This window comes from Ruegeria sp. H7 (genome assembly GCF_056532945.1).
The window spans coordinates 448690-505197 of the sequence record NZ_JBQFNZ010000002.1 but is presented as its reverse complement, the minus strand read 5'-3'; the positions used below and the strand labels follow the sequence as shown (position 1 = coordinate 505197).

Below are 56508 nucleotides of genomic sequence, written 5' to 3'. Positions count from 1 at the left end.
ATACGGTCGCGGTTGGTCGCGTGTTGGCCGTAGAGGTCACCCAGCAGGGCATCGACACTGAAGCCGGTGACGCCACTTCCTGAGGCACCCACTTTCGCGGAAGCGACTGCGCGGGTGGCGGCGTTTTGATGATCGATCTGTTGCTCGGTTGCCGCTTCGATTTCCTGAGACTGGCGAAGGTTGATGCGGTCGGCACCATCGACCATGTCTTGCCGGGCAATCTCCTTAAGGTTCGCGTTTGTGGCAGCCTGAGCATCGGCCTGAGCGCTTGCTTGACCATAACCAGCGGCGGCGCTTGCGACCGAAAGGCCAGCGGATACAGCAGAAGCGATAGATGCTATTTTGGCGGTTGGGGCTGCCACACCAATCGCTGCCTTAAGGGCGGGTAGGATGAGGGGTAAGCTCATTGGGTTATCCTTCAAATGTGGGTACTTCCGCACGTAGCAGGACGAGGTAAGAACGGTTGAACTCGTCACGGGCTGCGGTCTTTACGCGCTGGGCGACTTCGAGGTTGGCGCGGGCTTCGACATAGTCCAGAGCCGCCAGTTTCGCCTCGGTCTCAGTTCCGTCGAACTCGGCCATACGGTTTGCTACAGCGTCGATCTCAACGGTTGCGTCAGACACCCTTAGGCTAGCCTCTTGGAGGTCCTTATGGGCTGCCCCTAGGGCTGTGATCATGTCAGTGTATGTCATCTTCGATTTCTCTTTCAGACCCAGAACGCAGAAGGCCCCAAGCAACCACCACGGGGTCAACCGCAGTAGCCGTTCGGGGCCTGTTCAGGGATTCGTTAGGGGTCAGTTGATGGTGGATTGCGCGGGGGTTGTGGCACCCTCATCGTCAGGGAAGTCCGGCAGGTCGTCCAAGGCGTCATCTAGAGCGTTACTAGCCCGCTGCTTCTCTTTGGCCTCGGCCTCTTCTGCCTCACGCTTCTTGTCCTCTGCGTTGAGGAACTTGTGGGCTTCTGCCAGCCAGCTTGCCTTGGGGGTTGAGCGTGAAATCACCGCGCCGGTTGACTGGTCGATCTCAGGAACGCCGTTCTTCAGGCCGTCGATGTATATCTCACGCAACCGGACCCTGATTTCTTCAATGCCTTCGTAGTGATCGTCACGTTCACTCATTTGGCACCATAGGCTTTCCGCTTGGTCTTGGCGGTCAGGTTTGCAACCTGCGCCTCAAGCTCTGCAATCCGTTCCGCGTCGGACTTGGGGAGAACAGCGCTCTGCGACACGTCAGCCGCTTGGGCAGCCTGTTCACGAGCCAGCTCCGCACGGTATTCACTCATCTTGCGGTCCTTGTCTTCCCTCGCTGCCTTCACGGCTTCGGCCACAGGGTCGGCTGGGGGTTCAACTTCAGCGTATGTGTAGCCGTAGTATGGGCTGCCCTCTTGCCCTGCGGGAATAGGCCCGGATTCCCGTAAGACCACGTTACCGCGCCATACAAAGTGATACTTGATTTCCTCTGGCTTCAGCACCTTTTCGACCGCCTTCAGGGCAGCCTCTTCGGCATCCTTGGTACGCTGGTTCACGAGTTCCTTATAGGCATCCACAACGACTGCCTCGGTGCCACCTGCACGCAAGCGCTCGTGCTTCAGCCGTTCAGCGGTGGCTTCGGCTTCCTTGGCCATGCTCTCTGAGAGTTCCTTGGCAGCTACGTCGCGGGCTTCACGTTGGGCTTCAGCCTGAAGCTCATACGAGCGGATACCTTGGGGCAGGAATTGGTCTTGTTCATTCATGAGTAGTAAATCCTTTTCGGGGGTTGGGTTATGCGTAGACCTTGTCGAGAACGGCTTTGATGCCGGTCATCGAACCGTCGGTCAGAAAGTCGGCGAAGGCAGCTTTGCCCTCGGCCAGAAGATTGGGGTCATTGGCGATGACTTGGGCAACCATGTCGGGGTCCATACCAGCGGCAGCGATCTGGTCGGTCAGGTAGTCAAGACCATCTTCGATCACGTCGGCCATGTCGTTAGCGGCGGCTTCGACAGTCTCATCGGTGGCACCCTCGCCCAACGCCTCGCGGATAGCGTCAACGTCGATCATGTTGTCGTCTGCAATAGCTTGGCCAATGATGGTGCCAGCAGCATCTTCGCCCATACTATCGATCAGCCCGTTAACGATCTCAGTGTTCTCTTGGCCGAACATTTGGTCCAAGTCCCGAGGTCCAAGCTGGTCGCTTAGATCGTCGTCATCTTGGGGGCCTTCAGGTTTGCTTTCAGGTGCAACCTCAGGGTTCGCCTCAAGCTGTTCTTTGGTGATCAAACCAGCGGTCAGAGCGGCTTCGACTGAGGTTCGACTTGCGGGGTTGCCGGGGACGACCTCTACGGTTCGGACACCGCCATCGTTGCGGATGGATGCGGCGACGTTATGCGGTGTTTCCTGACCAGCGGTATACTCACCACCAGCGGTCACACCGCTTTCCATAAGGATGCCATTGGTGACACCTTGAGTGTCCATAGCGGCGGCAGCTTCTTCGAGGCTCATGCCTTCATATGGGTTCATTGTTGTTCAGTCCTTTTCAGGTGTTGGGTTGTGGGATTTGGATCGACGCAACGACGTTGTGGAAGCTTGAGTGCTCGCGCTTTATCGTGGCGTTGCGTTATGCCCCTTGCGGGGGTCGTTCATTCTCTTGCCAAAGCTGTCCTTCACAGGGCAGACCCGGTTTGGGATAAAAGCCTTGCGGTCCCGGCCACCAGTAGGGTGTGAATAGAACCTTAAAGGAATTACGGAATGAAACGTTCTTTGATTTTGGGTGCCATGGCTCTTTCGGCCTGTACCGAGTTTGATGGACCAACGTACACGCCACCACCGGGCTACACACTGGTGTCAGAAGAAAATCAGACGATTGACATTTGGGAACGCGTTGAGGGCAACCGCGTGTTTTATCGCGAAATAGGTTCGTATACCGGTAACGACTTTGGCAGCAGCTACATCGACTACAACTGCTCCAATCAGACCTATCGCCCGCAAGGCGAAAAGTCACAACCCATAAGAAACCTAGCTCCTGACAGCATTGGTCGTGGCTCATATTGGCGCGTTTGCGGGAGTGGATGACCGTTTGGCGTAACTTGCGTGCTTTCGTTTGGCGACAGTGCGCTTGATCTGGTCCACGCGCGTGGTCGTGATCTGGCCAGCCGCAAGTTCTGTGTTCAGGCGTTCCTCTAAGGACGGCCCAGAGTTGGGGGCTTTCATGCCTGCGAAGTGGCCCTTGGCGTTGCCGTAGATGGTCCGCAGCAGGGCGTTGCTAATGTCCCCGCGCAGGTCCACTTGCTCGGCCTCTTCGCCAGCCTCAGAGGCGAAGTGAATGCGGACCCGGTTGTAGAGGTTGATGGGGTCGACATAGCTCACAATCACTTTCCAAGGTGCTTGCGGGTTGTCGCGCCATTCAAAGCAAAACAGGTCTGCGTCCTGTGCCTTGGTGATCTTCCAGTTGTCGTCACCGCTGTAGTTGGTCGATGCGGTCTGATTGCTGCGCGGACGGTTCGCAACAATGATGCGCTTGGTCTTCATGGATTTATCCTTTTGTCGGTAGAGTGTCGCTGAACACGTCGTCGTCAGAGGCGGCAATGGTCTCCAAGCCTTTCGCCAAGAGACCGGCGACTATCTCTTGGTTGCCAAGTTCAAACGGGATTTCCGGGTGTGCCTCGGCAAAGCGTTCACGAACGATGTCCAGCAGGACATACGCGGTCGGCTTCAACCTCACGGGTACAGTCACGGGCAACTTGTGGCCCTCGTAGCCAAGGGCCGAACGGCGGTCCCTCATCTTGTCCAGCATGCGGCCCACTTCAACGTCCCCGAACATGTCCCTGAGGGCGTTCTCCAAGCGCGTCGTTTGCATGCGCCTTATGGGGTGACTGTTGGACCTCAGAGATTTTCGCTCAGCTTCGTCCTTCTGCATCGGCGTCATGTACCGCTCACGGGCGAACTCGGTCCTTGCCTTGCGGCCTTTGAGTTTGCCGGGGATAAGCACGCGCTTCTTCGGCCCCGTCCTCTGGGGCAACATCGGCTTCGGCATGGGGGGTATCCTTTCAAAACAGAAAAGGCCCCACCTTCGGGCAGGAAGGCAGGGCCAGGAATATGGGTGTGATGGTGAACCTGAGGGGTTCTGTTTAGGCAGCTATCGACTGGTGTTCAGGTTGGGCTGAGTTGAGCCAGTCGGTCAGGATGCGCCTCATCCGGTCAGATGGAACATAGACGGTGACGGGTTGCCCAATGCGAACGCGGGAACGATAGAGCCACTGCACCAATTCGGTCAGGGCGTACTGTTCGCCCCACTTGTCCGGGTCCTTCTTCAAGTAGCTGCACAGGACGGGATTGGGGTGCTGATCGTACAGGTAAAAGGCATGCGAGCAGTTGATGTAATCGTTGATGCCTCGGGTCTGGTTGGCAACCCATTGCAGTCCACCCTTCACCTTCCACTGCCCATCTGTCTCAGACCAGCGTCCATACAGCCCGGTGCTGTTCATCATCGCACTGGCTTTCCTGCGTTTGTCGGCACCACCATCGAAGTAGAGATTGGCCGCGCAGGTGATCATGATGTTTTCCTTCGGGGTGCCCCTGAGGGGGCCGTCGAAGTACAACTTGCGGAGCTTGCTGCCCAGCGTCTTAGCGACACCGTGAGGCAGGCCCTTTGTCTGACCGCTATGGGTCAACTTCATAGGCTTCCCTTTGACAACTGGCAGGTCCATCGTCTCGACAGTGATCAGGTCGCGCTGGGCGCGTATCCAGTCAGCTTCCCCTGCCCATTTCTGGACCTCAAAGGGGGCTCCTATCCGGTCGAGATAGGCAGCGATCATGCTGCCCTCAGTGAGATACGTGAGGATTGTCAGGCTTGAGGGTGCCGTAAGCAAAGCCGTGGGGATTGCCAGAACGATGGGCCGACCATCTTCAGCGACGAATAGACGACCCCTTAAGGCTTCGTCCAACAAGCGACCCAAGGTCCCCGTAAGGCCCGTGTTGGTCATGTGCTGAAGCCACAGCGGGTTCGGGGTGACCTTTCGGGTGAACGGGTCCACGCTGGCAAAGCCTGTATCCAACACCTGTTCCTGAAAGTTCCGCTTGCTAATGGCTGGGCCAATCTCAAGGGGCGTCGGGCATTCGTCGATCACTAAGCGGTAGCTATCAAGCAGGCCATCCAACGCGAGACGCTCAAGGCGGATGTAAAGCGCATGGGTGCAGACGATGTTCAGGCCAGCCTTTAGCAGCCCTTCGATGTCTATCGTTTTGTTGTTGCCCTCGGGGACCGTCAGCATGGCCTCAGGGGCACCTGCTACTATCCTCTGGACCTCTGACAATCGCGGGGTCACCACCAGCACAGGCTTGTGCGTATCGGGGTTCCACTGTTTCAGATCGTTGATGAGTTCGGTGGTCTTTCCTGTTCCGCAAGGACGGTCAATGAATGTGATCTTGGTCATGTCTACCTTCCTTATGGTGACAGGGGATTGGGGGGATGGGGTTTGGTATGGGAAATGCGGCGGGCGTCCCGGAGCAAACATGAAAGACGCCCGCCAAGGTCCCCTTACGGCCAAAGGATAAGAAATGCCGTCAGGGGCATCTAAACCGCGATTGTGGCGGTTCGATTTCTGCATGTATGGGGGTCAATCACGCCGATGGAATTTATGCTATAGTGTGGGTGAATTGGCCGTGCTGTGGTGTGTTACTGCAATAGTGGGGGTAAATTGGTTCTTGCTTGTATGTGGGTGAATTTATTTCAGGCCTTCATGCGGCCTCTTTCGCTAGGTTGTCGACCGTTGCTTCGCTGAACCTAAAGTTCTTTGCAAACTGGGTCGGCTTGTACGCGTTTTGGAAGGCTTCACGAATGGAGCTGCTCTTTAGAGTTTCAACTTGACACATCTTGAGTACTTACGTCTTCTGAAGCCATGTCTTGGCTGAGCGAGAAAATATTTGGAAAAAGAGTGAGTTACTGGGATGACCTAGCGGCTAAACTCTACGACGCCTTGGTGTTGGATGGCGGTCCCTCGGGTGCCTCGGAAAGCCATATCGACGCTAATTCTCTGGGCATTCGCTTAAATGATCTAGAGCGCTTCGCCGAAAAAAGGCTTATCACTTTGGAAGCCCTTCTTTTTGTCGCCTCCAATATTGAGACAGCGCCCAACGAGGAGGAGGCAGAGAAAGCCAATTTGTTCGGACCACTACATCCGCTTCCTGTGGCGATGGGCAAGCTTTTAGAAAAGAAGTGGTCTGACAGGGGAATTGTTCTTGATGGCTATGGAGTAGGTGAGCGTTGTTTTGCAGAGGTGGAACTTGTAATCGACAAACCCTTTAAATGGTGTCGGGAATGGCTAAACGAGTTTTATGACAACCCCGAAAGCGCTGGTGAACACTACATCATGTACACGGAGCAGTGGCTGAAAGAGTTCAAAACACTCAGAATGATGGTCGACAGCTACAAATAAACTAGCCGTTTACCAAGCCCGTGTAGAGATACTGACCGGGTTCCTACCACATGGAGTCTGGAACCACTCAAGGTTTCCGTCGCGCTCATCCTTGTACCAGTCGCCTAGCGACACGAGTTTCTCTTCATCAATACCCGACCTCTTCTCCCCTTTAATCGCCTCTGGCTTGCCCCTTCACGAAACAAGATTTTTCTGAGAAGCTGGGCGGCCCGTTCTGAGTGAAAAAAATGTTTTTGACATCCAAGTTTAGACCAAAGGGTTTTTGGCGTAGTGGTTTGCCTTCGCGAGAGTGCGCGACTTCAGCATCCCAAATGCGGTATTATTGTTGGTGCGTTTTTGCGACATCGACCTTGGGCCCTTGCCTATTGGGAGCGTCACCGATTAGGCTCTTCAAAGAGCCAGTGTCGGGCACTAGCGCTTCCCATGCTTCATGTATGCCAAACGATATGTTTGCCGTTCGCTCGGCCAAGAGCCGTTGCGGTTCTTCGCTTTCAGCGTAAACTCCAAGCTGGTTGTCAAAAAAAATCTTCTCTTGCTCCAATTCTCGCTGGCCTCGGCGATAGATAGTCCACAAGCGTTGTGGTTTTCTCAGTTGCAACCATCCTGTACAAGCGGCGACAATCGCGCTCATCGCAGATGGGACGATCTTACCAAGCAAATCACCATTGCCAAATGCAATAAACAGCGGGATAAGTAACGACAGAAACAAGGCAATTACAAAGCAAGTTTGGGCTTCAAACTTGTTGTGGTCAGCCTTCTCTTTCAATCCATTCTTTATGATTAGCCACATATCTTCAGGCTTCGAAAAATTATGATTTGGGTAGCTGGTGTCTTTCCTTGTTCGCTTCATATTTTCGGCGCTCTCTACTTTAATCGACGCAGCGTGCGTACCCGCCGCAATGCGCTTGCCGACATAGGTTAACAGGATTTAGGCGATCCCGAACCCATTTCCGAACGCCTACAGAACCTTGGTCATCGCCTGCGATCCACATTTCATCAACGAAGGCACCAAAACTCATAGGCGTCCGTAACTGCCAAAACCACCGTGATTGAGCGGGGTCGGCTTTATATTGCGACCATTGGCACTACTGCAGCCAAATTGTGTATTTTGCGCTGAGTGGTCGTTCAGATTGTGTCTGACAGTTTCGACTGAGCTAACGTCCGCCTAGTCGCCAAGGATACCTTCTTGTTCCTCTCGATGGCGAGGACTTGGCGGATGGATGAACAGGCATTGAAAACGAGGAGACTGCCCGTGTTTCAAATCAGCCTTCACTGCGATCAATTCCTCTCCAATCTCCGCTGCGATTTCCTTAGCGATGCGACCAAGCGACACCACTTCACGGTTCTTCAGGGATTGGCGTCATTATTTTGAGAAGCTTGTGCCCTTAGCGAGCGTGACATTGTTGATTGTTCCCAGCCCAGCAATTTTCCAAATTTTGGACTAACGCAAGCCATAGCCCACTCATGCCCCTCAAACACATCGAAAGCATACAGCAGGTCAGTGGTAATCCTTAGGTACTCATCGATTGAGCCAGCAATTGTTTCTCCGCGATGCGTGAGCCTATTTCTGTCTTCCACGAATTTTTCCACTAGGCGCAACTCGGACTTGATTGCGACCCAGTTGTTGAATTGCTGATTGTCTTGGTGAAGCTGAGGCAAATACTCTTTAAGGATTTTTAGCAATGGCGGCGCTGGAGAGTACATTGCCAGCCAACCGGCATCGGGAGCACATTTGGAGATGTGTTGTTTAAGGCCAACCTCAAGTGCTGAGTAGCAAATTAGAAGGGCACTGCGGTTATTGTGGTAAGCAATTTCGTTAGCCTCGCGCAAGAGTTGGTGCCCCAATGGCTCTTGATCTATCCCTGCTCCCCATACCTCAGCGAGGTTTTGCTGGTATTGATCCGACCGAACAAGGCCACCAAAACCATCGTGTTTAGCGCTGATCGCACCTTGCTCCGGCCATGGGACGCCTTTGTATTTCTCCTGCGTGGTGCGCCAGTATAAGCAGAAACGCTGGTCTTTGCTTTCTTGAAAATCAACCGGGCCGCTGGCTTTTTCGACCCATCTAAGTAGCCGAACTAACCGACTAGCTTTCTCCTCGAGCTCTACCCCCGTCTCAATGCAAAGCTCCTGCAAATCTGTCGGTAAGAAATTAGCAGTTGGGCTGTAGCCCTTAGCGACCTTGCCATCTGACGCAATAACTTCCCTTTGGCTGATCGAGTATGGCAGCTTTACTGGCGTTTCATCAGGTCTGATGGTCCGTTCGTTCAGTAAGGTTTCAACAAAGCGAACTTGGCGTTCCGTTGCATCGCGGGCTACGGCGGCACGAAGTTCAAGATTATCATAGCCAAACCCCCAATCTCCCTCTTTACCGGTCGCCTTGATTTGAACTGCGACGCCGGTTGCATCATCCACGAAGTTCAAACCTTCTGGACGATGCGGATTGAATACATACCCGTCCAAACGCTGCCGAAAGAGAAAGTGAATCTGCATCGTAACGTCTTACTCAATTGCTGTGAGACAAGACTACCTAGCATCGGGACCAAAGGCACCCTTCATGTTGCCGGAAGGGCACCTTAAGTCTCACCCTCCCCGCTTTACCCGAGAGTGTCAGAAGCAGCCGAGCGCCCTGCCAGCCACTTCTTGTGGTTTGTGAAGGTCAACCTGTAACGGCCAACATCAAGGAAAGTCTCACCCGGCCCCTCACGGGTCACCTTAAAGGGCACTGAAAGCTGGTGACGCTCGATAAGCAAGTCAAAGGGGCCGACGCAAAAGTCAAATACGATCATTCTACTATTCCTATTCTTGGTAGCGGTGCATCAACACGATGCAACGTATAGATGAATCCTCAAGGAATCGTCGTCAACCCCTTATTTTTATTGCACTTTCGGGAACTTCCCGCATGTGGAGAGACCCCTTGAGGGCAGCGTTGAGGTGCGTACTTTCGTCGGTGGCTGTGTGTTCCGCCGCTCGGTATCTGTGGACACGCCGACTACCGCAAACCCGCGAGTGTCTGTTGTGAGTGCTCGCCTACCAAGAATTGATGCGGCTTTTCATCTTCAATGCGATTGAGTAACGATGCGTCCATGAGCGCCATAACTTATGAAAACACCAAGACGACGCTTCCCGGATGGAAAGATAATATACACGAATCCCAAGGGCGCGGTGTCGCCTATGAAACAGACGCCCACTTCGTGCATTTCTACTGCGAGAATAGCGGATGGTATACGCTATCGCCCGGCCTCACTGTCACAGAAAAAAAGAGCGGCAAACTTGAAGATTGGGTAGTCGCAACTTTTGGTGCTACCAACATTCAGTCTATTCGCAGCGATGTTGGAAAGAGTGTTCATGGTGTTTGGCGTCCGGGTCTAACAATGCAGTCAGACCTTGATCAAGGGCTAGGAAATAGCCCCGCACAAAAGCACAACGATCTGGTGGCCCTCCGACTACTGTTAAGCTCATTGGAGAAGGTTTTTGAATTTGTCGAACCAGTTGGGGCAGGGCTTAGGAGCTACGGCCACAAGACAAGAGAACTGCTGATCGCTGCATGTACCGAAGTGGAAAACCAGTGGAAACGGTACTTTACCGAAACCCAAACCCCACCCATTGGTCGTGATTTTGGAACAAGAGACTATGTCAAACTGTGTTCTGCTCTATCGCTCAAAGACTACCGATTGACTGCTAGAGCCTATGCTTCACTTGCACCACGCGAACCGTTTAAGCATTGGCACATGAACGCCCCGACGCAGAGCCTCACGTGGTACGATGCCTACAACAAGACGAAACATGATCGTGCAGTTCATTTTGATACAGCCAGTGTTGAAAACTGCATTGATGCGGTGGCCGCAAATGCGATCATGTTCTGCGCGCGATATGGCCCGTGGAGCTTGTTCAACGAAACGGGTGGGACACAATTGTTGTTCCAGCAGTTGTTCGAAATTGACTTACCGGCTTTTGATCCGGCAACCTATTATGTTCCGAAGCTTGTGCTTCCAAGCAGTCAACTGCAAGATTTGATCTGTTACAACAGTTTCGCGGATGGAAATGTTCAGCCTTGGAGCGTTCAGATGCTTGCAATCTAGCGGCAGCAAAGTCCCGCATAGCGTCAGCCGTCAGGCTGCCCCTGTCGTTTTGGGCCTGAGGGTTCGACTACACCGTCTCCTGCGCGGCACCTTATTGAATGACTTCACGATGACTGATGGAAGGCCTTAAGTTGATCACCAAAGATGATACCGAAAAGTGTTATATTACGGGGACCTGATGGGTGACTGAGGTGGCGGCTTAGGTGTCTGCCTAAAACAGGCTGGTCTGTACGCCCCGTTGCACAGGTGCCCAGCCGCTGAGGAAAAAGACCACGGCAGTTCGGTGCGCTGTCTGCGCCTCAAGCGGTGCCTGAGCATGTGAAAAGGATTGTATATCTTCCGCATGTCCCTTGTTTTCTGCGCTCTAGCGGCCTGATGGTGTCCTGAACGGTGACATGAGGTCACCTTAGATGTGCTGTTTGTGTGCTGTGAAGTAGTTCGATCAGGGGGCACCGGGGGGGGGTACGCGCTGCACTATGCTCAATCTCTGCCACTCACAATTTTTTCCAATTTTGCGGAACGTTGATGCTGGAAACGACCATTGATGACCAGAGGTTTTCTAAACTCTACCAACACCTTAGCGGCACTTCTTGGGGCCACCTGTACGGTCAACCTTAATGCTGACCTGAAGGTTCACCGTTACGATACCCCTGAGGGCTTCCCCCTTAAGGTTCTTTGTCGGCTTGCTGAAGGGTCTGAGATGTTAGGTTAAGGTTCGATCACTCTCTTCAACCATCCAAAGCCAAGAGGCTTTAAGGTGCCCCCTGATGGCATGCCTGAATTATTCAGGTGCTCCATCAGATGCTAACCTTAAGGTGCAGACTTACCTGTTCTTGCGAACATGGTGATGAAGTATCAGCCGGACGTGATGGTAGGATATCATCCATCCTCAATTGGTCTTTCGGAGCGAATGCGACCCTTGAGTGTCCCCTGATGGAGCCCCTTAAGAATGAACTGAACTAAACTTTTGTCTAACGGGAACCGGGCTTTAAGTGCCTTATTTATATGGGTAAAAGTGGTCCACAGGAGAGTTTGTCTCTCCCAGTCCCTTACAACTCCGTTTACCAATCGTTAACCGAGCAACTGCCAATCTTATCAATAGGAATTTATGGGCGAGCAAGGATATGAAAAGCCAGATAGGTGTTTGCTTTGCAGATGGTCAGGATATAGATGCTGCGCCAACTACGGCTGGCCACACTCTGGACCGCTCAAGGTTCTCAGGTGGTCGATACGAGCATTGAGAGAAGCCCGCAGCACGGTCCCGGTTGCAGCGAGCACAGTCTTGCAGATCACGCTAACAGAAAGGTAGAACTCCATTGGTACTAGACTTGCGAGCAATGCCAGAAAGCACGTGGGACAAGATGTTTGAACCCAAAGGCTACGGCAGTTTGCATGTTGAGAGTTTTGACGAATGGAACCAACGCGTTGGGCATCAACTTAACAACATTTGTCCAGAAATACGCGAGCAGTGGATTTATCGCCATTGGACACACTCGCCTACGAGCTTCGTTCCCTTGGAAACACTCTCGTGGCGTGAGGAAAAGTGGCCACCACATCTTTTCCTTTCAGACGTAAAACCGTGGCGTGGAGACGAAGCACTCGATCCAGAGTTTGACTACAAGGTGTTCGCCAACCCAACTGGAAAGAAATTACCAACTGCCGAAGCACTTGACCGAGGTGAGTGGGACTTTGCACCACCTGTCCTTTCGACCCCGTTTGGATTCATTGACACATTGGGAAACCACATTGATGCGCGTTATTTACTACTGGAAGGGCACCAAAGGCGAAGGTATTTGAACGCTCTAGTGTCGCGAGGTGTCGTCTTGACAGAACAGCGGGTCTTTGTTTTGGAAAGTCCGATTGTATTCCAGAAATAGTGGAGGCAACCGATTGAAGTGCCAAATATGTTTGGGTGATTACAACAAGTTGGCGAGGGCACATCTACTACCTGATAGCTTGAAGAAAGTCGGCCCCCCCACTGGAAAACCCGACAGTCATATGGTCGAAGTCAAGCTGAACCGCGAGGGAGTTAGAAAGGTCCAAACTCACTATTGGGACAACAAAATTCTTTGCGCTGGGTGCGACCAGAGTCTTGGCCCATTCGATAAGGCGCTAAAGACTTTCGTTCGAGAATGGTATCACTCTCCCCAAAGGAATATCGCTCCTAGTGATTTGAAAAAAGGTAGTGTGGCCACTATCAGTGCTGACACACGAAGTGTAGCGTTTGGCCTTGCTGCTTCTCTTTTTCGGTGTCAAATCTCCGAGCGTTGCAACACGGTAAGGATTGGAACCAAGTATGAGCGTGAATTGGCTGCGCTGTTTCGCGTTCGCCTAAACTTGCCGACACCGCCAAACTTCTCGTGCAAAATAATAGGTACGTTACGAGACCCAAATGGCTTGTGCGATCTTTTTCAGATGCCTTTTCGAGTAAGTATAGGGCAAGCAAAGGTGCATGTGTTCATGATGCATGGCCTCGTTGCGCTGGCTAAACTTGGTCGAGTTCCATGGCCAGCTAAGTATGATACTTGGGCATCAATCGATGAGTACCCCGACCAAATCAGGGTGCAACTTATGCCGTTCGAGAATAGTCCGCTCGCTGATGCTGTCGTACGAGCAGCAAAGGCTCAACGGATTCTGGAAGATTAAGCCGCCGGTTCAAAGAGAAAAGCGCTAAAGCCCGGCCTTCACGCCCCACCTAGCAAACTCTCTAAGCCGCGCCTCACGTCCACCATAAGTATTCTCAGCAACCGATTGAGCGGAATGCCCCAGATACCCGTGACGAACCTCTACAGGTGCCCCTGCATCTCTCAGCTTATCGCTTGCCCTGTGGCGCAGCCCGTGAACCTTCACGCGCTTGTCGTCAGTGTGCTTTCTAACCGCCTTCATCAGCGCCGCAGAGGCAGCCGTAGGGCCTCCGTCACGGCCATATGAGGGGAACAACGGCTCACTGCCTTTCCGCCCTTCTAAGCGCGCCCTGAGGGCCTCCTTGAGTCTCTCCGAGGCTATTGGAACGTACCTGTCACTGTTGCTGTTCTTGATGCCGTTGATTTCGTTCGGAGTGATTAGGATGGAAGGGGTTTCCCCGGTCAGGTCGACATCGCTAATGCGGAGTCCGCAGGCTTCCCCTAAGCGCATTCCGGTACCCTTCAGCACCAGCCACATATCAGGAAGGTCTTTGCTTCGACCGCCCTCTAAGGTCTTCTGCACGGTATCGGCAACGCTGTCTGGTAGCGGGACGTTCTTATCCAACGAGCTAACCTGTTCCTTAGGCCACGGCAGGCGCTCAAAGTGGTTTCGCTCTGAGGGTATTTCCAGTTCCCTGATAGAGTGATTGTAAGCAGCGGCGACAATTTTCACTTCACGCTGACAAGACTTGAGGGCTAAAGGCTTTCCATTGGCTTTCTTGAGACCTAGCAGATGGTCCATGAAGCAGCGGGCCGTCCGACGGTCGACACTCTCGATGCTAACTTGTTCTAGGGGTTTGCCTAGGGCGTCCCGCAGTCGGCCAAAGGTGCGGTCAATTCTAACCATCGCCTTACGGTCTTCGGCAAGACCCTTGTCCTTCGTATAGGTATCTCGCATGTCGGCCAGCGACGCTTTAGCGGGTTCTCGGTTAGGGTTCAGGACAGCAACCGCAACTTCAGGGTCCTCCCCACGTCCCGCCAGACTGTCCCCCGCTACACTACGACTCCGGTGATCGACAGATTCCAAACGCTGAATAACTGCAAAGTAGTGCTCTGCAAGACGCTGGGCGTCGATGAACTTCTGAGTAGCTGATCGTGTGTCATGGCCGGGGTAGCGGGCGAGAGTTTCAGCCACCAACTTGTCGAAGGTGTAATTCAACATCTCATATTCGCGGTAGAATGCCGCACCTTCACGGTTACCGATGTGCTTCTGGAACCAACCAGTGCCCAAGACCTTGGCAAGCGACTTGGGCAAACGACGACGATAACGCCATTGGTTGCCGTTGATTTGGTCCACGTACTTAATTCTGAAAACTGCGGCCATTTGTGTGCTGTCTCCGTGTGTTGTCTGTTACCTGCAACACGCTCGAAAACACCGGAAGGCCTTATTTTATTGGCTCGAAAACGCAGTTCGAACCGGTTGTGGTGCCCAAGGAGAGACTCGAACTCTCACGCCCGTGAAGGCGGGGGATTTTGAATCCCCTGCGTCTACCATTCCGCCACTTGGGCCACGGACACTGGATTAGCGCCCAGAGCGGGGAAGGTCCAGAGGCAAAAATCAACCTTCGTAGCGATTGTTTGCACCCCAGCGGTTGACGGGTCCACGGGTGCGTGATTTGGCTGGCACGGTCAAAGACCGGAATCTGAGTAAACCATGTTACGATCGCTTTACGACTGGACCATTCGACTGGCCGAGCATCCTCGGGCGATTTGGGCGCTGGCGATTGTCGCCTTTGTCGAAAGCTCATTTTTTCCGATCCCGCCTGATGTGCTTATGATCCCGATGATTCTGGCCCGCCCCTCACGTGCTTGGCTGATTGCCGGCGTTGCTCTGGTGGCCTCGGTTTTGGGCGGTCTGCTGGGCTATGCGATCGGAGCCTTTGCCTATGAAAGCATCGGCCAACCCATTCTGGAGGCGATGGGCAAAGCCCACGCAATGGAAGAGTTCAACACCCGCTTCAACGATTTCGGCTTCTGGGCTGTGCTGGCGGCGGGGGTGACGCCCTTCCCTTACAAGGTCATCACCATTATGTCGGGCTGGACGGGCATGCCGCTTGGAACCTTCGTCGCGACCTCGATTCTGGCGCGCGCGTTGCGGTTCTTTCTGGTGGCAGGCCTTCTTTGGAAATTTGGCGAGCCGATCCGGGACTTCATTGAAAAGCGTCTGGGCCTGATGTTCACGCTGTTCATCATCCTGCTGTTCGGCGGCTTTCTTGCGGTGCGATACCTATGACGAAACGCGCAACCTATGTGGTGCTGGCGGCCGGCGGATCAGCTGCCCTGTTGCTGGGGGCCTGGGTTTTTCAGTATGTCGGTGGGTTGGCACCGTGCAAAATGTGCATCTGGCAGCGCTACCCCCATAGTGCCGCCATTGTGATCGGCGCATTGGCGTTGGCCCTGCCAACTGTTCGCTTGCTGCCCCTGGCCGGTGCCTTGGCCGCGCTGACAACCGCTGCCATCGGTCTTTTTCATGCGGGCGTCGAGCAAGGCTGGTGGGAAGGCCCGACCAGCTGCACCTCGGGCGATATTGGGGGGCTGTCGGCGCAAGAGCTGATGGATCAGATCATGTCCGCCCCGCTGGTGCGCTGTGATGACATCCCATGGCAGATGCTGGGCCTGTCCATGGCCGGATGGAACGCGGTAATCTCGGCGGTGCTGGTTCTGTTCTGGCTCGCCGCCTGGCGCGCGAAGGCTTAGATTTCGTCCAGTTCGGCATCCCAGTACAGGAAATCGATCCAGCTTTCGTGCAGGTGGTTCGGCGGAAACTTTCGCCCGATATTGCGCAGCGCTTCGGCATCGGGCTGACGCGGCGGTTTGCGCAGGGTCATGCCTGCCTGGCGCAGAGATTTGGACCCTTTGCGCAGGTTGCACGGACTGCACGCCGCAACCACATTCTGCCAGCTTGTCACCCCACCCGCAGCGCGCGGCACCACATGGTCAAACGTCAGGTTGTCGCGACTGCCACAATACTGACAGCGGAACTCATCCCTCAGAAATAAATTAAAGCGCGTGAAGGCCACGCGCTTTCTGGGTTTTACATAGTCTTTCAAAACAACGACCGAGGGTATTCGGATCTCGGTGCTCGGGCTTCGGACGACTTCGTCGTATTCGGCCACGATGTCCACCCTGTCCAGCCAGGCAGCCTTGATCGCCTCTTGCCAGGGCCACAGCGACAGCGGGTAATAGGACAAGGGGCGGTAATCGGCATTCAAAACCAGCGCCGGGTGATGCTTGAGCGTCCCCGGCTCTCTTACAAATTCGGTCCTGAAGTCTCCGTCCATAACAGAATCGCTCCTCGCTCTCAGCTGCCCGTTTGTGACACCAGAGCGGGGAGCACCCGCCCCGGCCTTAAGATAACTATATATCGTGGTAAATCTCTGACAAGCCCTGAGTTTCCACAATATCTCGAAGACTGGGTAAGCCTGTTCCGTAACAGGCACATGACAGTTATCCACAGGTTGCACACAGCATGTTTTGCAGGCTATGGCGGAGGCATGTCGTGGTTCATTCGATTCAACAAACCTTTTGACGTGCTGCCGCAGTTCACCGATCGCGGCAGCGCCGAGTCGCCACGTCGAACACTGTCCGGTTTCATCGATCTGCCGGGGGTCTACCCGGCAGGGCGGCTGGATCGGGACAGCGAGGGGTTGATGCTGTTGACCGATCATGGGCGGCTTCAGGCGCAGATCTCGGACCCCAAGCACAAGATGGCCAAGACCTATTGGGTTCAGGTCGAAGGCGAGCCCGATGCAGCCGCACTGAAGGCGCTGCGCGATGGGGTCGAATTGAAAGACGGCCTGACCCGCCCTGCCAAAGCGCGTGAGATGGACGAGCCGGATGGCCTTTGGCCCCGCACGCCACCGATCCGCGAACGCAAGTCCGTGCCGGACAGTTGGATCGAACTGACGATCCGCGAAGGCAAGAACCGGCAGGTGCGCCGGATGACGGCGGCGGTTGGGCTGCCGACCTTGCGCCTGATACGCTATCGCATCGGCGACTGGACGCTGGATGATCTGGAGCCCGGCCAATGGGACAGCCTGCCCCTGCCCGACCTCAACACAGCCCCGCAGCGCAAACGCGACCGCCGCACGCGGCGGTGACACGGGCGGCTCATCTCTGCTAAAATGCGGGTATGAAACTCACGCCGGACATACCTGCCCCATCGGCCATTCTGGAGGCCGCGCTTTACGTCGACGATCTGGACGCGGCAGAACAGTTTTATGGTGAGGTTCTGGGGCTGGAGCGCATTCAGCGGATCAGCGACCGGCATGTGTTCTACCGCGTCGGCGGGTCCGTCCTGTTGCTGTTCAACCCGGATCAGACCGAGCAACCGCCCCTGAACCCGGACCTCCCCGTTCCGCCGCATGGCGCGCGGGGTCCGGGGCATGTCTGCCTTGTGCTGACCCGCGATGAAATCTCCGCCATGCGCAAGCACCTGTTGGACTGGAACGTCCCCATCGATGCCGAGTTCGACTGGCCCAGCGGTGCGCGATCCCTTTATATCCGCGACCCGGCGGGCAATTCGGTCGAGTTTGCCGAAGGTCACTTGTGGGGTTGAACCCGATTAGCCAAGCGGCTGCTTCTGCCCACCTGTAATCGTGTAGAGTTCGCGAGAGGTCAGGCCAACCTCACTCAAGGCCGCGCGGAACACGGCCATGTGCGGTGTCGCAAAATGCGCCTCTAACGCAGCCTGATCCTGCCATTCCTCATAGACACGGAAGCGGTTGGGATGTCCCAGCACCTGACTGAATTCATAGACCAGACAACCGGGCTCTTTCACGGTTTCTGCAACCATCGCCTGAGCGGCCTCGCGGGCCTGTTCAACCCCGGCCTCGTTCACTTCGACAATTCCTGTGACAACCAGCATTACGCTCCCTTCCTCAGATCATAACGTTTCGAGATTCGATTGACCGGGGTTCCATCGCGCAGCGGAACGCCATACGCGACCGAGTAGTCCCGGAAACCCATTTTTTCGTAATACCTTAGGCCAAGAAGGTTATCCGCCCGGATCGTGGCGTTGATCGCAGAAAACCCCAGCGCGCGGGCGGTCTTCACCGTCTCGTCAAACAAGGCCCGGCCCGCGCCGCGCAGCACCGGGTTGCGGCGGGTGAAGGTTGCGATATCGGCGCATTCATCGGGCAACGCGTCATAGGTGCCCAACCACTGAAACCCGGCAACCCCGCCTTGGTCGTCCAAGGCAACATGGCAACAGATCTTATCAGCGCCATTCAGATAGCTTTGCGCGAACAATGCCTGTGAAAACGGGATTTCAAATGCGGTCGTGCCACCCGCCGCGATGATGTGGTTGAGGATGCGGCAGGCCTCGGCCACATCCTCGGGCATCATCGGGCGGATGGCGATCATCGCTACAGGCTCAGCTTGTCGCGCATGAAGGCCAAAGCGACGCTTAGGCCATCGGGTGCGATACCATGGCCCGTGCCCTTCATCACATGAGCATAGATTTCTTTGAAATCAGCAGCCTGCAACGCCTCGGCGGCTTCGGGCAGCGATTGCGGCGGGACCACATCGTCGGCATCGCCATGGACCAGCAGGATGGGCATTCGGCTAACGGTTTCGTCGGCCAGCAGTTCAGGCTCCAGCAACCGGCCCGAAAACGCCACGATCCCGGCAACCGGGTCTTCGCGGCGGGGGGCCACATGCAGGCTCATCATCGTGCCCTGGCTGAAGCCGAACAGAACGACCTGCTCGGGCAGCACGTCCTCATCTACCATCAGCGCGTCGAGGAAAGCGTTGAAATCCTCGACCGCCATTTCCATCCCACGACGCGCCTCTTCTTCGGACGAGCCATCGATCCACGGGATCGGAAACCATTGAAAGCCGTTCGGCATTCTCGGGATCTGCTCGGGCGCGTCGGGGGCCACGAACAGCGTATCCGGCAGGTGTTCACCCAGCGGGTCGGCAAGGCCCAGCAAATCGGCCCCGTTGGCCCCATAGCCGTGCACGAACACCACGACCGAGCGTGTATCGCCCGAAACCGGCTCTTTCCTGAGCGCGTTCAAAACCCGAGTCATCTGATCCCTTCTCTATTCTTGGCCACCCGGTAATAGGCCCACAAAACCCGGGCCGCAACCGAGCGCCAAGGCGACCACGCTTCGGCCATCTGGCGAAGCTCCTTGTCGGTCGGGCGTTTGGGCAGATCGTAGAGAACGCGCGCGGCTTCCTGAAGGGCCAGATCGCCCGGCGCGATGACGTCCGCGCGCCCCAGTGAAAACATGGCGTATATCTCGGCGGTCCAAACGCCAATGCCCGGAACCTGCGTCAGCGTGGCAATGAGATCTGCATCAGGTACGCCGCGTAACGCTTTGTAATCAATGCGCGCCTCAGCCAGGGCACGGGCGTACCTGATTTTCTGACGGCTCAACCCAACCGCCCGCAAATCATCGTCCGTAGCCCACATGATCTTGCGCGGCCCGGTCAGTTTTGCGTCCTGCATCCGCTTCCAGATCGCGTTGGCCGAGGCCACGCTGACCTGCTGACTGACAATCGCGCTGAGCAGTTGGGCAAAGCCGTCGGGCTTACGCCGCAGGGGCAACGGGCCGGTCTGCTCCATCGCATACGCCATGCGCGGGCACGCATTGGCCAGCCACTCGGCCCCTTCCGTCACGCAGTCGGGGGTTTCAATGATGCGTCCTACGGCCATGGGATCTCTGCTTTGTGATACGCATCGCACGTTAGGGGCCACAGCCGCATATGCAAGCCGCTTGTGCGTCAGCGTTTTCACCGATACGCATTGGCGCATGACGATGACCACAGCCACCCCGGACGACTCGCAAGCCAAACGCAATGTTGCTGTTCTGGTCGCCGCGCAATCGATTCTGGGCGCGCAGATGCCGATGATTTTCATCGTTGGTGGCTTGGCCGGGCAATCGCTGGCCAGCAACCCCTGCCTCGCCACCTTGCCCATTTCGCTGATTGTTCTGGGCTCGATGCTGGCCGCCACACCAATCTCGGCCATCATGCAGCGTTGGGGCCGCCGCGCGGGCTTTCTGGTCGGCGCAACAGCCGGAGCGTTGGGCGGTCTGGTCGGGGCCTATGGCCTCTATCTCGGCTCGTTCCCGATTTTTCTGCTGGGAAGCCTGCTGACCGGCATCTACATGAGCGCACACGGGTTCTACCGTTTTGCCGCAGCCGATACCGCCTCGGACGCGTTCCGGCCCAAGGCGATTTCCTATGTCATGGCGGGCGGTCTGGCCGCCGCAATCATCGGCCCGCAAATCGTCAAACTGACATCACAGGCCTATGTCATTCCGTTTCTGGGCACATATATCGCGGTGATTGCCGTCAACGTCATCGGCTCGGCCCTGTTCTTCTTTCTGGACATCCCGACGCCGCCAAAACCCAACGCAGATGCGCCTAAAGGCCGGTCGCGGCTGGAATTGCTGAAAACCCCGCGCATCGCCGTTGCGATCATCTGCGCCATGGTCTCCTACGCGCTGATGAACCTTGTGATGACCTCGACCCCTCTGGCTGTTGTCGGCTGCGGGTTCTCGGCCAATGACGCGGCGGATGTGGTCACCAGCCACGTGCTGGCCATGTATGTCCCCAGCTTCTTCACCGGCCACCTGATCGCACGTTTCGGCGTCGAAAAGATCGTGGCCCTTGGTCTTGCCATCCTTGCAGGCGCCGGAGTCGTCGCCCTGCAAGGGGTCGAACTGGGCAATTTCTTCATCGCCTTGATCCTGTTGGGCATCGGCTGGAACTTTGGTTTTATCGGCGCAACCAGTATGCTCGCCGCCTCGCACGAAGTGCATGAACGAGGCCGGATGCAAGGCCTTAACGACCTGCTGGTGTTCGGAGGCGTGACGATTGCTTCGCTGGCCTCGGGCGGGTTGATGAACTGTTCCGGTGGCTCGCCGGTCGAAGGTTGGACGGCCGTCAACCTCGCTATGATCCCGCTGCTGACCCTGGCGGGCGGAGCGCTGCTGTGGCTGGTCCTCAGGCCAGCCGATCCGAAAACAGCCTGATCACCACCGACCCGTCGCAGCGGTCCACATCAGAGACAGCCGCCGCCGCGCCTCACCCTGCGTCAAAGCACCCGCCGCGACGCGATCCGGGCGTGCAATCACCTGTTTCAAAATCCATTCGGACTGCCACCCGACATAAAGCGCCGGACGGGCGTCTGCCGATACCGCATCGCGGTCAGTTCGGGCCCGCGTAAGACGCACCAAAGCTGCCTCTGCCAGCGTTTTCACCCCATCGGGCGTGCCATCCAGTAAAGGAATGCGCCCGCGCGCCTCAAGCTCGGGGATCGCGCGGAACCAGTTCGCAACGCCTATGCCATAGCCGAAATCACGCAGCACACCCTCATCCGCAGCCCCAAGGGCCTGTGCCGCGGCCACCAGCAGCGAACCGGAACTGTGATTGATATAGGCGTCAAAGTGGTCCTGATCCTCGAACGGGTCACGATAGATGTCCCACCGCCGCACCGCCACATATTCGTCCAGCATCCCGGCCAGGTGGGGCGACAGGACCCGAGACAAAGGCGTCACAACCTCGTGCCGCCGCACGGTCGGACCCTGCGCAATCTCCTGCAAGGCATCGCGCCACCATTGCAGGCGCATTTCGGCAATCATTGGCTCTTGCGTGACCCAGGGCGCGCGCGCGACCTCGACATTCAGCGCGTAGATCGGAAACAGAACCGCCCGCGCAGGGACGGGGGCAGCCATTGCCGCCAGAAATCGATCGGGATCGGCTTTATGTACCAAAGCGGCACAGGCTTTGACATCCTCGTCAAACGTCGCCGTCACTCTGCCGCCGCCTGCTGAGGGTCGCAGTCCCGCACCAGCTTCCACTGGATCGCGTCCAGCAGCGCCTCGAAGGACGCGTCGACTATGTTCGCGCTGACCCCAACGGTGGACCACCGCCGCCCCTGCCCGTCTTCGCTGTCGATGATGACGCGCGTGACGGCCTCGGTCCCGCCCTGTGTGATCCGCACTTTGAAGTCGACCAGCCGCATATCCGCCAGCACCTGAGAATATTGCCCCAGATCCTTGGCCAGCGCCTTGGCCAGCGCGTTCACTGGCCCGCGGTCACTGCCTTGCTCGTCCAGAGACTCACTGACCGACAGTTTCTTTTCACCATCGACCTTCACCACAACCACGGCCTCGGACAGGCTGACCATGTTGTTGTACTTGTTCTTGCGCCGCTCAACCGTGACCTTGTAGCGCTTGACCTCGAAGAATTCGCGCAACTGCCCCAGTTCATCCCGCGCCAGCAGTTCGAAACTGGCCTGCGCGGTGTCATAGGAATAACCCTCGGCCTCGCGCTGTTTGATCCGCTCAAGAATGCGCCCCAATGCCGGGTCGCCCTTTTCAACGGTCAACCCGGCCTCGGTCAGGCGCTTGCGCAGGTTCGACTGCCCGGCCTGGTTCGACATCGGGATGATCCGCGCATTGCCAACCGTCGCCGGATCGACATGTTCATAGGTCGAGGGATCCTTGAGGATCGCGCTGGCATGCAGACCGGCCTTATGCGCAAAGGCAGACGCGCCCACATAGGCCGACTGCTTGCTGGGCACCCGGTTCAGGATGTCGTCCAGCATCCGGCTGATCCGCGTCAGACCCGCCAAAGCGTCAAGGCTGACGCCGACCTCGAATTGCGAAGCGTAAGGTTCTTTCAGCAACAAAGTCGGGATCAGCGCCGTCAGGTTCGCGTTGCCACAGCGTTCGCCCAACCCATTCAGCGTGCCCTGAATCTGGCGCGCCCCCGCATCGACCGCGGCCAGCGAACAGGCCACCGCATTCTCGGTATCGTTATGGGTGTGAATGCCCAACCGATCACCCGGTAGCCCCGCAGCAATCAGGTCGGACACAATGCGCCCAACTTCGGCAGGCAAAGCGCCACCGTTGGTATCACACAGCACAATCCAGCGCGCGCCAGCCTCCAGCGCGGCACGGCACACCTCGGTCGCATAGCCGGGGTTGTCCTTGTAGCCGTCAAAGAAATGCTCGGCGTCGAACAGCGCCTCGCGCCCCTGCGCCACCAGATGCGCGACCGAGGCGCGGACGTTCTCGACATTCTCCTCCAGCGAAATCCCAAGCGCATGGGTCACGTGGTAATCATGCGACTTACCGACCAGACAGACCGCCTGCGTGCCCGCATTCATCACCGCCGCCAGCACGTCGTCGTTCTCCGCCGACCGACCCGAGCGCTTGGTCATCCCAAATGCCGTCAGCCGGGCCGAGGTCTTTGGTGCGACCTCAAAAAACGCGCTGTCGGTCGGGTTCGCGCCGGGCCAGCCGCCTTCGATATAATCGACCCCCAACTCATCCAGCGCCTGCGCGATCTGCACCTTCTCAGCGGTCGAGAACTGCACCCCCTGCGTCTGCTGCCCGTCGCGCAGGGTCGTGTCGTAGAGGTAGAGGCGTTCCTTGGTCATTATTCTGGCTCTTTGGCTTGTTCGGGCGGTGCCCGACCGAGGGTGGATGCGAAGCGCCCGCCCGTGGGGGCGGTCGGGCGGTACGCTTTGTTAGATGCTCTCCAGTTTCGATGGATCAAATTCCGAACCGGGAACCAACTCAACGGCTTCTTTGCTCATGCGCACCTCAAGACCAGCGGCGATGAATAGGGATTTCAACCGGTCAACCTCGGCAAAATCCTTGCTGGCCATGGCCGCCGCGCGCGCCGAGGCGAGCAGTTCTTCATAGGCGGAAAAGTCCATCGCCTCCGAAGTTGCCCACGCGCCCAGATCATCCGTCAACAGACCAAGCAACTGCGCACTCGCCAGCAAGGCCGGCGCGTCGCCTTCCGATGCCAGACGATGCAACTCGGTGATGGCACCCGCTGTATTCAGATCATCCGCAAGTGCTGCGACCACCGAGGGTGCCGCGCTGGCGGCGGGCTCGATGCCCGCTGTCAGCGCCCGCCACTTGCGCAGCGTTGCTTCGGCCTCACGCGCTTTCTTCTCGGTCCAGTCCATCGGCTTGCGATAATGGGTCTGCAGGAACACAAAGCGGATCACCTCACCCGGCACGCCCTGTTCCAACAGGTCATGCACGGTGAAGAAATTGCCCAGCGACTTGGACATTTTCTTACCTTCGACCTGCAGCATCTCATTGTGCATCCAGACCCGAGCGAACTCACCCTCGGGGTGCGCGCAGCAGCTTTGCGCGATCTCGTTTTCATGGTGCGGGAACATCAGATCGTTGCCGCCACCATGGATGTCAAAACTGTCGCCCAGCAACTCATAGCTCATGGCCGAGCATTCTATATGCCAGCCCGGACGACCCCTGCCCCAGGGCGACTCCCACCCCGGCAGCTCATCGGTCGAGGGCTTCCACAGCACGAAATCCATCGGATTTTTCTTGTAAGGCGCAACCTCGACCCGTGCGCCCGCGATCATGTCATCGACCGACCGGCCCGACAGCTTGCCATAGTTGTCCTTCCACGAGTCCACCGCGAACAGCACATGACCTTCGGCCGCATAGGCGTGGCCTTTGGCGATCAGGTCTTCGATCATCTCGATCATCTGAGGGATAAACTCAGTTGCGCGTGGCATCTGGTTCGGTTCCAGCGTCCCAAGCGCGCCCATATCGTGCAGATACCACCCGATGGTCTCATCCGAGCGTTCGTGGACCAACTGCTCCAGAGACCCTTCGGCCCCGGCCTGTTTGCGCTTCAGCGCGGTCACGTTGATCTTATCGTCTACGTCGGTGAAATTGCGCACGTAAGTCACATGATCCGAGCCATAGACATGACGCAACACCCGATACAGCGTGTCGAACACCACCACCGGCCGCGCGTTGCCCAGATGGGCCCGGTCATAGACGGTGGGTCCACAGACATACATCCGCACGTTTTCGGCATCGATCGGAACGAAATCTTCCTTCGTCCGCGTCCGTGTGTTGTGCAGCTTGATTGTCGTCATCACTCGGGCTCCTAAAGCTTGCGCGTTGGCGCGGGCTTAGCAACTTGTCTCAGAGATGAAAACGAAAGAAACCGGCCCGCTTGATAAATCAGCAGGTAATGCAGCAGATAATGATGCAGTTCATCCGGTTCATGGCGCTTGGCATAACACGCGTCACGCGCCAAGCCAAGGCTTGAGTTTGCGGACCTTCCCCTGCACTCTGCGACCATGAGCCGGGATTTCGTCAACTCCGTATGCCGCGACCTGCCGGGGGCCGAATGGTCGGACCCCTGGGGCGGCGGCCATGACGCCTGGAAGGTGGGCGGCAAGATGTTTGCCTGCATCGGCACCGCAAATGACGGTGTCTCGGTCAAGACACCGGACATCGAAACGGCGCAGATGCTGATCGATGCGGGTGTCGGGGTAAAGGCTCCGTATTTTCACCGCAGTTGGGTGCGCCTGCCCTTTGATGCGGATAAGGAAGAGATGCGGCATCGGTTGGCCGCTTCGTACGATCTGGTGCGCGCATCGCTCACCAAGAAACTTCAGGCCACCCTGCCCGCGCGAAGCTGATTGACTTTCGCTGACGGCTCTGCCCCATTCAGCGTCAAGACAAACAGGGGCATTGCATGAAACTGTCAAATCGCATCACGCATCTTACCGGCGGCGGCAGCGACGGGTGGGACGTGTTCTACCGCGCGCGTCGCATGATCAGCGAGGGTCACGCTGTAACCGAACTGACGATTGGCGAGCATGACATCCGCACCGATGCCTCGATCCTGCAAGCCATGGATCTTTCGGCGCGGTCCGGCCATACCGGCTATGCCATGGTGCCTGGCACCGATCTTTTGCGCGACACGGTGGCAGCACGGGTTCAGATGCGGACCGGCGTGCCCACGTCCCGCAACAACGTGCTGATCACCCCCGGCGGACAAGCCGCCCTGTTCGCGGCGCATACCGCAGTCTGTGATCCGGGGGATTTGGGTCTTTACCTTGATCCCTACTACGCGACCTACCCCGGCACGATCCGCGGTGCCGGAGCCATTGCGCGCGCCGTTCAAACGTCGGCCGACAATGCCTTTCAGCCCCGCGCTGAAGATATTGATGCGGTCGCAGATGGGGCCGTGTCCTTGCTGATCAACTCACCCAACAATCCCACTGGCGTTGTCTATTCCCGCGAAACGATTGAAAACATTTCCGAATTATGCACCCGCCGCGACCTGTGGCTGATCTCGGACGAGGTCTATGATACGCAGATTTGGGAAGGTGAGCACATTTCGCCCCGCGCCCTGCCCGGCATGGTCGAGCGGACGCTGGTCGTTGGCTCGATGTCGAAATCTCATGCCATGACCGGCTCGCGCTGTGGCTGGATCGTGGGCCCGGAACAGGTGATTTCACATCTGATCAATCTGGCAACACATACCACTTACGGGGTGCCCGGTTTCGTTCAGGACGCCGCCAGTTTTGCCCTGAATGCGGGAACCGAGTTAGAGGCCGAAATCGCCGCCCCTTTCCGCCGTCGCCGAGCGCTCGCCAAAGAGATTTTGGCCCGGCAGCAAACAGTGGGCCTCGTCCCTGCACAAGGCGCGATGTACCTGATGCTGGACGTGCGCGCGACCGGGCTGAGCGGCGAAGAGTTTGCGAATGCCCTGCTGGATCAACACGCGATTGCCGTGATGCCGGGTGAAAGCTTTGGACGCGCTGCTGCTGGTCACATTCGTGTTGCCATGACGGTGGATGATGATCGGTTTGCTTCGGCCTTGCAGATCCTATGTGAGTGTGCGGCCAATCTGGCGGATCAACGGGCGGCAGAGTAACCGGCCTAGAACCGGAAAGTTGTGCGCAGATTGAAAACGTTCGACCCAAGACCCCCTTCGGACCGGGTCACATCGTCAAAGTTCTGGCGCAATGCCTCACCGCTGATGATAAAATTCTCGCCAATCGGATAGGCTACGCCAATCCCATAGACAGCTGCCGTATCGCTGTCGGCTGAGGTCTCTGCGCGGGCGGCGCCGACAACAACATATCCCAACGCACCACCAAAATCGTATCCACCGCGCAGCTTGACGCTGGTCATGCTATCCAGACTGCCCTGATCCTGACTCAGGTTCAGTGACAAACGGTTATATTCCAGTTCGCCGCCCAATACGAAATTGCCAAAATCCTGATCGTACCCGATATGCGCCCCAAAGACGGTGTTGTCGCCGCTGGACCCAGCCGGACCATCCGCCTCGGCGAATCCGAAACTGAAACCGGCATAGGCCCCTGTCCAGTCCTGCGCAAAGGCGGGACCGACGCTGGCGATTGTCATCCAGACAATCAGGGCCGAAAGCGATTTCATCTCCGTCATCAGGACACGCTCAATCCAAAATAAGCGGCAACAGGCTTAACATAACAGGTGGTCTACAGGGACCAGAATTCAATTCACTTCACGAGTTATTCAGCAATAAGTTAATAAACTATAACAGATTTCTTCCCTAACGGGAGAAAATCTGACTCTGACACCTATCTCGCGAGGCCCGCTTCGAAACCTGCCGGTTTTTTACCACCGCGTCGCAAACGGGACAGATCGCGTCGCCCTTCGCTGCAACTATTGCGATCACGAATAGCGAGGTTCCATGCCGAACGAAATTTGGAAAATACGTCTGATCAGCCGCACCATCGGTGCGGACCGCGGGCGTGCGGCGCGCGGGCGTCCGCAGCTGTCTTGATCCTACACACTCAAGACTGATTCCAAAGACCGGACCCCTGACATGAATGACCAACCCCGTAACACCTCTCGCAGCGGTGGGCGCTCTGCGCGCCGCGCAGCCCGTGCCTCGGCGCTGCCCGAGCATCTGCGCCCGATCCGCCCCGGCATGGAGGGTGGAACATACAAGCCTCTGACCCAGGCGCAGATCGAGAAAATTCACAACGCCGCGCTGCAAGCCCTTGAAACCATTGGCCTTGCCGACGCCCCGCAAAGCGGGATCGACTATCTGGTTGGTGCAGGATGTACGCTGGGTGATGATGGGCGCATCCGGTTTCCCCGCGCGTTGGTCGAAGATACGATCGCCAAGGCAAACCGGTCGATCACCCTATACAGCCGCGACGGGCAGCACGATCTGGATCTGACCGGGACCAAGGTCCACTATGGCACCGCCGGGGCCGCTGTCAGCATGGTTGACGTCCATGGCCGCGAATACCGCGATTCAACCGTGCAGGATCTGCATGACGCGGCGCGGATTTGCCAGCAGCTCGACAACATCCACTTTGTCCAGCGTCCGATGGTGTGCCGTGACATTCTCGACAACATGGAAATGGACTACAACACGGTTTATGCTGCCTGTTCAGGGACTTACAAGCATATCGGCACCTCGTTTACCGAGCCGTCGCACGTGGCCCCGGCCATGGAGATGCTGCACATGATTGCAGGTGGCGAGGACAAGTGGCGCGAGCGGCCGTTCGTATCGAACTCGAACTGTTTCGTGGTGCCGCCGATGAAGTTCGCCACCGAAAGCTGCGAAGTGATGGAAGAATGCATCAAGGCCGGAATGCCGGTTTTGTTGCTGTCCGCAGGCATGGCTGGGGCCACCGCGCCTTCGACCATCGCCGGCGCCATCACTCAGGCAACGGCAGAATGTCTCGCCGGTTTGGTTTATGTAAATGCCGTAAAGCCAGGCGCACCCGCGATTTTTGGCACCTGGCCTTTCGGTCTGGACCTGCGGACCGGTGCCATGTCCATCGGGTCCGGAGAGCAGGCATTGCTAAGCGCAGGCTGCGCCCAGATGCATCAGTTCTACGACCTGCCGGGCGGCGCTGCTGCGGGTGCCTCGGATTCGAAAATGCCCGACATGCAGGCCGGGTGGGAGCAGATGTGCTCGAACATCATGGCCGGATTGTCCGGGTTGAACATGGTGTATGAATCCGCCGGTATGCACGCCTCGCTGCTGGGTTTCTGTTTCGAAAGCCTTATCCTCAGCGACGATCTGATCGGACAGGCGCAGCGCTGTGTTCGCGGGATCGAAGTCAATGACGAAACGCTCGCTCTGGACCAGATTGCTCAGGTCTGCATGGGCGGCCCCGGGCATTATCTTGGAACCGACGCCACGCTCAGCCGGATGCAGGTCGATTACGTCTACCCCACCTTCGGGGATCGGACGTCGCCGAAAGAATGGGCCGAACTGGGCAAGCCGGATTTGCTGGACAAGGCCACCGCGCGGAAGGAAGAAATCCTCGGGATGCCTTCGCCTGCCCGCTTTGATCCGCTTCTGGATGCGGAACTGCGCAACAAGTTCAACATTCACTTGCCCGCGTAACATATTGAAAACAGGCGGTCCGATGGGGATCGGACCGCCTTTTGTCATGCCGGATTACCCGTTGTTGGGCAGCAGTCCGGCCTCTTGCGCAATTGCGACTTCGTCCTGATCCAACGCGCCGTCGCCGTTGGCATCCATGGCCGAGAAGGTATCGGCGTCCACCTCGGGCACGACGGCCTGCACTTCGTCGATGGTCAGCACGCCATCCCCGTTCGTGTCCGCCGCCGATTGCGCCAATGCCAGCGCGGGCAGCCCGAGTGCGATTGCCGAAATAACGGCCAAATTTTGCGGTTTCATGTTAGTGCCTCCTGAGTGAGTTTTTCGTGTTTGCGTCCGGACAGGTCTTACAAACACCTTCAACCTGGTTCTGGTCACCCCATTGACCTGAACTGCGGGATTTCGCGCCATTCTTTGCGACTTTCCCCGAGTCGGGTCCGCAATCCCTTGCTGGACGAAACGCGCAACCCGCCCGTCGGCGATTCTTGCCCGACAAAATGCAGCCGATCCGGCAAGGGCTTGCTGATAAGGGGCGACTCGGCGCAACAAAAAAGAAAGGGGGCCGAAGCCCCCTGTCAGTTTCGCCTTCCAGGCTCATTTCGTTGACCGCCCGGTATTTTTTGCCTGCGGCCTGGACTGCGCATGGGGCGAGCGCACCCGCCCCGTGAAAGAGTGGGAGGGAGCAAATATTCCGCCCCACCCTGTTTGCGGCCAACACGGGCATGTCGGCCAAGTGGAGAAAGGTCTTCGGTAAGTCTTGCGACCATTCTCCGTATTCGTCGGGGTCGGTACCTGTGGCAGTTATCCGACCCCTGCGCCCCGGGGTGCCGGGGCGCTGAACTCAGCTACACCCGCTAGTTGCGCCGCAGGTGTTGCACTTCATGCAGGTGCCGTTGCGCACCAGCGTGTAGTTTCCGCATTCGCCGCACGGGTCTCCCTCGTACCCTTGCATCTTGGCTTTGGTGCGAGCATCCATGCCGGTTGCCACGGCTGTTTCCGCGACCGGGGTATCGAAGGCCGCTGCAGTTTCCGCCATGCCGTTCAGTTCGGCCTGACCCGCGTTGAACACCGCCAGATCCTGCGGCAAACGCTTGCGCAGATAACCGGTCGAACTGATTTGCTTCAGCACTTCCAGAGACTTGGACGCCGCGCTGTCGCTGACTTCCGAGACGTTCGAGACGCCTTCTTCCTCACCGCGACCCAGATCGTCAAAGCTGGCGCCTTCGGGTTTCACATGGGCCAAATCGGTGCGGTCCAGATAGGACACGGCCAATTCACGGAAGATGTAATCCAGGATCGACGTCGCGTTCTTGATCGAGTCGTTGCCTTGCACCATCCCCGCCGGTTCGAACTTGGTGAAGGTGAAGGCGTCGACGAATTCCTCCAGCGGCACGCCGTATTGCAGGCCAACCGACACGGCGATGGCAAAGTTGTTCATCATCGCCCGGAAGCCAGCGCCTTCCTTGTGCATATCGATGAAAATCTCGCCCAACTTGCCGTCTTCGAACTCACCCGTGCGCAAATAGACCTTGTGGCCACCCACGATCGCCTTCTGGGTATAACCCTTGCGGCGATGGGGCAGTTTCTCGCGATGGCTGCGGATCATTTCCTTGACCACAACCTTCTCGATCACCTTCTCGGCCAGAACAACGGCTTTTTCCTGCGTCGAACCGCTTTCCAGCACTTCCGCCGCCTCGTCGTCATCCTCGACCAGCGCCGCCGCCAGAGGCTGCGACAGTTTCGAGCCGTCACGGTAGAGCGCGTTGGCCTTCACACCCAGCGACCACGACAGTTCATATGCCTTCTGGCAATCCTCGATGGTCGCGTCATTCGGCATGTTGATCGTTTTCGAGATCGCACCCGAGATGAAGCTTTGCGCCGCCGCCATCATGGTGATGTGGCTGTCAACCCCAAGGAAACGCTTGCCTTTCTTGCCGCACGGGTTGGCGCAGTCGAAGATCGAATAGTGCTCTTCCTTCAGATGCGGCGCGCCTTCCAGCGTCATGGTTCCGCAGACGTGATCGTTGGCTGCGTCGATATCCGCGCGGGTAAAGCCCAGATGGCGCAGCAAGTCGAAAGTCGGGTCGTTCAGCTTGGTCGCCGGGATGCCCAGAACGCCGGTGCAGAAATCCTCGCCCAGTGTCCACTGGTTGAAGACGAACCGGATATCAAAGGCGCTTTCCAGCGCGGCATCCACCTTGGCCAGTTCATTGGGGCCAAAGCCATGACCGGTCAGCGAAGTATGGTTAATGCCCGGCGCGTTACCGATGGTGCCGTGGCCGACCGCATAGCCTACGATCTCTTCGATCTGAGATGAGGAATAGCCCAGCTTTTCCAGCGCCGACGGCACCGAGCGGTTGATGATCTTGAAGTAACCGCCGCCCGCGAGCTTCTTGAATTTGACCAGCGCAAAGTCCGGCTCGATCCCGGTGGTGTCGCAATCCATCACCAGACCGATGGTCCCGGTCGGCGCGATCACAGTGGCCTGCGCGTTGCGATAGCCGTTCTTCTCACCAAGGCTCAGCGCCTCGTCCCAGGCGGACATGGCCAGATCGACCAGACGTTTATCGGGGCAGTTGCCGTGGTCCAGAGGCACCGGCTTGACCGCCAGTTTCTCATAGCCATCCGTCACACCCTGCGACGCACGGCGGTGGTTACGGATGACGCGCAGCATGTGATCAGCGTTGCGCTCATAGCCCTTGAATGGACCCAGTTCGCCTGCAATCTCGGCCGAGGTCGCGTAGGCCACGCCGGTCATGATCGCGGTCAGCGCACCACAGATCGCCCGGCCTTCGTCCGAGTCATAGCTGTAGCCCATGTTCATCAGCAAACCGCCGATATTGGCGTAACCCAGGCCCAGTGTGCGGAAGTCATAAGACAGTTGCGCGATTTCCTTCGACGGGAACTGCGCCATGGTTACCGAGATTTCCAGCGTCAGGGTCCACAGACGCGAGGCGTGCATATAATCCTCCGCCTGGAACTCACCGTCTTTCAGGAAGGTCAGCAGGTTCATCGAGGCCAGGTTACAAGCCGTGTCATCCAGGAACATATATTCCGAACACGGGTTCGAGCCGCGAATCTCACCATCTTCGGGGCAAGTGTGCCACTCGTTAACGGTGTCGTGGAACTGGATGCCCGGATCAGCACAGGCCCATGCGGCGTGGCCGACCTTTTCCCACAGATCACGCGCTTTCACGGTTCGGGCGACCTTGCCGTCGGTGCGGTTGATCAACTCCCAATCGGCGTCTTTTTCAACGGCGGTCAGGAACGCGTTGGTCACGCGGATCGAGTTGTTCGAGTTCTGGCCCGAGACCGAGCTATAGGCTTCGGAATCCCAGTCGGTGTCGTAGGTCGGGAACTCGATACTGTCGTGGCCCTGCTTGGCGTAATCCAGCACGCGTTTGATGTAAGTCTCGGGGATCGCAACTTTTTTGGCTTCACGCACCGCCTTTTTCAGGGCGTCGTTTGCGTTCGGATCATAGGCGTCATCGGCAGACCCGTCCCAGGACCGGATGGCCTCGAAAATGCCGTTCAGCATCTTCTCGTGCATCTTCGATCCGGCAACGATCGAGGCCACTTTCTGCTCTTCGATCACCTTCCATTCGATGAATTGCTCGATATCCGGGTGATCTGCATCGACGATCACCATCTTTGCTGCTCGACGGGTTGTCCCGCCTGATTTGATCGCACCAGCGGCGCGGTCGCCGATCTTGAGAAAGCCCATGAGGCCCGAGGATTTGCCGCCACCCGACAGCGCCTCGCCCTCAGCCCGCAGGTGGCTGAAGTTGGTTCCTGTTCCGCTACCGTATTTAAACAGGCGCGCCTCACGCACCCACAGATCCATGATGCCGCCTTCGTTCACCAGATCATCATCAACCGACTGGATGAAACAGGCGTGCGGCTGCGGGTGTTCATAAGCGGATTTCGATTTGGTCAGCTTGCCGGTTTTGTAATCGACATAATGGTGCCCCTGCGCCGGGCCGTCGATGCCATAGGCCCAGTGCAGACCGGTGTTGAACCACTGGGGCGAGTTTGGTGCCGCGCGCTGTGTCGCCAGCATATAGCGCATCTCGTCAAAATAGGCGCGCGCGTCCTCTTCATCCGAGAAATAGCCGCCCTTCCAGCCCCAATAGGCCCATGCGCCTGCCAGACGGTCGAACACTTGCTTCGAGGACGTCTCACCATCGAATTCAGCGCCATCGGCGGGAACCGAGCGCCACAGGAATTCGGGGACGTCTTTCTCTTTTACTTTCTTCAGCTTAGACGGAACACCGGCCTTGCGGAAATATTTCTGCGCAATAACGTCGCTGGCCACCTGGCTCCAGCTTGACGGAACTTCGATGTTGTCCAACCGAAAAACGATGGTTCCGTCGGGGTTCCGGATCTCTGATGTTGCAGACACGAAATCAAGATCTGCGTATGCGTCCTGCCCCGGTTTGGTGAATTTTCTTTCAATTTTCATGTCCGCTGCCTTCGAATTAATGACCGTCTACCCAGCGTCAGACCCATGAAATACCGGGCCCACCACCATGCCGAACCTGACAGACGCAGAAGATCAGGCGTTGCCCGTGGCAACACATAACCGTCTTAGCGGTTGCACATTTCTTTGGTGTGCGTTCCGTCCCTCGCCCGCGCCGTCCCCGGATTTCATACCAGATGTAGTGGCGTCTTGTTCGGCTCATACAATCTGACGTATCTCACCATAGATCGTCAACGGCATTTTTGGGTCATTTTTGAAATCTTTTGTGTTGACCCGATCACCGACAAAGGCCTCGGGGCCCGGTGCTGCGATTCCTCCACAGAATGATCCACGGCGAAATTCCGCCGAACCCAAATCTCTCAAAATGGAATTGTTGTTTTTACCAGCACAGTTATCAGCGTTTGATCAACCAACGCCCGACTGGCTAGGCTGAAACAGAATCATCCCGTGCCTTTGCAATCCGGCAAATCCGGCGCGTGACAAAAACGCAAATGATTGAGGGCTTACAAGAAGATGCAGCCGTTTCGCTTTCTCCCGGCACTGGCCCTGATCGTGGCCTGCACACCACAGGATGTGCCCGATGCGTCACGCAGCGCGCAGTTCGAAACCTACCCCACGCGCCTGTTCGAAACCTTCGAAGCCAGCTGTTCCGGCCCCGGCGAAACCTTTCAAAAACTGGGGGATCGCGGTTTTGCGTGTAGCGAGTTTTTGCCGCCCGAAGCGACCGCGTTCCTGATTCTGAACTACGACGGGGACCCTCAGGACCTGCCCAAAAGCATCATGCGGCTGATCCCGACCAAAACCTCGGGCGGCTACAGGGTCGATGCGTCGCTGGTGTTTGAAGTGCCGCAGAAAAACGGATCAAAAGTTGAGGTTCCGGTGGAAAGCGAAGAATTGGACAAGACGATGAGCACGCTTTACCGCGCGTTGGGTGGCTCGCCGACTTGAAGGGAAGAAAAGTGGTCGGGGCGGCAGGATTCGAACCTACGACCCCCTGTACCCAAAACAGGTGCGCTACCAGACTGCGCCACGCCCCGGACCGTGCGCCTTCCTAACGATGCCGATCTGATTTGAAAAGCCCTAACAGGGCCAAATTGCGGGGCCTTGCGAAAAAATTTCGTGCCGCATCTGGGTTCCCGCCTCGATCCCATATCGCGCGGACAAACCGGCGTTGATTTCCAACACCGCAAACACGGCATCGCCCCCTTCAATCGGGGTCAAATCGCCCGGAATGGCCCCCTGATGCACGCGCGTCACGGCTCCGGTCTTGTCCAGAAAGATGATGTCGAGCGGTATCAGAGTATTCTTCATCCAGAACACAACCGGCTGCGGCGGATCGAACACGAACAACATGCCCGACCTGTTCGCAAGATGCTCGCGGAACATAAGGCCGCGGGATCGTTCTTGCGGGGTAACGGCAAGCTCGACGTCGAACCGAATCTGCGCCTGATCGTTTTTCAATTCGACTCGGTCAGGCCGGCATTCGGCAAACACGTTCCCGGCCCACATCGTAAGGATCACGGCAGGAACGGTAAGGCAGCGCATCATGAAAGTATTAGTCGTCCAACGCGGCTTCCCAGGCAAGAACCTGTGCCGCCATGCGCCCGCGTTTGCCATCGATCACCCGCATCGCCAGCGCCTCGCCCGGCTGCAGATCCGCAAGGCCCGAGCGGCGCAGAACCTCGATATGCAGGAACACGTCTTCGCCGCGACCAAAGACATTGGCAAAACCAAAGCCTTTGCCCTTGTCGAACCATTTAACCCGCGCCGCCACCAGCGGGGCGTCAGAGATCACGTCAGGATCAAGTTCGGCAAAATCAGCCAGCAGCATCGAGTCCGTGCGTGCAGGCGGATCAACACTGATCACCTCGACCGCCTGAACGCCGCGATCGGTGCGATGGGTCATGATCTCGATCCCTGCCCCGTCCGCGACCGAGCTTTGACCGAAATTGCGCAACACGTTCACGTGCAACAGAATATCCGGACCGCCTTCGTCAGACACAACAAATCCGTATCCCTTTGCGGGATCGAACCATTTTACGTGTCCCCGGACGCGATACATGTTGTTCAGATCTTCTGGCACTGTTTTCCCATCGCGAATTTTAGCAGTTCGTTAAGGGTTTGTTGTTTATGGGAATGACCCACAATTTCAAGCTGAAAAAGTCGTTTATTTTCTGACTGTTGCATTTCGCGACACGTGAACGTCATGGATTCAACCTTTCCACATGCCACGCCGAATCCGGCTTTTCCCGTTGCCACCTGAATCTGTCGTGCAGACGAAATGCCCCGTCAGCCCAGAATTCGATTTCGGTTGGTGCTAATCTGTACCCTCCCCAAAACGGTGGCCTTGCTGGATTAGGACCGTGCTTAGCCGTCACCTTGGCGACCTCGGCCATCAGCGCGGCCCGACTGCTGAGCGGTTGTGATTGCCGCGATGCCCAAGCCCCCAACCGGCTTTTCAGTGACCTGGATGCATAATATTCATCCGCTTTCGGCCCATCCTCGCGGGTTATTGTACCACGAACTCGGATCTGACGCCGCAATGATTTCCAGTGCATGACAAAAGCGGCCTTCCCTGCACCGTCCAATTCGGACGCCTTTTTGCTTTCATAGTTTGTGTAGAAAACAAAACCGTTCGGTTCAATATCTTTCAACAGAACCATGCGCGAATTGGGCATGCCATCGGCATCGACAGTTGCCAGGGCAATTGCATTGGGGTCGTTTGATTCAGTCTTTTCAGCCTCGCCTAACCACCGAGCCGCTATTTCAAACGGATCGGAGCCAGCAAAGATGCCATCACGCTCGGTCATTTCCATCCCCTGGAAAGTATTGTCCCCGAACCTAAGGCGAGAACCTGCTGCGGGCAAGGGTGCACGGCCTTGATGCAGCGCACCCAATGGCATAAACCAACGCAACACATCGCGAAGACAGGCGGAGAACCAAACATGTCAAATCAGTTGATGGCCGGAAAACGCGGCCTCATCATGGGACTGGCCAATGACAAATCAATCGCATGGGGAATCGCCCGCGCCTTGTCCGACGCCGGGGCCGAGCTGGCCTTTTCCTATCAGGGCGACGCCCTGAAAAAGCGCGTCGATCCATTGGCGGCTCAGTTGGGAAGCGAGGTTGTCCTGCCCTGCGACGTCAGTGACGAAGCATCGATCGATGCGCTGTTCACCGCGCTGGAAGAAAAATGGGGCAAGCTGGATTTCGTCGTTCATGCCATCGGATTTTCCGACAAGAACGAATTGCGCGGTCGCTATGTCGACACCAGCCGGGCGAATTTCAAACTGACCATGGATGTGTCGGTTTATTCCTTTACCGCTGTGATGCAACGGGCCGAAAAGATGATGTCCGAAGGCGGCAGCGCGATCACGCTGACCTATTACGGCGCAGAACAGGTGATGCCACATTATAATGTGATGGGCGTGGCCAAAGCGGCGCTTGAGGCATCGGTCAAATATCTGGCCGAAGATCTGGGCAAGGACGGCATCCGCGTGAACTCGATCTCGGCCGGTCCGATCAAGACGTTGGCCGCCAGCGGCATCGGCGACTTCCGCTATATCATGAAGTGGAACGAGTATAACTCGCCCCTGCGCCGCAACGTGACCATCGACGATGTGGGCAATTCGGCGCTGTATCTGCTGTCGAACCTGTCCGGCGGTGTGACCGGGGAAAACCTGCACGTGGATTCGGGTTATCACATTGTCGGCATGAAGGCCGTCGATGCCCCGGACGTCGAGAAAGGCTAAAGACATGAGCGCCAAGGACCGCCTGCCCCACGAAAAGGGATTTCACATCAGCTGGGATCAGATCCACCGCGATTCGCGCGCTTTGGCGTGGCGGCTGGACGGGCAAGGCCCCGATGACGGCGCATGGCGCGCGGTTGTTGCGATCACCCGTGGCGGCATGGCCCCGGCGATGATCGTCAGCCGCGAGCTTGATATTCGCACCGTCGATACAATCAGCGTCCGCTCGTACCACCATCAGGAACAGGGTGAGGCCGAAGTGCTGAAAGCCCCCGATGCGGCGTTGATGGGCGACGGAGAAGGTATTCTGATCGTCGACGATCTGGTCGACAGCGGAAAAACCCTGGAACTGGTGCGCGCGATGTACCCTAAGGCCCATTTCGCCACGGTCTACGCCAAGCCTAAAGGCCGCCCGATGGTGGACACGTTCATCACCGAGGTCAGCCAGGACACCTGGATCTTCTTCCCGTGGGATATGGCCCTGCAATATGTCGAGCCTTATCGCGCCACCGACTGATCCCTTCTTCTGTTCAAAAATACCTCGGAGCGCGAGGCAGAGCCTCGCAAAAGATCGGCACGCCATGACCCAGACCCGCACCAGCGCCACCTTCCCACCCCCGGTGATGGAGGCGCGGCGTTGGCTGGACGGCGTTACATTTCCCGATGATCACCCTCTGATCAATGTCAGCCAGGCCGCACCGGTGGATCCTCCACCGCTGGCCCTGCGGCAGGCCATTGCTGACTTCACGGTGCAGCAGGACAGCGCGCATCTCTACGGACCCGTTTTGGGCAATGACGATCTGCGCACCGAACTGGCCAACCAGATTGGAGATCATTACGCAGCCAGTGTGATGCCGGAACAGGTTGCGATCACCTCGGGCTGCAATCAGGCCTTCTCAGCCGTCATCTCGGCCATCACCGATCAGGGGGATGAGGTGATCCTGCCAACCCCCTGGTACTTCAACCACAAAATGTGGCTGGATATGGCAGGCGTGCAAGCTATCGATCTGCCAACCGGTGATGATCTGCTGCCCGACCCGGATCAGGCCCGCGCCCTGATCACCGACAAGACGCGCGCGATTTCCCTGGTCACGCCCAACAATCCCGGCGGGGTCGAGTACCCGGCTGATCTGGTCCGCGCCTTCTATGATCTGGCGCGCGAAGCAGGCATCTATCTTCTGGTCGACGAAACCTATCGCGATTTCGACAGCCGCAGTGGCCCCCCGCATGAGTTGTTCCAACAGACCGGCTGGGACGAGACGCTGGTGCATCTCTATTCCTTCTCGAAAGCCTACCGCCTGACCGGGCACAGGGTCGGCGCCATTGCGACCAGCGCGGCCTTGCTGGCCGAGATCGAGAAATTTCTGGACACCGTTGCGATATGCCCCGGCCAGATCGGCCAGTTTGCGGCCCTATGGGGGATGCAGAACCTGAACCAGTGGCTGGCAGGTGAGCGCGACGAAATCCTCGACCGCCGCGCTGCCATCGCTGAGGGGATGCAGGCACTGACGGCAAAAGGCTGGCGGCTTTTGGGGCTGGGCGCTTATTTCGCCTATCTCGAACATCCGTTCGACATGCCCTCGGATGAATTGGCCCGTCGTCTGGTCCCCGAAGCAGGTATTCTGCTGTTGCCGGGCACCATGTTCATGCCCGCAGGCGACCCTGCCGGGGAACGGCAGGTCCGTGTGGCTTTTGCCAATCTGGACCGGGCCGGAATCGGCCGGTTGTTCGATCGTTTGCAGGCGCTTTCCTTCTAAGCTTGCCCCCCGGCGGCACGCGTCGTATTCAGGGCCCCGACCAACAGGGCAGAGACCTGCCAAAAACACCAAGAGGGCATTATGGCTGCAGGCAAGAACAGTCTTTCAAAAACCTTTGTCTGGATACTGATGGGCCTTCTGTTCGTAGGTCTCGCAGGCTTTGGCGCAACCAATCTCAGCGGTACGGTGCGGACCGTGGCGCAAGTGGGCGACGAAAGCGTCTCGGTCGAGGCTTATGTGCGCGAGCTTCAGCGCGAAATCCGCGCCGTCGAGGCGCAGACCGGTCAGCCGCTGCAAATGTCTCAGGCCCGTGAATTTGGGCTGGACCAACTGGCCCTGTCGCGCCTGACTGCGCTGGCCGCTTTGGACAATGAGGTCGCTCAGCTTGGTATCTCGATCGGGGATGAAAACCTGCAGGAAGAGATCGTGGCGATCCCGGCCTTTCAGGGCGTGAACGGCACGTTTGACCGCGAAGCCTATCGGTTCCAGCTGGAACAGATCGGCATGACCGATACCGAGTTCGAAGACGATCTGCGCAAGGAGTCCTCGCGCACGATCATTCAGGCCGCTGTGACCGGTGGCGTGAAGATGCCCGCAACGCTGACCGAAACCATGGTCGACTATATCGGCGCGCGCCGCAGCTTTACCGTAGCCACGCTTGGCGTTGACACACTGACCACGCCGGTCGCCGAGCCGAGCGAAGATCAGGTTCAGTCTTACTACGATGAGAACACGGATCAGTTCACCCTGCCGCGTACCAAAAGCCTGACCTATGCCATCCTGTCGCCCGAAATGCTGGTGGACACGGTCGAGGTTGACGAGGACACGCTGCGCCGCCTTTACGATCAGCGTGCGGAGGAATTCCAGCAGCCTGAACGCCGTCTGGTCGAGCGTCTGAACTTCCCCAGCGAAGAGGCCGCAAATGATGCCAAGGCCCAACTTGAAGTGGGTGGAACCACGTTCGAACAACTGGTTCGCGACCGCGAGTTGGAGCTGAGCGATATCGATCTGGGCGACGTCACACGCGATGATCTGGGCGAGGCCGCCGATGCGGTGTTTGCCGCCGAACTGGACGCGGTCGTCGGTCCGTTGCCGTCGGTCTTCGGCCCTGCCCTGTTCCGCATCAACGGATCGCTGGCCGCAAACAACACTCCGTTTGAAGACGCCGAACCGGCCCTGCGCGAAGAAATCGCCTCGGACCGCGCCCGCCGTCTGATCGAGGCGCAGTCGGAAGACATCAATGACATGCTGGCCGGTGGTGCCACCCTGGAAGAACTGGTTGCCGAGACCGAGATGGAATTGGGCCAGATCGACTGGACCGGCGACAGCGACGAAAGCGTTGCCGCCTATGACGGGTTCCGCACCGCCGCCGAAGCCGTGCGTGAAGGCGACTTCCCCGAGATCGGCTTTCTTGAGGACGGCTCGATCTTTGCCCTGCGATTGGATGAAGAACTGCCGCCGCGCCCTGAACCGCTGGACAGCGCGCGTGATCGCGTCGCCGCCGCTTGGACTGCTGCAGAGACAAACAAAGCACTGCTGGATCAGGCGGCCTCGGTCCTGGTGGAATTGGCAACCGACGGCGATTTCACTGCAACCGGCTTGCCGTTCCGCGTCGAAAACGCCCTGACCCGCACCGCGTTTCTGGACGATGTGCCGCCCAGCTTCATGGCCGAAGTGTTCGAAATGGAACCAGGTGAGCTGCGCGTGATCAGCGGCAACGAAGCGGCCATGATCGTGCGTCTGGATGAGATTCTGCCCCCGGCCGAGACCGACGAACTGCGTCAGGTGCAGGAAGCACTGACCGCTCAACTGGATCAGGCACTGGCCCAGAATATCTTTGACGCCTATGTGCGCGATGCGCAAACACGGGCCCGCCCTGTGGTCGATCAGCAAGCCCTGAACGCCGTGCAGGCAAGCTATTAAACGAGACCAAGATGGCATTGACCCCCGACTTCGATAGTTTCGCCCGCGCCTATGAAGCGGGCGAAAACCAGGTCGTCTACACTCGGCTCGCCGCTGATCTGGATACGCCGGTCTCGCTGATGCTGAAACTGACCGGCGCGCAGAAAGACGCGTTCATGCTGGAATCCGTCACTGGCGGAGAGGTGCGCGGGCGCTATTCGATCATCGGGATGAAGCCGGATCTGATCTGGCGCTGCCAGGGTGAAGTGTCTGAACTGAACCGCTCGGCGCGATTCGATGCCGAGGCGTTTACGCCTCAGGACGGCAACCCGATGGACAACCTGCGCGCGTTGCTAGCGGAAAGCCGTATCGCCCTGCCCGACGATCTGCCGCAGGCCGCCGCCGGGCTGTTCGGCTATCTGGGTTACGACATGGTGCGTCTGGTCGAATATCTGCCGGACGTGAACCCCGACCCGCTGGGTCTGCCGGACGCCATCATGCTGCGCCCGTCGGTCATCGCGGTGCTGGACGGTGTGAAGGGCGAGGTCACCGTTGTCTCGCCCGCCTGGGTCAGTGAGGGGCAATCCGCCAAGGCCGCCTATGCCCAAGCGGCTGAGCGTGTGATGGACGCGGTCCGCGATCTGGAACGCGCCATGCCTGCCGAGACCCGCGATCTGGGGGACGCGTCCGAGGTTGCGCCGCCCGTGTCGAACTTCACCAAATCCGGCTATATGGAAGCCGTTGAAAAGGCCAAGGAATACATTCGCGCGGGCGACATTTTTCAGGTCGTCCCGGCGCAGCGCTGGACGCAGGATTTTCCCCAGCCGCCCTTTGCGCTTTATCGCTCGCTGCGCCGCACCAACCCCTCGCCCTTCATGTTTTACTTCAACTTCGGCGGCTTTCAGGTTGTGGGCGCAAGCCCGGAGATTCTGGTGCGCGTCTTCGGCGACGAAGTCACCATTCGCCCCATCGCAGGCACCCGCCCACGCGGCGCGACGCCCGAAGAAGACAAGGCAAACGAGGTCGATCTGCTGGCTGACAAGAAAGAACTGGCAGAGCATCTGATGCTGCTGGATCTGGGCCGCAACGATACAGGCCGCGTTGCCAAGATCGGCACCGTACGTCCAACCGAAGAGTTCATCATCGAACGCTACAGCCACGTGATGCACATCGTCTCGAACGTGGTTGGCGAACTGGCCGAGGACAAAGACGCGCTGGATGCCTTCTTTGCCGGGATGCCTGCGGGGACCGTCTCGGGCGCGCCCAAGGTCCGCGCGATGGAGATCATCGACGAGCTGGAGCCGGAAAAGCGCGGCGTCTATGGCGGCGGTGTCGGCTATTTCAGCGCGGGCGGCGATATGGATATGTGCATCGCCCTGCGCACAGCGATCGTGAAGGATCAGAAGCTTTATATTCAGGCCGGTGGCGGCGTTGTTTACGACAGCGACCCAGAGGCTGAGTATATGGAGACAGTCCACAAATCCAATGCGATCCGACGGGCTGCGGCAGATTCTGCCCGGTTCACCGGCAGCGGCAACTAATAAGAAAAGGCGGCGATCCCGGATCAGCCGCCTTTCTTTATCTTACTGCACTTCGCGCATCATGACGGCCGAGATCGGGGCCATCGCAACCCGATTGCCGCGATCTTCCAATCCCCAAAGCAACAGTGCCGAGATCGTCTCGGGCCGCACGCGACCCAGCATCACAACCGTGCCTTCCTGTCCGGCGCGGAACACGGCCTGGTCCAGGAACCGACGCATGATCTTGGGGTCCTGACGCGCCCCGTCGATATCGCGGAACACCACGCCCGACGGCACACCGTTGCGGGCCGCGATCTTCTGGACCGTGTTCAACCCGTTATCCTGCGTGATCAGCCCCCGGCCCGTCACACCCGCAATCTCGGCCACCTGATCGGCCAGTTTGCGATTGCCCTGAATGCCGGTATCGACCCCTTCCAGAATACCCACGGTTTCCGGCAGCGCTTCAAGCCACACGGCCATCGAAACCTCGGCATCCTGTGCGCTGGCCGCCTCATGCAGATCAACCAAGGCCATCACCTCGAACCCGGCGGCTCGGTGGCGGGCCATCTTCTCGGCTGCATTCGGGTCGGACGGGCTGACGGCGAAGCTGATCGGATAGGGAAAATCCTGCAGCGCCTCGGCTCCAAATGCGTCCTCGTCATCGATCAGAATGATCGACATCAGCGGTTTGGCCTCGGGGTTATCGAACGACGCGGCGTACGCCTCGATGGGCTTTCCGACCGCGATGGCAATCGATCCATCCGTACCTGCCGCGTCCGTGCTTGGTGTATCCGTCGCTGGCGGATCGTCCCGTTCAGTCAGGGGAACAACGCGTTTACCAATGATTGAGCTGGTGCTGGTCTCACCCTCCCCCCCGATCTGAGGCAGCGCTGCAAGACGCGGCAAGGTCCGGGGCAAAACATCCTCATCGCCTTCAACGGCAATCGGGCTGTTTTCAAACGGGTTCTCTTCGGTGTCCTCGTTGGACGTGCCCGGCAATTGCGCCGGTTCTGGCTGGGGTTCCAGTCCAGCCACATCTTCGTTTGCAGGCGGCGCGGGTGTCTCATCGATCACCAGCGGTTGGCTATCGTCCTGAGGGGCCTGCGGCGCTGCCCCCGGCAGTTGTGGCGCGGCGGGCGGATCCGTCAGCACCGCGACGTCCTCGGACACCGCAGGATCAGGCTGTTCGGCCTGTTGCGCCGGATCCGTGATCACAGGTTGGGCATCTGCCTCGGCCTCAAGACCTGACAGATCGGCTGCGTCCTCTTCTTGGTACTCGGCAACATTTGGCGCAGCGGGGGGCACTTCGACCAGATCCGCATCCGATCCGGTCTCGGCCACACCTTCCGGGGCCTCGGATGTCGCCACGTCTTCGGGTTGCGGCGCTTCGGTCGTGACCGCGGTTCGCTGAGCCAACGGCGCCTGCAACGACAGTACCGTGCCCAGAATCAAAACAACGACCGCGCCCGCGACCATTCCCCCGATAAATCCGCCCATGACCAGTGCCTTTCGCCTGTTTACTGCTTTGCCCATCCCGACGCCGTCTGCTGCGACGCTTGGCCTGATGACGCGCCGGGAACGGGATGTCCTCTTGACGCTGCCGCACAAGCCTGAGCATGTATGTCCCGACATTATACCGTGGCCGGGGGCTGCATCGCCAGCCTGAAATGCCCAAGCGAAGATAAGTGCCCAAATGCTGCTGCTGATCGACAACTACGACTCGTTTACCTACAACCTGGTGCATTATCTGGGCGAACTTGGGGCCGAAATGGTCATTCGCCGCAACGATGCGCTGGATGTGCAGGAAGCCATGGCGATGAACCCCGCCGGCATCCTGCTCAGCCCCGGCCCCTGCGACCCGGATCAGGCCGGGATTTGCCTGGCCCTGACCGAAGCCGCTGCCGAGACAAAGACACCCCTTATGGGTGTTTGTCTGGGCCATCAGACTATCGGACAGGTCTTTGGCGGTAGGGTCGTGCGCTGCCATGAGATCGTGCACGGCAAGATGGGCACGATGAAACATACCGGCAAAGGCGTCTTTGCCGGACTGCCCTCACCCTTTGAAGCGACCCGCTACCATTCCCTGATCGTCGAGCGTGAGACGCTGCCGGACTGCCTTGAGATCACGGCGGAACTGGAAGACGGCACCATAATGGGGCTGCAACACAAGGAACTGCCCATTCACGGCGTCCAGTTCCACCCGGAATCCATCGCATCCGAGTATGGCCACGCCCTGCTCAAGAACTTCCTGCAAGAACTGAAAGTCCCCGCATGAGCGACGCATTGAAACCACTGATCGGCGCGTCGGCTGATCGGCCTTTGACCCGTGCCGAGGCGGAACAGGCCTTTGGCATTCTGTTCGACGGCGAAGCCACCCCCAGCCAGATTGGCGGGCTACTGATGGCGATGCGCACGCGGGGCGAAACCGTGGACGAATACGCCGCCGCCGCCGCTGTGATGCGCGCCAAGTGCAACGCCGTGACCGCACCTGCGGGTGCAATGGACATCGTGGGCACCGGCGGTGACGGCAAGGGAACCCTGAACATCTCGACCGCGACGGCCTTTGTCGTGGCGGGGGCCGGTGTCACCGTGGCCAAGCACGGCAACCGGAATCTCAGTTCCAAATCCGGCGCGGCGGATGCGTTGGGCCAGATGGGAATCAACGTGATGGTTGGCCCACAAGTGGTTGAAAAGGCGCTGAATGAGGCCGGTATCTGCTTCATGATGGCCCCAATGCACCACCCGGCCATTGCCCATGTCATGCCCTCGCGGCAAGAGCTTGGGACGCGCACGATCTTCAACATTCTCGGGCCGCTGACCAACCCGGCGGGCGTCAAGCGCCAGTTGACCGGCGCGTTCTCGCGCGAATTGATCCGACCGATGGCAGAGACGCTGGGTCTGTTGGGTTCCGACCGTGCATGGCTGGTCCATGGCTCGGACGGCACCGATGAGTTGACCATTACCGGCGTCAGCTGGGTTGCCGCGTTGGAAGACGATACCGTCAAAGAGGTTGAACTGCACCCGGAAGACGCGGGCCTGCCTGTGCACCCGTTCGAGGACATCATCGGCGGCACGCCCGAGGAAAACGCCACCGCTTTTCGCGCCTTACTGGAGGGCGCGCCGTCGGCCTATCGCGACGCCGTTCTCCTGAATTCGGCAGCCGCTCTGGTCGTGGCCGAGGCGGCCTCGGACCTGCGCGAAGGCGTTGAAAAGGCTGCCGAAAGCATCGACAGTGGCAAAGCAAAAGAGAAAATAACCGCCCTGGCGCGGATCACACAGGAAGCCGCATGACCGAGACTGTTCTGGACAAAATCAAAGCCTACAAGCTGGAAGAGATCGCAGCGGACAAGGCGCAAAAATCGCTGGACGAACTGGAAAGCGAGGCGCGCGAAGCGCCCGAGGTTCGCGGCTTTGCTGCAGCGCTGCACGATGCGTCCCGCACCGGGTATGGACTGATTGCCGAGGTCAAAAAGGCCAGCCCCTCGAAAGGTCTGATCCGTCCGGATTTTGATCCACCGGTTCTGGCGAAAGCTTATGAAGATGGCGGCGCGGCCTGTTTGTCGGTGCTGACGGACACGCCAAGCTTTCAGGGCGCCAAGGAATATCTGACCGCAGCCCGTGCCGCCACCAACCTGCCCGCCCTGCGCAAGGATTTCATGTATGACCCCTATCAGGTCGTCGAAGCGCGCGCATTGGGGGCAGATTGTATCCTGATCATCATGGCCTCGGTCGAGGATGCTCAGGCCGCCGAACTGGAACAAACCGCTTGTGACTGGGGCATGGACGTTCTGATCGAGGTTCATGACGCGGCCGAGTTGGAGCGCGCGACGCAGTTGAAAAGCCCTCTGATCGGGATAAATAACCGCAATCTCAAGACGTTCGAGACCACTCTTGATACGACCCGGCGGTTGTCGAAGCTGGTTCCAGGAGACCGGACGATCGTCTGCGAAAGCGGTCTGGGCGCGCCCGAGGATTTGGCCGATATCGCCCGTTACGGCGCGCGGTGTTTCCTGATCGGCGAAAGCCTGATGCGTCAGGACGACGTGACCGCCGCGACCCGGCACATCCTGTCAAACCCGCTGATCCCCGGAGTGATGTGATGCCGCTCACCCATTTCGATGCGCAAGGTCAGGCCCATATGGTCGATGTCTCGGATAAAGAGGTGACGGACCGTGTGGCGGTGGCCGCAGGGCACATCAAGATGGCGCAAGAAACCTTTGATTTGATTTCAGAAGGTCGCGCCAAGAAGGGCGATGTTCTGGGCGTTGCGCGACTGGCCGGAATCATGGGGGCCAAGAAAACGCCTGACCTGATCCCCCTTTGCCACCCTTTGCCGGTGACCAAGGTTGCCGTGGAGCTGACGCTGGACCCTGATCTGCCGGGCGTTCAGATCGAAGCCACCGTAAAGACCTCGGGCCAGACCGGGGTTGAGATGGAGGCGCTGACGGCCGTCTCGACCGCCGCGCTGACGGTCTATGACATGACCAAAGCCGTGGACAAGGCGATGGAGATCGGCGGTATTCGGGTCCTTTTGAAAGATGGCGGAAAATCGGGGCGTTACGAAGCGCAATGATCACCGTTGAAGACGCCCGCGCCCTGCTGTTCGATCTGGTTGCTCCGCTGCCGGTCGAGCATGTGCCACTGGCCCAATCCGCAGGCCGGGTCCTGGTCGAAGACGTCGCAGCGACGCGCGACCAGCCGCCCTTTGCGGCCTCTTCCATGGATGGATACGCGGTCAAAGCGGCTGAGGTTGAACTGCATGCCATGTTCAAGGTTGTAGGGGAATCCGCTGCGGGCAATCGCTTCGATGGACGTGTCGGGCCGGGTCAGGCTGTGCGCATTTTCACCGGCGCGCCGGTGCCGGAAGGTGCTGATTTCATTGCTATTCAGGAAGATGTGGATCGCCGGGGCGACCTGATCACCATAACCGACGCCCCCGGCCCCAGAACCAACATCCGGCCCGCCGGGGTGGATTTTGCCAAGGGTACCAAAATCACCGCCCCGCGTCTGATCCGCCCCGAAGATGCCGCCCTGATGGCCGCCATGAACATCGCAATGGTACCGGTGACGCGGAAACCTCAGGTCGCGCTGATTTCGACCGGGGATGAGTTGGTCATGCCCGGCGAAACGCCCGGCCCTGACCAGATCATCGCCTCGAATACGTTCGGACTGAAAGCCTTGCTGGAAGGGCTTGGCGCACATGTCCGCGTCCTGCCCATCGCGCAGGATACGGTATCGTCGCTTGAAACCGCCTTTGGTCTGGCCGAGGGCGCTGATCTGGTGGTGACAATCGGCGGCGCGTCGGTCGGCGACTATGATCTTGTGTCCGACGTGTCCCAGGCGCTGGGGATGGAACGGTCGTTCTACAAGATCAGAATGCGGCCCGGAAAACCCCTGATGGCCGGACGGATGGGCGATACGGCCATGGTCGGTCTGCCCGGAAATCCCGTCAGCGCAATGGTTTGCGGCTATTTGTTCCTGGCTCCGATGGTGCGGCGCATGTTGGGTCTGGATTCGGTTGTGACACCGTTCAGGACCGCCACCCTGGTCGAGCCGCTGTCGCCGAACGGCCCGCGCGAGCACTATATGCGCGCAATCCTCGACGAGAACGGCATCCGCGCCTGTGCCGATCAGGACAGTTCTCTGCTGAGCGTTCTGGCACAGGCCAACGCCTTGTTGGTGCGCCCGCCCGACGATCCCGCGCTGCCTGCGGGGGCAAAGGTGCGCTACCTGCCGATATAGAACATCGTCAAATTCGTTGACACAAAACGTGAACATGCGTAGAACAAAAGAAAACGCATGAGCGACGAGGTGTGAGCGATGCTGACCAAGAAGCAATTGGATTTGCTGGAATTCATCCACAAACGCGTGCAGGCGGACGGTGTTCCGCCCAGCTTTGACGAAATGAAGGCCGCGCTGGACCTGCGTTCGAAATCCGGCATTCATCGGTTGATCACGGCATTGGAAGAGCGTGGATTTATCCGCCGTCTGGCCCACCGTGCCCGCGCGATCGAGATTGTGAAATTGCCCGAAAGCCTTGGCGGACAACCCACGGCGGGGTTCAGCCCGCGCGTGATCGATGGTGACAAGCCTGAAGGCCAACGCCCGGCAAACTTTGAACCTGTTGCGGTGGACGCTATGGAACTGCCCGTTATGGGCCGGATCGCCGCTGGTGTGCCGATTGAGGCGATCAGCCACGTCTCGCATCGTGTGGCGGTACCCGGCCCCATGGTCTCGGGTCAGGGTTCGCATTACGCGCTTGAGGTAAAGGGCGACTCGATGATCGATGCCGGGATCAATGATGGCGACGTCGTCGTGATCCGCGAGACATCGACCGCTGACAACGGCGACATCGTTGTTGCACTGGTCGAGGATCAGGAGGCCACCTTGAAGCGTTTCTTCCGCCGTGGTCAGGCCATCGCGCTTGAGGCCGCGAACCCGGCTTATGAAACGCGGGTGCTGCCCGAAGACAAAATCAAGGTTCAGGGTCGTCTGGTCGGGTTGATCCGCACCTACTGATCCCACCTTTAACGCCTGTCCCCGGAGGGTTTCGGGGACCACAGGCGATGCCCGGTCAGATCCGCGCTGGTGACCAGCTTTCCATCAGTGATGGAGAGGCTTCCGGTCTCATACAGCCGCTCGGGGTCAAAAACGCTGCAATCTCCGTCCATGTCCAGATTTATTGCTGAAACAACGATCTGATTCTCATGGCACTCCGTGAATTCCTGCGCGGCCCTTTTGCCGGTGACATGGATGACCTCTTTGTCCTGCAAGGCAATCCGCTGGATAAGGCCGGACTGCCCCGGCCAACGACCGGCAGCGTGCACCTGATCCTGCCCGTCCCCGTCATTCTCTAACCAAACAGTCGCAACAAAACCGCTGCCTTTTTCTTTGCTCAGCGCCCTGCCCTGTTCAGTGATGACGCCCACCAACCCTCCGGACTCGGCGATCAGCACCTCGGGGCGATGGCCAGACGTCCAGAACAGAAAGGCAAGGGCGACGGGGGCAAGGCCGATCCACCGCGCCCGGCCCTGCCACAGGGCAATCCAAAGCGCGCCCAGGGCCATCACCGGCAGCACGAACCAGGGCGGGCTGACAACGTAACCTTGCGCGCCCTCAAGGCCCGAGACCCAGTCCGCGATCATCAAGATCCATCGCAGGCCAATGCCCATGATCTGAATGGCAATCGCCTCCAACCCAAACGGGGCCAACAAGGCCGCAACCACGGCAAAGGGCACCACAACCGACCCCATCACCGGAACCGACAGAAGGTTCGCCAGCAGGCCATAATGCGACATGGTGTTGAAATGTGCCGCGCCGATTGGCGCAGTGGCAAGACCGGCGATTGCAGATGACATGAGAACGCCGGCTATCGGCTGCACCCATTTGGGGCCGGGCATCGGGCCGAAGTCGCGCAATGCGCCAAAGACGGCCACAAGGGCCGTGGTTGCCGCAAATGACATCTGAAAACCGGGGCTCAGCAGGGTTTCGGGGCGCAAGGCCAGCACGATCAACGCCGCCACGGCCACCGCCCGCAACGAGATGGCACGGCGGTCGATCAGAACCGCCCCCAACATGACGGTGACCATGACAAAGGCACGTTCGGTCGCCACGTTACCGCCCGAGAGCATCAGGTAGATCACCGCAGCGACCAGCGCACATCCCGCAGCCAGTTTGCGAACCGGAACGCGCAGGGCCAAGGCCGGGATCGCGGACAGCCCGATCCGGCAGGCCACAAAGACAAACCCGGTCAACAGCCCCATATGCAAGCCCGAGATCGCAAGTAGATGCGCGAGATTCGATGCCCGTAACGCCCCAAGCGCCGCTTGCCCCATACCGCTGCGGTCTCCGGTGGTGACGGCGGCGGCAAAGCCGCCAACCTCACCCGGCAAGATCTCACGCACCCGCTCGGAAATCTTCATGCGGATCGCGGTAATCCGAACCCCGTCCATCGCGTCCTGCGGCGGGGCAATGGTCATGACCGGAACGCGGGTGTATCCAACCGCGCCAAGGCGTTGAAACCAGGCGTGGCGGCGGAAATCGAAACCGCCGGGCTCGACCGGGCCTTGCGGCGGCGACAAATGGGCGGTGGTCATGATCCGCTGCCCCGGCGCAATGGGATCGATCTGAGAATGTACGGAAAGACGGATGCGCTGCGGTCGCCGATCATGCGGCACGTCCCCTACCCGCACCTGATCCAGCGTCAGTCGCAGCGCATCCGAGGCAGACCGGTCCATGGCGACGACCCTCCCCTCGATGGGGCCGTAATACCGCCATGACAAAACCGGTTCCGCCACCATATGGGCGCGGGCACCTGCCAGCAGAAAGCCGACAGCAACCAGCGCCCCCCCGATTGCCAACGATCCCCATCCGGCCGGTAAAAAGCGGCACAGGCCGATCAGCACCAAACCGGTGGTCGCAAAGCCCAGATAGATCGGCCAGCCCGGTTCGAACCGCAATCCGAAATAGAGGCCAATCCCAAGCGCCAGACATACCGGAGACCATGGAAACAGGAACCCCGTCTGGTTCAGCAGCGCCGCCTGGGCCCGTGCAAGAACACGCATGGTTGCCCCCGTCCTTCGGGCTCGTTAGACAAGCGCCACACTATGCCCGTCGCGGTTACCAAAAGGTTAATCAAAATAATGTCCGATCAGGTCGTCACCCGTTTTGCACCCTCACCCACCGGTTTTCTGCACATCGGCGGTGCACGCACAGCGCTGTTCAACTGGCTTTATGCGCGCGGGCGCAGCGGCAAGTTCCTGCTGCGAATCGAAGACACGGACCGCGAGCGGTCGACCCCCGAGGCCACCGCGGCGATTCTACAAGGCATGGAGTGGCTTGGGCTGGATCACGACGGCGACGTGATTTCTCAGTTCGAAGGGGCCGCACGACACGCCGAGGTTGCGCATCAGCTATTGGCTGAGGGCAAGGCTTATAAGTGTTTCTCGTCTCAGGATGAAATCGCCGCATTCCGCGAACAGGCACGGGCCGAGGGGAAATCGACCCTGTTCCGCAGCCCCTGGCGCGATGCGCCCCCTGAAACCCACCCCAATGCGCCTTTTGTGATCCGCATCAAGGCGCCGCAGGACGGCGCGACCGTGATCCGGGATCAGGTTCAGGGCGATGTGACCATCCGCAACGATCAGCTAGACGATATGATCCTTCTGCGCTCGGACGGGACACCGGTTTATATGCTGGCGGTTGTGGTTGATGACCACGATATGGGCGTCACCCATGTGATCCGCGGCGACGATCACCTGAACAACGCCGCCCGCCAGATGATGATCTACGAGGCGATGGGCTGGGACGTTCCAGTCTGGGCGCACATTCCGCTGATTCACGGGCCTGACGGCAAGAAACTGTCCAAACGCCACGGCGCTTTGGGCGCGCAGGAATATCAGGCGATGGGCTATCCCGCCGCCGGTATGCGCAACTATCTGGCACGTCTGGGTTGGAGCCACGGTGACGATGAATTCTTCACCGACGCACAGGCGAAAGAGTGGTTCGATCTGGATGGAATCGGCAAAAGCCCGGCGCGTTTCGACTTGAAAAAGCTGGAAAACCTGTGCGGTCAGCACATCGCAATCTCGGATGATGCTGCGCTGCGGCAAGAAATTGAAGATTACCTCGCGGCAGCAGAGCTGCCCGCTCTCACACAGACACAATCGGGTGATCTGGAACGTGCGATGTATTGCCTCAAGGATCGCGCGCGCACTTTCCCGGAACTGCTTGAAAAAGCGCATTTTGTACTGACCGAGCGTCCGATTGCCCCGGATGAGAAAGCCGCAAAAGCGTTGGCATCAGTATCCGATGGTATACTGAATGAATTGACGCCGCAGTTGCAAAATGCTAGCTGGTCCCGGAACGAGCTGGAAGAGACGTTGAATTCCTTTGCCGAAGCAAGGGAGGTCAAGTTCGGCAAGCTGGCAGGCCCGCTTAGGGCTGTATTGGCTGGTCGGGCCGTCACACCTTCGGTTTTTGACATGATGCTTGTGCTGGGACGCGATGAAACCCTGGCGCGGCTTTCTGAGGCAGCGAAATAAACCCAAGCTTCATAAACGGGTAACGCTGCTCCGCTAACACCCGGACTGCGCGCTTGCGCGCGGTCATTGCCCGCAGGTTTCGGCAACGATCTGGCCTGCGCACGAATGAAGAAGGGACAACCATGACTGATAGCAACAAAACAGCCACTCTGACCGTGCATGGAAAAGAGTATGAGTTGCCGGTTCACTCGCCGACCGCTGGGCCTGACGTTGTCGATATCCGCAAACTGTACGGTCAGGCGGGTGTGTTCACCTATGACCCCGGCTTTACCTCGACCGCAAGCTGCGACAGCACCATCACCTATATCGATGGCGAAAAGGGCGAGCTGCTGCACCGGGGCTATCCGATCGATCAACTGGCCGAGAAATCCCACTTCCTGGAAGTGTGCTATCTGCTGCTGTACGGAGAGTTGCCGAGCGCCAAGGATCTTGAAACCTTCGAGACCACGATCACCCGTCACACCATGCTGCACGAGCAGATGCAGTATTTCTATCGCGGCTTCCGCCGGGACGCGCACCCGATGGCGATCATGGTGGGCGTGGTTGGCGCGATGTCGGCCTTCTATCACGATTCGACCGACATCTCGGACCCGCATCAGCGCGAGGTCGCCTCGCACCGTCTGATCGCCAAGATGCCCACCATCGCGGCCTGGGCCTTCAAGTACCACACCGGTCAGCCTTTCGTTTATCCGCGCAATGATCTGGACTATGCGTCGAACTTCCTGCGCATGTGCTTCAGCGTTCCAGCCGAAGAGTATGAGGTGAACCCGATCCTCAGCCGTGCAATGGACCGCATCTTTACCCTGCACGCGGACCACGAACAGAACGCCTCGACATCGACCGTGCGTCTGGCGTCATCGTCCGGTGCAAACCCGTTTGCCTGTATCGCCGCTGGCATCGCCTGCCTGTGGGGTCCGGCCCATGGCGGTGCGAACCAAGCCTGTCTAGAGATGCTGGAAGAGATCGGCACCGTTGATCGTATCCCTGAATACATCGCCCGCGCCAAGGACAAGAACGACCCGTTCCGCCTGATGGGCTTTGGCCACCGCGTCTACAAGAACTTCGACCCGCGCGCCAAGGTGATGAAGCAGTCGGCTGACGAAGTGCTGGATCTGCTGGGCATTGAAGACAATCCGAAGCTGCAGGTCGCCAAGGAACTTGAGCGTGAGGCGCTGGAAGATCCGTATTTCGCCGAGAAAAAACTGTTCCCGAATGTGGACTTCTATTCGGGCATCATTCTCGAGGCGATGGGCTTCCCCACCTCGATGTTCACCCCGATCTTTGCCCTTTCGCGCACCGTTGGCTGGGTCAGCCAGTGGAAAGAGATGATTGCCGATCCACAGAACAAGATCGGCCGTCCGCGTCAGTTGTATCTGGGCGAGACCAACCGCGACTACGTGGATATCGAAAACCGCTAAGGCGGCATGACACAAGAAAGACCCCGCGATTTGCGGGGTTTTTTTTGAGCGGTCAAACGTGGATCCGGCCGACAACGGTAAACCTCGTCGTGCCGTCGCTTCGAATTCTTCTAGCGTCGCCAATGCTCTTCTTCTTGGCCAATGCCTCTGTTTGCGGGTTTTGGTCAGGGTTTTGACCCTTGCCGTAAGTGAACCAGCGACCCAGCCAACTGGTCCACAAGAGGCCAGAGAAGAAGGCGGTAGCAACCTTTTGGCTCAGAAATGACTATGCACGGACCATCTCAAAACAGGCTCAGTTGGTCCCCGGACTGCGGCGGGATCGAGAACAGATCGCAGCGCAGAGCGTCGGATTTGATTGCCAGCCCAAGGCGCTTGCAGGCTTTCGAAAAACGCTGTGCAATGACCTGCGCATACTCCCCCTCGCCCCGCATTCTGTGACCCCAACGAGGATCGTAATCCCGACCTCCGTGCATGTCGCGCAGGCGGGACATCACCTTACCTGCGCGCGCGGGTTCATTCTGGGCCAGCCATTCTTGCCATAGTCCCGAGACCTCTCTGGGTAGGCGCAGCATGATCCAGCTTGCGGTATCTGCACCGGCGTCCCGGCCTGCCTCCAGCAACTGTTCCAATTCGTGATCGGTCAGCCCCGGAACCAGCGGAGATGTCATCACGCGCACCGGCACCCCGGCTTGCGTCAATCTGCGGATCGTCTGCAACCGTCGGTTTGGTGACGGGGCCCGAGGTTCCATCCGACGCGACAAATCCGCATCCAGCGTCGTCAGCGATATGCCGACCCGCGCCAGTCCCAACTCGGCCATTGGGGCCAGAATATCAAGATCCCGCTCGATCAGCGCGCCTTTGGTGACAATGGCAACCGGGTGGTTGAAGTCCTGCAAAACCTGCAAGCATTCCCTTGTTATCAAACGGGTTTTCTCTATGGGCTGGTAGGGGTCTGTGTTGGTCCCCAAAGCGATGGTCGCCACGCGGTAGGACCGCGACGACAGTTCTTTGCGCAGAACATCCGCCGCGTTCGGACGGGCAACCAAACGCGTTTCAAAGTCCAGCCCTGCGGACAGACCCAAATAAGCGTGGCTGGGTCTGGCAAAACAGTACACGCAACCATGTTCGCACCCGCGATATGGGTTAATCGATCGATCAAAGGGCAAATCCGGAGATCGGTTATAGGTGATCACACTCCGCGCGATCTCATCCCGAACCTCGGTACGCAGGGGGGGCAGGTCTTCGTCCGCCGACCAGCCATCATCGGTTGCGACAGTGGCATAGCGTTCAAACCGACCAGCGTCGTTTGATGCGGTTCCCCGCCCCCGGATTGTGAAATGATCAGTCATTTGTTCGCTTTTTGTTCCTATCGGCAAAGTAACCAAAGACCGCCGCAACGGCAAGTGCCACGCGGCTTTCCGGCCAAAAAACAGAATCCAGGGGATTTCGCCTAACGACCTGAACCATATGCAGAATGATCTTGCGAAGAATTCAGTCGCAGATTGCGAATTTCTATCCTATAGGTCGGTCCCGAAACCACTGAGGTCGTAATCGTCACAGTCAAACTGCGACGTTTTAGCCAAAACGGAACAAATGCCACCATGGACCTATGGTCCAAACAGCTCAGGGAATCGCCCCATGTCTGATGAAGAAGACATCATCCTGTCCGAACTGAACGACGACGAACTTGTCGAACAGATGTTCGACGACCTTTACGATGGCCTGAAGGAAGAAATCGAAGAAGGTGTGAACATCCTGCTGGAACGCGGATGGATGCCTTATGACGTTCTGACCAAAGCGCTGGTCGGTGGCATGACCATCGTCGGCCATGACTTCCGCGACGGTATCCTGTTCGTGCCCGAGGTTCTGCTGGCCGCCAACGCCATGAAAGGCGGCATGGCTATCCTCAAGCCTCTGCTGGCGCAAACCGGCGCCCCGCGCGTAGGCAAGATGGTGATCGGAACCGTGAAGGGCGACATCCACGACATCGGCAAGAACCTTGTCTCGATGATGATGGAAGGCGCGGGTTTCGAGGTTGTCGATCTGGGCATCAACAACCCGGTCGAAAACTACCTGGAAGCGCTGGAAAACGAACAGCCCGACATTCTGGGCATGTCCGCCCTGCTGACCACCACCATGCCTTACATGAAGGTCGTGATCGACACGATGGTCGAGCAAGGCGTGCGTGACGACTACATCGTTCTGGTCGGCGGCGCACCTTTGAACGAGGAATTCGGCAAGGCCATCGGTGCCGACGCCTATTGCCGGGACGCCGCCGTTGCGGTGGAGACAGCGAAAGAGT

Annotated in this window: 55 protein-coding genes and 2 tRNA genes (2 of these 57 cut by a window edge); 27 read left to right on the top strand and 30 right to left on the bottom strand. The window is 58.4% G+C overall.

Annotation, left to right across the window (positions count from 1 at the left end; genetic code table 11):
• From ACR0AC_RS07545 to ACR0AC_RS07525, 5 genes are all read right to left on the bottom strand, one after another.
• On the bottom strand, positions 1-407 hold the 5' portion of the coding sequence (locus ACR0AC_RS07545) for a virion core protein, T7 gp14 family (protein ID WP_480872658.1). Its footprint begins 217 nt before the window's first position; 407 of the gene's 624 nt are visible here — the first part of the coding sequence; it begins with the start codon at positions 405-407; its stop codon lies off the left edge, out of view.
• Positions 408-411: 4 nt separating this feature from the next.
• Complete coding sequence (locus tag ACR0AC_RS07540) at positions 412-693, bottom strand: hypothetical protein (protein ID WP_480872657.1); 282 nt, start codon at positions 691-693, stop codon at positions 412-414.
• A gap of 102 nt (positions 694-795) precedes the next feature.
• Positions 796-1119 carry a hypothetical protein gene (locus tag ACR0AC_RS07535; protein ID WP_480872655.1) on the bottom strand — a complete coding sequence of 108 codons (324 nt, stop codon included), beginning with the start codon at positions 1117-1119 and terminating at the stop codon, positions 796-798.
• Entirely contained in the window at positions 1116-1733 is a 618-nt protein-coding gene (locus ACR0AC_RS07530) for a hypothetical protein (RefSeq protein WP_480872653.1), read from the bottom strand. The genes ACR0AC_RS07535 and ACR0AC_RS07530 overlap by 4 nt, the downstream gene beginning before the upstream one ends.
• A 28-nt stretch (positions 1734-1761) precedes the next feature.
• A complete protein-coding gene (locus ACR0AC_RS07525; RefSeq protein ID WP_480872651.1) occupies positions 1762-2496 on the bottom strand; it encodes a hypothetical protein in 735 nt (244 codons plus the stop codon).
• A 228-nt stretch (positions 2497-2724) separates the two neighbouring features.
• Between ACR0AC_RS07525 and ACR0AC_RS07520 the strand changes: the two genes are divergently transcribed.
• A complete protein-coding gene (locus ACR0AC_RS07520) occupies positions 2725-3048 on the top strand; it encodes a hypothetical protein (protein ID WP_480872649.1) in 324 nt (107 codons plus the stop codon).
• Here the strand turns inward: ACR0AC_RS07520 and ACR0AC_RS07515 are convergent.
• The 3 genes from ACR0AC_RS07515 to ACR0AC_RS07505 all read right to left on the bottom strand — a co-directional run bounded on the left by ACR0AC_RS07515 (position 3019) and on the right by ACR0AC_RS07505 (position 5408).
• Entirely contained in the window at positions 3019-3504 is a 486-nt protein-coding gene (locus tag ACR0AC_RS07515) for a hypothetical protein (RefSeq protein WP_480872647.1), read from the bottom strand. The genes ACR0AC_RS07520 and ACR0AC_RS07515 overlap by 30 nt on opposite strands.
• Positions 3505-3508: 4 nt before the next feature.
• Positions 3509-4009 carry a hypothetical protein gene (locus ACR0AC_RS07510; RefSeq protein WP_480872646.1) on the bottom strand — a complete coding sequence of 167 codons (501 nt, stop codon included), beginning with the start codon at positions 4007-4009 and terminating at the stop codon, positions 3509-3511.
• Positions 4010-4103: 94 nt separating this feature from the next.
• The gene (locus ACR0AC_RS07505; protein ID WP_480872644.1) at positions 4104-5408 is read right to left on the bottom strand and encodes a DEAD/DEAH box helicase family protein; all 1305 of its coding nucleotides are present in this window, start codon (positions 5406-5408) and stop codon (positions 4104-4106) included.
• A gap of 501 nt (positions 5409-5909) precedes the next feature.
• Between ACR0AC_RS07505 and ACR0AC_RS07500 the strand changes: the two genes are divergently transcribed.
• Positions 5910-6410, top strand: coding sequence for a hypothetical protein (locus ACR0AC_RS07500; protein ID WP_480872642.1), 501 nt, complete (start codon positions 5910-5912; stop codon positions 6408-6410).
• Between the two features lie 319 nt (positions 6411-6729).
• Here the strand turns inward: ACR0AC_RS07500 and ACR0AC_RS07495 are convergent, their stop codons facing one another.
• Positions 6730-7260, bottom strand: a complete 531-nt coding sequence (locus ACR0AC_RS07495; RefSeq protein ID WP_480872640.1) for a DUF4231 domain-containing protein — start codon at positions 7258-7260, stop codon at positions 6730-6732.
• Between the two features lie 497 nt (positions 7261-7757).
• Positions 7758-8903, bottom strand: coding sequence for a hypothetical protein (locus ACR0AC_RS07490; protein WP_480872638.1), 1146 nt, complete (start codon positions 8901-8903; stop codon positions 7758-7760).
• 593 nt (positions 8904-9496) lie between these two features.
• On the opposite strand from ACR0AC_RS07490, the gene ACR0AC_RS07485 reads away from it, so the two are divergent.
• Positions 9497-10492: a hypothetical protein gene (locus tag ACR0AC_RS07485; RefSeq protein WP_480872636.1), complete on the top strand. Its 996-nt coding sequence runs from the start codon at positions 9497-9499 to the stop codon at positions 10490-10492.
• A gap of 1361 nt (positions 10493-11853) precedes the next feature.
• The gene (locus tag ACR0AC_RS07480; protein ID WP_480872634.1) at positions 11854-12369 is read left to right on the top strand and encodes a hypothetical protein; all 516 of its coding nucleotides are present in this window, start codon (positions 11854-11856) and stop codon (positions 12367-12369) included.
• A 793-nt stretch (positions 12370-13162) separates the two neighbouring features.
• On the opposite strand, the gene ACR0AC_RS07475 is transcribed toward ACR0AC_RS07480, so the two are convergent.
• Positions 13163-14500, bottom strand: coding sequence for a tyrosine-type recombinase/integrase (locus ACR0AC_RS07475; RefSeq protein ID WP_480872632.1), 1338 nt, complete (start codon positions 14498-14500; stop codon positions 13163-13165).
• Positions 14501-14599: 99 nt separating this feature from the next.
• Positions 14600-14685, bottom strand: a tRNA-Leu gene (locus ACR0AC_RS07470).
• 145 nt (positions 14686-14830) lie between these two features.
• Between ACR0AC_RS07470 and ACR0AC_RS07465 the strand changes: the two genes are divergently transcribed.
• The gene (locus ACR0AC_RS07465; RefSeq protein ID WP_480780622.1) at positions 14831-15409 is read left to right on the top strand and encodes a YqaA family protein; all 579 of its coding nucleotides are present in this window, start codon (positions 14831-14833) and stop codon (positions 15407-15409) included.
• Positions 15406-15873 (top strand): disulfide bond formation protein B, encoded by a 468-nt coding sequence (locus ACR0AC_RS07460; protein ID WP_480872631.1) that lies wholly within the window; start codon positions 15406-15408, stop codon positions 15871-15873. Before ACR0AC_RS07465 ends, ACR0AC_RS07460 begins: the two co-directional genes overlap by 4 nt.
• On the opposite strand, the gene ACR0AC_RS07455 is transcribed toward ACR0AC_RS07460, so the two are convergent.
• Positions 15870-16457 (bottom strand): HNH endonuclease, encoded by a 588-nt coding sequence (locus ACR0AC_RS07455; RefSeq protein WP_170450414.1) that lies wholly within the window; start codon positions 16455-16457, stop codon positions 15870-15872. The genes ACR0AC_RS07460 and ACR0AC_RS07455 overlap by 4 nt on opposite strands.
• 213 nt (positions 16458-16670) lie before the next feature.
• Between ACR0AC_RS07455 and ACR0AC_RS07450 the strand changes: the two genes are divergently transcribed.
• Entirely contained in the window at positions 16671-17276 is a 606-nt protein-coding gene (locus ACR0AC_RS07450) for an rRNA large subunit pseudouridine synthase E (RefSeq protein ID WP_480872629.1), read from the top strand.
• A gap of 32 nt (positions 17277-17308) precedes the next feature.
• Positions 17309-17734: a VOC family protein gene (locus ACR0AC_RS07445; RefSeq protein ID WP_170518774.1), complete on the top strand. Its 426-nt coding sequence runs from the start codon at positions 17309-17311 to the stop codon at positions 17732-17734.
• A gap of 6 nt (positions 17735-17740) precedes the next feature.
• On the opposite strand, the gene ACR0AC_RS07440 is transcribed toward ACR0AC_RS07445, so the two are convergent.
• The 4 genes from ACR0AC_RS07440 to ACR0AC_RS07425 are packed head-to-tail and all read right to left on the bottom strand — an operon-like array spanning position 17741 to position 19837.
• Positions 17741-18043, bottom strand: coding sequence for a putative quinol monooxygenase (locus ACR0AC_RS07440; protein WP_170450410.1), 303 nt, complete (start codon positions 18041-18043; stop codon positions 17741-17743).
• A complete protein-coding gene (locus ACR0AC_RS07435; RefSeq protein ID WP_170450409.1) occupies positions 18043-18540 on the bottom strand; it encodes a GNAT family N-acetyltransferase in 498 nt (165 codons plus the stop codon). The genes ACR0AC_RS07440 and ACR0AC_RS07435 overlap by 1 nt, the downstream gene beginning before the upstream one ends.
• Positions 18541-18542: 2 nt before the next feature.
• Positions 18543-19208, bottom strand: coding sequence for an alpha/beta fold hydrolase (locus tag ACR0AC_RS07430; RefSeq protein ID WP_170450406.1), 666 nt, complete (start codon positions 19206-19208; stop codon positions 18543-18545).
• Positions 19205-19837, bottom strand: a complete 633-nt coding sequence (locus tag ACR0AC_RS07425; RefSeq protein WP_480872626.1) for a DNA-3-methyladenine glycosylase family protein — start codon at positions 19835-19837, stop codon at positions 19205-19207. The genes ACR0AC_RS07430 and ACR0AC_RS07425 overlap by 4 nt, the downstream gene beginning before the upstream one ends.
• Positions 19838-19934: 97 nt before the next feature.
• Here ACR0AC_RS07425 and ACR0AC_RS07420 point away from each other — a divergent pair, with 97 nt between their 5' ends.
• The gene (locus ACR0AC_RS07420) at positions 19935-21161 is read left to right on the top strand and encodes an MFS transporter (RefSeq protein ID WP_480872847.1); all 1227 of its coding nucleotides are present in this window, start codon (positions 19935-19937) and stop codon (positions 21159-21161) included.
• Here the strand turns inward: ACR0AC_RS07420 and ACR0AC_RS07415 are convergent, their stop codons facing one another.
• The 3 genes from ACR0AC_RS07415 to cysS form a co-directional block, all read right to left on the bottom strand.
• Positions 21162-21944 carry a squalene/phytoene synthase family protein gene (locus tag ACR0AC_RS07415; protein WP_480872624.1) on the bottom strand — a complete coding sequence of 261 codons (783 nt, stop codon included), beginning with the start codon at positions 21942-21944 and terminating at the stop codon, positions 21162-21164.
• Complete coding sequence (gene cimA, locus ACR0AC_RS07410; RefSeq protein WP_480872622.1) at positions 21941-23575, bottom strand: citramalate synthase; 1635 nt, start codon at positions 23573-23575, stop codon at positions 21941-21943. The genes ACR0AC_RS07415 and cimA overlap by 4 nt, the downstream gene beginning before the upstream one ends.
• A gap of 90 nt (positions 23576-23665) precedes the next feature.
• Positions 23666-25063, bottom strand: a complete 1398-nt coding sequence (cysS, locus tag ACR0AC_RS07405) for a cysteine--tRNA ligase (RefSeq protein WP_170450398.1) — start codon at positions 25061-25063, stop codon at positions 23666-23668.
• Between the two features lie 207 nt (positions 25064-25270).
• Between cysS and ACR0AC_RS07400 the strand changes: the two genes are divergently transcribed.
• Together ACR0AC_RS07400 and ACR0AC_RS07395 are read left to right on the top strand one after the other, a co-directional pair.
• A complete protein-coding gene (locus tag ACR0AC_RS07400; protein ID WP_170450396.1) occupies positions 25271-25615 on the top strand; it encodes an MmcQ/YjbR family DNA-binding protein in 345 nt (114 codons plus the stop codon).
• Between the two features lie 56 nt (positions 25616-25671).
• Entirely contained in the window at positions 25672-26859 is a 1188-nt protein-coding gene (locus ACR0AC_RS07395; protein ID WP_170450394.1) for a pyridoxal phosphate-dependent aminotransferase, read from the top strand.
• Between the two features lie 5 nt (positions 26860-26864).
• Here the strand turns inward: ACR0AC_RS07395 and ACR0AC_RS07390 are convergent, their stop codons facing one another.
• A complete protein-coding gene (locus tag ACR0AC_RS07390) occupies positions 26865-27392 on the bottom strand; it encodes an outer membrane protein (RefSeq protein WP_480872620.1) in 528 nt (175 codons plus the stop codon).
• A gap of 403 nt (positions 27393-27795) precedes the next feature.
• Here ACR0AC_RS07390 and ACR0AC_RS07385 point away from each other — a divergent pair, with 403 nt between their 5' ends.
• Complete coding sequence (locus ACR0AC_RS07385; RefSeq protein WP_480872619.1) at positions 27796-29340, top strand: trimethylamine methyltransferase family protein; 1545 nt, start codon at positions 27796-27798, stop codon at positions 29338-29340.
• Positions 29341-29394: 54 nt separating this feature from the next.
• On the opposite strand, the gene ACR0AC_RS07380 is transcribed toward ACR0AC_RS07385, so the two are convergent.
• The gene (locus ACR0AC_RS07380) at positions 29395-29637 is read right to left on the bottom strand and encodes an EF-hand domain-containing protein (RefSeq protein WP_170450391.1); all 243 of its coding nucleotides are present in this window, start codon (positions 29635-29637) and stop codon (positions 29395-29397) included.
• Positions 29638-30178: 541 nt separating this feature from the next.
• Entirely contained in the window at positions 30179-33799 is a 3621-nt protein-coding gene (locus tag ACR0AC_RS07375; protein ID WP_480872617.1) for a vitamin B12-dependent ribonucleotide reductase, read from the bottom strand.
• 531 nt (positions 33800-34330) lie between these two features.
• On the opposite strand from ACR0AC_RS07375, the gene ACR0AC_RS07370 reads away from it, so the two are divergent.
• Positions 34331-34765, top strand: a complete 435-nt coding sequence (locus ACR0AC_RS07370) for a hypothetical protein (protein ID WP_170518803.1) — start codon at positions 34331-34333, stop codon at positions 34763-34765.
• A gap of 12 nt (positions 34766-34777) precedes the next feature.
• Here ACR0AC_RS07370 and ACR0AC_RS07365 read toward each other — a convergent pair.
• The 4 genes from ACR0AC_RS07365 to pdxH form a co-directional block, all read right to left on the bottom strand.
• Positions 34778-34854 (bottom strand) — tRNA-Pro (locus ACR0AC_RS07365).
• A 43-nt stretch (positions 34855-34897) separates the two neighbouring features.
• Positions 34898-35365: a DUF192 domain-containing protein gene (locus ACR0AC_RS07360; protein WP_480708233.1), complete on the bottom strand. Its 468-nt coding sequence runs from the start codon at positions 35363-35365 to the stop codon at positions 34898-34900.
• Between the two features lie 7 nt (positions 35366-35372).
• Complete coding sequence (locus ACR0AC_RS07355; RefSeq protein ID WP_480626273.1) at positions 35373-35879, bottom strand: cold-shock protein; 507 nt, start codon at positions 35877-35879, stop codon at positions 35373-35375.
• A 142-nt stretch (positions 35880-36021) separates the two neighbouring features.
• Positions 36022-36627 (bottom strand): pyridoxamine 5'-phosphate oxidase, encoded by a 606-nt coding sequence (pdxH, locus tag ACR0AC_RS07350; RefSeq protein WP_170450383.1) that lies wholly within the window; start codon positions 36625-36627, stop codon positions 36022-36024.
• 135 nt (positions 36628-36762) lie between these two features.
• On the opposite strand from pdxH, the gene fabI reads away from it, so the two are divergent.
• The 5 genes from fabI to trpE all read left to right on the top strand — a co-directional run bounded on the left by fabI (position 36763) and on the right by trpE (position 42766).
• The gene (gene fabI / locus ACR0AC_RS07345) at positions 36763-37569 is read left to right on the top strand and encodes an enoyl-ACP reductase FabI (protein ID WP_170450381.1); all 807 of its coding nucleotides are present in this window, start codon (positions 36763-36765) and stop codon (positions 37567-37569) included.
• Positions 37570-37573: 4 nt separating this feature from the next.
• The gene (gene gpt, locus ACR0AC_RS07340) at positions 37574-38083 is read left to right on the top strand and encodes a xanthine phosphoribosyltransferase (RefSeq protein WP_480872614.1); all 510 of its coding nucleotides are present in this window, start codon (positions 37574-37576) and stop codon (positions 38081-38083) included.
• A gap of 64 nt (positions 38084-38147) precedes the next feature.
• A complete protein-coding gene (locus ACR0AC_RS07335) occupies positions 38148-39323 on the top strand; it encodes an aminotransferase (protein WP_480872612.1) in 1176 nt (391 codons plus the stop codon).
• 81 nt (positions 39324-39404) lie between these two features.
• Positions 39405-41246: a peptidyl-prolyl cis-trans isomerase gene (locus ACR0AC_RS07330; protein ID WP_480872610.1), complete on the top strand. Its 1842-nt coding sequence runs from the start codon at positions 39405-39407 to the stop codon at positions 41244-41246.
• 11 nt (positions 41247-41257) lie between these two features.
• The gene (gene trpE, locus ACR0AC_RS07325) at positions 41258-42766 is read left to right on the top strand and encodes an anthranilate synthase component I (protein ID WP_170450373.1); all 1509 of its coding nucleotides are present in this window, start codon (positions 41258-41260) and stop codon (positions 42764-42766) included.
• Positions 42767-42808: 42 nt separating this feature from the next.
• Here trpE and ACR0AC_RS07320 read toward each other — a convergent pair whose 3' ends face one another.
• Positions 42809-44278 carry a divergent polysaccharide deacetylase family protein gene (locus ACR0AC_RS07320; protein ID WP_480626050.1) on the bottom strand — a complete coding sequence of 490 codons (1470 nt, stop codon included), beginning with the start codon at positions 44276-44278 and terminating at the stop codon, positions 42809-42811.
• 160 nt (positions 44279-44438) lie between these two features.
• Between ACR0AC_RS07320 and ACR0AC_RS07315 the strand changes: the two genes are divergently transcribed.
• The 6 genes from ACR0AC_RS07315 to lexA all read left to right on the top strand — a co-directional run bounded on the left by ACR0AC_RS07315 (position 44439) and on the right by lexA (position 49264).
• The gene (locus ACR0AC_RS07315; RefSeq protein WP_480872608.1) at positions 44439-45020 is read left to right on the top strand and encodes an anthranilate synthase component II; all 582 of its coding nucleotides are present in this window, start codon (positions 44439-44441) and stop codon (positions 45018-45020) included.
• The gene (gene trpD / locus ACR0AC_RS07310) at positions 45017-46036 is read left to right on the top strand and encodes an anthranilate phosphoribosyltransferase (protein WP_170450367.1); all 1020 of its coding nucleotides are present in this window, start codon (positions 45017-45019) and stop codon (positions 46034-46036) included. Before ACR0AC_RS07315 ends, trpD begins: the two co-directional genes overlap by 4 nt.
• The gene (gene trpC / locus ACR0AC_RS07305; protein WP_480872606.1) at positions 46033-46845 is read left to right on the top strand and encodes an indole-3-glycerol phosphate synthase TrpC; all 813 of its coding nucleotides are present in this window, start codon (positions 46033-46035) and stop codon (positions 46843-46845) included. Before trpD ends, trpC begins: the two co-directional genes overlap by 4 nt.
• Positions 46845-47318 carry a cyclic pyranopterin monophosphate synthase MoaC gene (gene moaC, locus ACR0AC_RS07300; protein ID WP_170450363.1) on the top strand — a complete coding sequence of 158 codons (474 nt, stop codon included), beginning with the start codon at positions 46845-46847 and terminating at the stop codon, positions 47316-47318. Before trpC ends, moaC begins: the two co-directional genes overlap by 1 nt.
• The gene (locus ACR0AC_RS07295) at positions 47315-48487 is read left to right on the top strand and encodes a molybdopterin molybdotransferase MoeA (RefSeq protein WP_480872604.1); all 1173 of its coding nucleotides are present in this window, start codon (positions 47315-47317) and stop codon (positions 48485-48487) included. Before moaC ends, ACR0AC_RS07295 begins: the two co-directional genes overlap by 4 nt.
• Before the next feature lie 78 nt (positions 48488-48565).
• Positions 48566-49264, top strand: coding sequence for a transcriptional repressor LexA (gene lexA / locus ACR0AC_RS07290; RefSeq protein WP_170450359.1), 699 nt, complete (start codon positions 48566-48568; stop codon positions 49262-49264).
• 8 nt (positions 49265-49272) lie between these two features.
• Here the strand turns inward: lexA and ACR0AC_RS07285 are convergent, their stop codons facing one another.
• The gene (locus ACR0AC_RS07285; RefSeq protein WP_480872602.1) at positions 49273-51309 is read right to left on the bottom strand and encodes a ComEC/Rec2 family competence protein; all 2037 of its coding nucleotides are present in this window, start codon (positions 51307-51309) and stop codon (positions 49273-49275) included.
• Positions 51310-51387: 78 nt separating this feature from the next.
• On the opposite strand from ACR0AC_RS07285, the gene gltX reads away from it, so the two are divergent.
• Both gltX and gltA read left to right on the top strand, forming a co-directional pair.
• Positions 51388-52788, top strand: a complete 1401-nt coding sequence (gene gltX, locus ACR0AC_RS07280) for a glutamate--tRNA ligase (protein WP_480872600.1) — start codon at positions 51388-51390, stop codon at positions 52786-52788.
• 122 nt (positions 52789-52910) lie between these two features.
• The gene (gene gltA / locus ACR0AC_RS07275; protein WP_170450352.1) at positions 52911-54206 is read left to right on the top strand and encodes a citrate synthase; all 1296 of its coding nucleotides are present in this window, start codon (positions 52911-52913) and stop codon (positions 54204-54206) included.
• A gap of 281 nt (positions 54207-54487) precedes the next feature.
• Here the strand turns inward: gltA and ACR0AC_RS07270 are convergent, their stop codons facing one another.
• Positions 54488-55555: a PA0069 family radical SAM protein gene (locus ACR0AC_RS07270; protein WP_480872598.1), complete on the bottom strand. Its 1068-nt coding sequence runs from the start codon at positions 55553-55555 to the stop codon at positions 54488-54490.
• Positions 55556-55844: 289 nt separating this feature from the next.
• Between ACR0AC_RS07270 and ACR0AC_RS07265 the strand changes: the two genes are divergently transcribed.
• On the top strand, positions 55845-56508 hold the 5' portion of the coding sequence (locus tag ACR0AC_RS07265; RefSeq protein ID WP_170450348.1) for a cobalamin B12-binding domain-containing protein. 35 nt of this gene lie beyond the right edge of the window; the window shows 664 of its 699 coding nt (coding positions 1-664); it begins with the start codon at positions 55845-55847; its stop codon lies beyond the right edge, outside the window.

Coding starts and splice junctions, on each gene's coding strand:
- ACR0AC_RS07455 (WP_170450414.1), bottom strand. CDS start 16,457: ATGGACGGAGACTTCAGGACCGAATTTGTAAGAGAGCCGGGGACGCTC.
- ACR0AC_RS07530 (WP_480872653.1), bottom strand. CDS start 1,733: ATGAATGAACAAGACCAATTCCTGCCCCAAGGTATCCGCTCGTATGAG.
- ACR0AC_RS07525 (WP_480872651.1), bottom strand. CDS start 2,496: ATGAACCCATATGAAGGCATGAGCCTCGAAGAAGCTGCCGCCGCTATG.
- ACR0AC_RS07285 (WP_480872602.1), bottom strand. CDS start 51,309: ATGCGTGTTCTTGCACGGGCCCAGGCGGCGCTGCTGAACCAGACGGGG.
- trpD (WP_170450367.1), top strand. CDS start 45,017: ATGAGCGACGCATTGAAACCACTGATCGGCGCGTCGGCTGATCGGCCT.
- trpC (WP_480872606.1), top strand. CDS start 46,033: ATGACCGAGACTGTTCTGGACAAAATCAAAGCCTACAAGCTGGAAGAG.
- ACR0AC_RS07520 (WP_480872649.1), top strand. CDS start 2,725: ATGAAACGTTCTTTGATTTTGGGTGCCATGGCTCTTTCGGCCTGTACC.
- ACR0AC_RS07445 (WP_170518774.1), top strand. CDS start 17,309: ATGAAACTCACGCCGGACATACCTGCCCCATCGGCCATTCTGGAGGCC.
- ACR0AC_RS07430 (WP_170450406.1), bottom strand. CDS start 19,208: ATGACTCGGGTTTTGAACGCGCTCAGGAAAGAGCCGGTTTCGGGCGAT.
- ACR0AC_RS07370 (WP_170518803.1), top strand. CDS start 34,331: ATGCAGCCGTTTCGCTTTCTCCCGGCACTGGCCCTGATCGTGGCCTGC.
- ACR0AC_RS07495 (WP_480872640.1), bottom strand. CDS start 7,260: ATGAAGCGAACAAGGAAAGACACCAGCTACCCAAATCATAATTTTTCG.
- ACR0AC_RS07360 (WP_480708233.1), bottom strand. CDS start 35,365: ATGATGCGCTGCCTTACCGTTCCTGCCGTGATCCTTACGATGTGGGCC.
- ACR0AC_RS07380 (WP_170450391.1), bottom strand. CDS start 29,637: ATGAAACCGCAAAATTTGGCCGTTATTTCGGCAATCGCACTCGGGCTG.
- ACR0AC_RS07450 (WP_480872629.1), top strand. CDS start 16,671: ATGTCGTGGTTCATTCGATTCAACAAACCTTTTGACGTGCTGCCGCAG.
- ACR0AC_RS07440 (WP_170450410.1), bottom strand. CDS start 18,043: ATGCTGGTTGTCACAGGAATTGTCGAAGTGAACGAGGCCGGGGTTGAA.
- moaC (WP_170450363.1), top strand. CDS start 46,845: ATGCCGCTCACCCATTTCGATGCGCAAGGTCAGGCCCATATGGTCGAT.
- gltA (WP_170450352.1), top strand. CDS start 52,911: ATGACTGATAGCAACAAAACAGCCACTCTGACCGTGCATGGAAAAGAG.
- cimA (WP_480872622.1), bottom strand. CDS start 23,575: ATGACCAAGGAACGCCTCTACCTCTACGACACGACCCTGCGCGACGGG.
- ACR0AC_RS07390 (WP_480872620.1), bottom strand. CDS start 27,392: ATGACGGAGATGAAATCGCTTTCGGCCCTGATTGTCTGGATGACAATC.
- gpt (WP_480872614.1), top strand. CDS start 37,574: ATGAGCGCCAAGGACCGCCTGCCCCACGAAAAGGGATTTCACATCAGC.
- ACR0AC_RS07320 (WP_480626050.1), bottom strand. CDS start 44,278: ATGGGCAAAGCAGTAAACAGGCGAAAGGCACTGGTCATGGGCGGATTT.
- ACR0AC_RS07355 (WP_480626273.1), bottom strand. CDS start 35,879: ATGTATCGCGTCCGGGGACACGTAAAATGGTTCGATCCCGCAAAGGGA.
- ACR0AC_RS07315 (WP_480872608.1), top strand. CDS start 44,439: ATGCTGCTGCTGATCGACAACTACGACTCGTTTACCTACAACCTGGTG.
- ACR0AC_RS07475 (WP_480872632.1), bottom strand. CDS start 14,500: ATGGCCGCAGTTTTCAGAATTAAGTACGTGGACCAAATCAACGGCAAC.
- ACR0AC_RS07335 (WP_480872612.1), top strand. CDS start 38,148: ATGACCCAGACCCGCACCAGCGCCACCTTCCCACCCCCGGTGATGGAG.
- trpE (WP_170450373.1), top strand. CDS start 41,258: ATGGCATTGACCCCCGACTTCGATAGTTTCGCCCGCGCCTATGAAGCG.
- ACR0AC_RS07400 (WP_170450396.1), top strand. CDS start 25,271: ATGAGCCGGGATTTCGTCAACTCCGTATGCCGCGACCTGCCGGGGGCC.
- ACR0AC_RS07425 (WP_480872626.1), bottom strand. CDS start 19,837: ATGGCCGTAGGACGCATCATTGAAACCCCCGACTGCGTGACGGAAGGG.
- ACR0AC_RS07330 (WP_480872610.1), top strand. CDS start 39,405: ATGGCTGCAGGCAAGAACAGTCTTTCAAAAACCTTTGTCTGGATACTG.
- ACR0AC_RS07485 (WP_480872636.1), top strand. CDS start 9,497: ATGAGCGCCATAACTTATGAAAACACCAAGACGACGCTTCCCGGATGG.
- ACR0AC_RS07465 (WP_480780622.1), top strand. CDS start 14,831: ATGTTACGATCGCTTTACGACTGGACCATTCGACTGGCCGAGCATCCT.
- ACR0AC_RS07505 (WP_480872644.1), bottom strand. CDS start 5,408: ATGACCAAGATCACATTCATTGACCGTCCTTGCGGAACAGGAAAGACC.
- fabI (WP_170450381.1), top strand. CDS start 36,763: ATGTCAAATCAGTTGATGGCCGGAAAACGCGGCCTCATCATGGGACTG.
- cysS (WP_170450398.1), bottom strand. CDS start 25,063: ATGACGACAATCAAGCTGCACAACACACGGACGCGGACGAAGGAAGAT.
- ACR0AC_RS07385 (WP_480872619.1), top strand. CDS start 27,796: ATGAATGACCAACCCCGTAACACCTCTCGCAGCGGTGGGCGCTCTGCG.
- ACR0AC_RS07375 (WP_480872617.1), bottom strand. CDS start 33,799: ATGAAAATTGAAAGAAAATTCACCAAACCGGGGCAGGACGCATACGCA.
- ACR0AC_RS07490 (WP_480872638.1), bottom strand. CDS start 8,903: ATGCAGATTCACTTTCTCTTTCGGCAGCGTTTGGACGGGTATGTATTC.
- ACR0AC_RS07295 (WP_480872604.1), top strand. CDS start 47,315: ATGATCACCGTTGAAGACGCCCGCGCCCTGCTGTTCGATCTGGTTGCT.
- ACR0AC_RS07270 (WP_480872598.1), bottom strand. CDS start 55,555: ATGACTGATCATTTCACAATCCGGGGGCGGGGAACCGCATCAAACGAC.
- ACR0AC_RS07420 (WP_480872847.1), top strand. CDS start 19,935: ATGACGATGACCACAGCCACCCCGGACGACTCGCAAGCCAAACGCAAT.
- ACR0AC_RS07460 (WP_480872631.1), top strand. CDS start 15,406: ATGACGAAACGCGCAACCTATGTGGTGCTGGCGGCCGGCGGATCAGCT.
- ACR0AC_RS07435 (WP_170450409.1), bottom strand. CDS start 18,540: ATGATCGCCATCCGCCCGATGATGCCCGAGGATGTGGCCGAGGCCTGC.
- ACR0AC_RS07510 (WP_480872646.1), bottom strand. CDS start 4,009: ATGCCGAAGCCGATGTTGCCCCAGAGGACGGGGCCGAAGAAGCGCGTG.
- gltX (WP_480872600.1), top strand. CDS start 51,388: ATGTCCGATCAGGTCGTCACCCGTTTTGCACCCTCACCCACCGGTTTT.
- ACR0AC_RS07535 (WP_480872655.1), bottom strand. CDS start 1,119: ATGAGTGAACGTGACGATCACTACGAAGGCATTGAAGAAATCAGGGTC.
- ACR0AC_RS07480 (WP_480872634.1), top strand. CDS start 11,854: ATGTTTGAACCCAAAGGCTACGGCAGTTTGCATGTTGAGAGTTTTGAC.
- ACR0AC_RS07515 (WP_480872647.1), bottom strand. CDS start 3,504: ATGAAGACCAAGCGCATCATTGTTGCGAACCGTCCGCGCAGCAATCAG.
- pdxH (WP_170450383.1), bottom strand. CDS start 36,627: ATGACCGAGCGTGATGGCATCTTTGCTGGCTCCGATCCGTTTGAAATA.
- ACR0AC_RS07540 (WP_480872657.1), bottom strand. CDS start 693: ATGACATACACTGACATGATCACAGCCCTAGGGGCAGCCCATAAGGAC.
- lexA (WP_170450359.1), top strand. CDS start 48,566: ATGCTGACCAAGAAGCAATTGGATTTGCTGGAATTCATCCACAAACGC.
- ACR0AC_RS07395 (WP_170450394.1), top strand. CDS start 25,672: ATGAAACTGTCAAATCGCATCACGCATCTTACCGGCGGCGGCAGCGAC.